41 protein-coding genes and 2 pseudogenes (1 of these 43 cut by a window edge) are annotated in these 44,601 nt (G+C 36.1%); 18 read left to right on the top strand and 25 right to left on the bottom strand.

The features are described 5' to 3' along the window. The 4 genes and pseudogenes from EAL49_RS04930 to EAL49_RS04915 all read left to right on the top strand — a co-directional run. A pseudogene (locus tag EAL49_RS04930) lies at positions 1-355 on the top strand (DNA methyltransferase); the annotation flags it as partial. A gap of 319 nt (positions 356-674) precedes the next feature. After that, positions 675-2,735: a type IA DNA topoisomerase gene (locus EAL49_RS04925; RefSeq protein WP_120829353.1), complete on the top strand. Its 2,061-nt coding sequence runs from the start codon at positions 675-677 to the stop codon at positions 2,733-2,735. A gap of 54 nt (positions 2,736-2,789) precedes the next feature. Then, positions 2,790-3,260, top strand: a complete 471-nt coding sequence (locus EAL49_RS04920; protein WP_205583462.1) for a hypothetical protein — start codon at positions 2,790-2,792, stop codon at positions 3,258-3,260. Further along, positions 3,230-4,033, top strand: a complete 804-nt coding sequence (locus tag EAL49_RS04915) for a nucleotidyl transferase AbiEii/AbiGii toxin family protein (RefSeq protein ID WP_000377503.1) — start codon at positions 3,230-3,232, stop codon at positions 4,031-4,033. The genes EAL49_RS04920 and EAL49_RS04915 overlap by 31 nt, the downstream gene beginning before the upstream one ends. A 121-nt stretch (positions 4,034-4,154) precedes the next feature. On the opposite strand, the gene EAL49_RS04910 is transcribed toward EAL49_RS04915, so the two are convergent. The 3 genes from EAL49_RS04910 to EAL49_RS04900 are packed head-to-tail and all read right to left on the bottom strand — an operon-like array spanning position 4,155 to position 5,791. Then, positions 4,155-4,727: a hypothetical protein gene (locus EAL49_RS04910; protein WP_120829351.1), complete on the bottom strand. Its 573-nt coding sequence runs from the start codon at positions 4,725-4,727 to the stop codon at positions 4,155-4,157. Further along, a complete protein-coding gene (locus EAL49_RS04905) occupies positions 4,705-5,076 on the bottom strand; it encodes a hypothetical protein (RefSeq protein ID WP_048945690.1) in 372 nt (123 codons plus the stop codon). The genes EAL49_RS04910 and EAL49_RS04905 overlap by 23 nt, the downstream gene beginning before the upstream one ends. A gap of 46 nt (positions 5,077-5,122) precedes the next feature. Then, entirely contained in the window at positions 5,123-5,791 is a 669-nt protein-coding gene (locus EAL49_RS04900; protein ID WP_120829350.1) for a ParA family protein, read from the bottom strand. A gap of 634 nt (positions 5,792-6,425) precedes the next feature. On the opposite strand from EAL49_RS04900, the gene EAL49_RS08260 reads away from it, so the two are divergent. Genes EAL49_RS08260 through EAL49_RS04875 form a run of 6 tightly spaced genes read left to right on the top strand, consistent with a single transcriptional unit; the run spans position 6,426 to position 13,349 of the window. Further along, positions 6,426-6,590, top strand: a complete 165-nt coding sequence (locus tag EAL49_RS08260; RefSeq protein WP_000189763.1) for a hypothetical protein — start codon at positions 6,426-6,428, stop codon at positions 6,588-6,590. Continuing rightward, positions 6,591-7,658 (top strand): ArdC family protein, encoded by a 1,068-nt coding sequence (locus EAL49_RS04895; RefSeq protein WP_120829349.1) that lies wholly within the window; start codon positions 6,591-6,593, stop codon positions 7,656-7,658. Continuing rightward, positions 7,658-9,418, top strand: a complete 1,761-nt coding sequence (locus tag EAL49_RS04890; protein ID WP_120829348.1) for a hypothetical protein — start codon at positions 7,658-7,660, stop codon at positions 9,416-9,418. The genes EAL49_RS04895 and EAL49_RS04890 overlap by 1 nt, the downstream gene beginning before the upstream one ends. A gap of 9 nt (positions 9,419-9,427) precedes the next feature. Further along, positions 9,428-10,861 (top strand): toprim domain-containing protein, encoded by a 1,434-nt coding sequence (locus EAL49_RS04885; protein WP_120829347.1) that lies wholly within the window; start codon positions 9,428-9,430, stop codon positions 10,859-10,861. Further along, positions 10,861-12,096 (top strand): type IV secretion system protein, encoded by a 1,236-nt coding sequence (locus EAL49_RS04880; RefSeq protein WP_120829346.1) that lies wholly within the window; start codon positions 10,861-10,863, stop codon positions 12,094-12,096. The genes EAL49_RS04885 and EAL49_RS04880 overlap by 1 nt, the downstream gene beginning before the upstream one ends. Positions 12,097-12,107: 11 nt before the next feature. After that, positions 12,108-13,349, top strand: a complete 1,242-nt coding sequence (locus EAL49_RS04875) for a hypothetical protein (protein WP_120829345.1) — start codon at positions 12,108-12,110, stop codon at positions 13,347-13,349. Between the two features lie 220 nt (positions 13,350-13,569). On the opposite strand, the gene EAL49_RS04870 is transcribed toward EAL49_RS04875, so the two are convergent. After that, positions 13,570-14,001, bottom strand: coding sequence for a hypothetical protein (locus EAL49_RS04870; RefSeq protein ID WP_240461649.1), 432 nt, complete (start codon positions 13,999-14,001; stop codon positions 13,570-13,572). Positions 14,002-14,250: 249 nt separating this feature from the next. Here EAL49_RS04870 and EAL49_RS04865 point away from each other — a divergent pair, with 249 nt between their 5' ends. The 3 genes from EAL49_RS04865 to EAL49_RS04855 all read left to right on the top strand — a co-directional run bounded on the left by EAL49_RS04865 (position 14,251) and on the right by EAL49_RS04855 (position 16,167). Next, positions 14,251-14,910 (top strand): CAAX protease, encoded by a 660-nt coding sequence (locus EAL49_RS04865; RefSeq protein ID WP_120829344.1) that lies wholly within the window; start codon positions 14,251-14,253, stop codon positions 14,908-14,910. A 227-nt stretch (positions 14,911-15,137) separates the two neighbouring features. Beyond that, positions 15,138-15,389 carry a hypothetical protein gene (locus tag EAL49_RS04860; protein WP_000393575.1) on the top strand — a complete coding sequence of 84 codons (252 nt, stop codon included), beginning with the start codon at positions 15,138-15,140 and terminating at the stop codon, positions 15,387-15,389. Beyond that, a complete protein-coding gene (locus EAL49_RS04855; protein ID WP_120829343.1) occupies positions 15,361-16,167 on the top strand; it encodes a nucleotidyl transferase AbiEii/AbiGii toxin family protein in 807 nt (268 codons plus the stop codon). Before EAL49_RS04860 ends, EAL49_RS04855 begins: the two co-directional genes overlap by 29 nt. 317 nt (positions 16,168-16,484) lie before the next feature. Here the strand turns inward: EAL49_RS04855 and EAL49_RS04850 are convergent. From EAL49_RS04850 to EAL49_RS04750, 21 genes and pseudogenes are all read right to left on the bottom strand, one after another. Next, positions 16,485-17,553, bottom strand: a pseudogene (locus EAL49_RS04850) (tyrosine-type recombinase/integrase). Between the two features lie 1,107 nt (positions 17,554-18,660). After that, entirely contained in the window at positions 18,661-20,691 is a 2,031-nt protein-coding gene (locus tag EAL49_RS04845; RefSeq protein WP_120829342.1) for a relaxase/mobilization nuclease domain-containing protein, read from the bottom strand. 1,009 nt (positions 20,692-21,700) lie between these two features. Further along, positions 21,701-22,276, bottom strand: a complete 576-nt coding sequence (locus tag EAL49_RS04840; protein ID WP_120829341.1) for a ComF family protein — start codon at positions 22,274-22,276, stop codon at positions 21,701-21,703. After that, a complete protein-coding gene (gene tmk, locus EAL49_RS04835) occupies positions 22,264-22,839 on the bottom strand; it encodes a dTMP kinase (RefSeq protein WP_120829340.1) in 576 nt (191 codons plus the stop codon). The genes EAL49_RS04840 and tmk overlap by 13 nt, the downstream gene beginning before the upstream one ends. 1 nt (position 22,840) lies before the next feature. Next, positions 22,841-23,314 carry a pantetheine-phosphate adenylyltransferase gene (coaD, locus tag EAL49_RS04830; RefSeq protein ID WP_033587874.1) on the bottom strand — a complete coding sequence of 158 codons (474 nt, stop codon included), beginning with the start codon at positions 23,312-23,314 and terminating at the stop codon, positions 22,841-22,843. After that, positions 23,314-23,877 carry a UbiX family flavin prenyltransferase gene (locus EAL49_RS04825; RefSeq protein WP_120829339.1) on the bottom strand — a complete coding sequence of 188 codons (564 nt, stop codon included), beginning with the start codon at positions 23,875-23,877 and terminating at the stop codon, positions 23,314-23,316. The genes coaD and EAL49_RS04825 overlap by 1 nt, the downstream gene beginning before the upstream one ends. Positions 23,878-23,886: 9 nt before the next feature. Next, positions 23,887-24,543, bottom strand: coding sequence for a flagellar basal body P-ring formation chaperone FlgA (gene flgA, locus EAL49_RS04820; RefSeq protein WP_120829310.1), 657 nt, complete (start codon positions 24,541-24,543; stop codon positions 23,887-23,889). Further along, positions 24,540-26,585, bottom strand: a complete 2,046-nt coding sequence (uvrD, locus tag EAL49_RS04815; RefSeq protein WP_205586096.1) for a DNA helicase UvrD — start codon at positions 26,583-26,585, stop codon at positions 24,540-24,542. Before uvrD ends, flgA begins: the two co-directional genes overlap by 4 nt. Beyond that, a complete protein-coding gene (locus tag EAL49_RS04810) occupies positions 26,585-29,119 on the bottom strand; it encodes a tetratricopeptide repeat protein (protein WP_120829306.1) in 2,535 nt (844 codons plus the stop codon). Before EAL49_RS04810 ends, uvrD begins: the two co-directional genes overlap by 1 nt. Before the next feature lie 9 nt (positions 29,120-29,128). Next, positions 29,129-30,376 (bottom strand): serine--tRNA ligase, encoded by a 1,248-nt coding sequence (serS, locus tag EAL49_RS04805; RefSeq protein WP_120829304.1) that lies wholly within the window; start codon positions 30,374-30,376, stop codon positions 29,129-29,131. After that, positions 30,377-31,174 (bottom strand): carbon-nitrogen hydrolase family protein, encoded by a 798-nt coding sequence (locus EAL49_RS04800; protein ID WP_120829302.1) that lies wholly within the window; start codon positions 31,172-31,174, stop codon positions 30,377-30,379. A gap of 3 nt (positions 31,175-31,177) precedes the next feature. Next, a complete protein-coding gene (locus EAL49_RS04795; RefSeq protein ID WP_120829300.1) occupies positions 31,178-31,447 on the bottom strand; it encodes an exodeoxyribonuclease VII small subunit in 270 nt (89 codons plus the stop codon). Between the two features lie 9 nt (positions 31,448-31,456). Continuing rightward, entirely contained in the window at positions 31,457-32,197 is a 741-nt protein-coding gene (gene ubiE, locus EAL49_RS04790) for a bifunctional demethylmenaquinone methyltransferase/2-methoxy-6-polyprenyl-1,4-benzoquinol methylase UbiE (protein WP_120829298.1), read from the bottom strand. Between the two features lie 26 nt (positions 32,198-32,223). Next, positions 32,224-32,670, bottom strand: a complete 447-nt coding sequence (gene hemJ, locus EAL49_RS04785) for a protoporphyrinogen oxidase HemJ (RefSeq protein ID WP_000395127.1) — start codon at positions 32,668-32,670, stop codon at positions 32,224-32,226. A 10-nt stretch (positions 32,671-32,680) separates the two neighbouring features. Then, positions 32,681-33,253: a YigZ family protein gene (locus tag EAL49_RS04780; RefSeq protein WP_120829296.1), complete on the bottom strand. Its 573-nt coding sequence runs from the start codon at positions 33,251-33,253 to the stop codon at positions 32,681-32,683. After that, positions 33,240-34,370: an ABC transporter permease gene (locus EAL49_RS04775; RefSeq protein ID WP_120829294.1), complete on the bottom strand. Its 1,131-nt coding sequence runs from the start codon at positions 34,368-34,370 to the stop codon at positions 33,240-33,242. The genes EAL49_RS04780 and EAL49_RS04775 overlap by 14 nt, the downstream gene beginning before the upstream one ends. Beyond that, the gene (locus EAL49_RS04770) at positions 34,367-35,464 is read right to left on the bottom strand and encodes an ABC transporter permease (RefSeq protein WP_120829292.1); all 1,098 of its coding nucleotides are present in this window, start codon (positions 35,462-35,464) and stop codon (positions 34,367-34,369) included. Before EAL49_RS04770 ends, EAL49_RS04775 begins: the two co-directional genes overlap by 4 nt. Positions 35,465-35,475: 11 nt before the next feature. Next, positions 35,476-36,465: an HlyD family secretion protein gene (locus tag EAL49_RS04765; protein WP_120829290.1), complete on the bottom strand. Its 990-nt coding sequence runs from the start codon at positions 36,463-36,465 to the stop codon at positions 35,476-35,478. 11 nt (positions 36,466-36,476) lie between these two features. Further along, positions 36,477-38,009, bottom strand: coding sequence for a TolC family protein (locus EAL49_RS04760; protein ID WP_120829288.1), 1,533 nt, complete (start codon positions 38,007-38,009; stop codon positions 36,477-36,479). Between the two features lie 15 nt (positions 38,010-38,024). After that, on the bottom strand, positions 38,025-39,362 hold the full coding sequence (locus EAL49_RS04755) for a hemolysin family protein (RefSeq protein ID WP_120829286.1): 1,338 nt from the start codon (positions 39,360-39,362) through the stop codon (positions 38,025-38,027). Between the two features lie 106 nt (positions 39,363-39,468). Continuing rightward, complete coding sequence (locus tag EAL49_RS04750; protein ID WP_120829284.1) at positions 39,469-41,070, bottom strand: inorganic phosphate transporter; 1,602 nt, start codon at positions 41,068-41,070, stop codon at positions 39,469-39,471. Between the two features lie 138 nt (positions 41,071-41,208). Between EAL49_RS04750 and EAL49_RS04745 the strand changes: the two genes are divergently transcribed. The 5 genes in view from EAL49_RS04745 to EAL49_RS04725 are tightly spaced (at most 54 nt apart) and all read left to right on the top strand, a layout consistent with a single transcriptional unit that may run on beyond the window. After that, positions 41,209-41,478, top strand: coding sequence for a NifU family protein (locus EAL49_RS04745; RefSeq protein WP_050823502.1), 270 nt, complete (start codon positions 41,209-41,211; stop codon positions 41,476-41,478). A gap of 11 nt (positions 41,479-41,489) precedes the next feature. Further along, complete coding sequence (locus EAL49_RS04740; protein ID WP_120829282.1) at positions 41,490-42,101, top strand: histidine kinase; 612 nt, start codon at positions 41,490-41,492, stop codon at positions 42,099-42,101. A 3-nt stretch (positions 42,102-42,104) separates the two neighbouring features. After that, on the top strand, positions 42,105-43,448 hold the full coding sequence (locus tag EAL49_RS04735; RefSeq protein WP_120829280.1) for a UDP-N-acetylmuramoyl-L-alanyl-D-glutamate--2,6-diaminopimelate ligase: 1,344 nt from the start codon (positions 42,105-42,107) through the stop codon (positions 43,446-43,448). Positions 43,449-43,451: 3 nt separating this feature from the next. Next, positions 43,452-44,402 carry a transaldolase gene (tal, locus tag EAL49_RS04730; protein ID WP_120829278.1) on the top strand — a complete coding sequence of 317 codons (951 nt, stop codon included), beginning with the start codon at positions 43,452-43,454 and terminating at the stop codon, positions 44,400-44,402. Between the two features lie 54 nt (positions 44,403-44,456). Beyond that, positions 44,457-44,601, top strand: partial view of a 50S ribosomal protein L25/general stress protein Ctc gene (locus EAL49_RS04725; RefSeq protein WP_120829276.1) — the beginning only. It continues 392 nt past the right edge of the window; 145 of the gene's 537 nt are visible here — the first part of the coding sequence; its start codon is at positions 44,457-44,459; the stop codon falls past the right edge of the window.

Raw genomic sequence — 44,601 nt, 5'->3', positions numbered from 1 at the left:
TAAAACTCTAATAGACGATTTAGCCAAAATGAGCAAAGACAGAGATTATAAGCCTGTGTTCAACCCTAAATCTAAAGAAGTCTTAAAGAATTTGAACGCTGAAAAAAGAGCGAGCTTAGAGAATGAGAGCCTGACAATAACCGAAATTGAAAACAGCAATAAAGAACAAGAGATTAAGGGGAACACAAAGAACGATGATGAAGTAAAACAACATATAGAACAAGTGATTGAGAAAGAGATAGGAAAAGGAGCTGAAATTATCTATTCTAAGGAAGTTGCAATTACTAATAATGTTGATTACTACGAAAACGAAGAAGAAGAATTAGAAACCACTCAATCAAGGAGCAGAAGATGAAACAGCCTAGCAAAAAATCTAACAAGCTCTAAACTAGATTTGAGAGAAAAACGCTTGAGTAAAATCAACAAAGACCTACAAAAGCTAAACAAAAAACTTGAACAAGCTAAAAAAGAATTAGAGGATTTGCGTTTATTTAGAAGAAGAACGGCGAATGGAAAAATACACTCAATCAAGTAATGATTTTAGTAAGCGTTTATTAAGATTTGAAAATCAGTCTAAAAATTTTAGTTTAGCCTCTAAACATAAACAAGAATACAAATTATCTCTACAAGAGATAGAAATAACAGATGAAATTCCATTTTAAAGGAGCAACCAAATGAAAGATAGCGTTATTATTATTGAAAGCCCTAATAAAGTGGCTAAGATTAAAGAAATCACAGGAGCAAAGGTCTTTGCTACCATAGGGCATTTTATGCAACTTAAAAGCTATGATGAAAACAATAACTTTAAGCCGACTTTTGATTATGACCAAGAAAAGAAAAAACGTATTTTTGAGATGATAGAGGCATGTAAAAATAAAAAGGTTTATATTGCTACTGACCCTGATAGAGAGGGTTATGCTATAGGCTATCATTTTTATGAAAAGATTAAAAAAATAGCTAGTTCTATTTATAGAGCGGAGTTTTTTGAAATCACACCAAGTGGGATTAACAAAGGCTTACAAAATGCTCTTTTATTTGAAAACACTAATAAGCAAATGTATCAAAGTGCCTTAGCTAGAAGAGTGGCTGATATGCTTTTAGGTTTTACGCTCTCCCCTTATTTAGGCAAAGCTTTAGGGCAAATGAAAGGCTCTAGTGCTGGAAGAGTGCAAACCCCTTGTTTAAAACTCATTGTAGATAGAGACAGAGAGATTGAAAAATTTAAGGCTTTACCTGAAAATGAGAAAGTAAGCTATCAAATTCAAGCTAAGATTAACGATAGTGCTAACAGAGAAGTAACTATCAAGCATTGTGATGAAAAGGGCGAAGAGATTAAATTCAATGATAAAGAAGAGACTTTAAAACTCTTTGAGAGCTTAAAGGATAATAAAGCTTGTCTTTTAAAGGATTTAAAAAACTCTGTTGTAGAGACTAAACCTAAAAAGCCCTTTATCACTTCTACGCTTTTAGAAAAAGCAAGTTCTATGCTTGGTTTAAGTATTAGCGAAGTGCAATCTTTAGCTCAAAATCTCTTTGAGGCTGGACTGATTACTTACATTAGGACAGATGCGGAAAGTTTGAGCGTGGAGTTTTTAGATGAGGCAGAGAGCTTTTATGCACCTATTTATAAAGAAGTGTATCAAAAAAGAGAATACAAGGCTGGTAAGCAAAGCCAAGCAGAAGCTCATGAAGCCATTCGTATCACGCACCCCCACAAATACGAAGATTTAGAAAGCATAGTCTATAATGCTAGTATCACTAATCAAGACGCTTTAAAACTCTATAGATTGATTTTTGAAAGAACCATTGAAAGTCAAGGCAAGAATGCCATTTATGACAAGCAAGATTTGCTCTTTAAAATCAAAAACGAGTATTTTAAATGTTCTGTAAAGGGTTTAAAAAGCGCTGGATTTTTAGCAATGTTTTCTAAAAAAGAGCTAAAAAATGATGAAAGTAACGATGATAAAGACAATAAAGAAAAAGAACAAAACGCACAATTTAATCTAAAAATTGATGATGTGTTAAGTCTAAATGACTTAGTTTTAGCCACCATTAAAAGAAATGCCCCAAGTGCTTATAAAGAGGCAGATTTTGTCAAGCTTTTAGAAAATAAAGGCATAGGCAGACCTAGCACTTATGCGAGCTATTTGCCTACGCTTGTAAAAAGAGAATATATCAGCATTAGCCAAGATAAAAAACACATTATTACGCCTACACATAAGGGTAAAAGAGTGGTAGAAGTGTTTGAAAATGCTTATCAATTCATTATTGATTTGACCTATACTAAACAAATGGAAGAAGTGCTAGATGAGATTGTAGAAAATAAAAGCTCTTATGTGGATTTTATCAGCAATTTAAATTCTAAATGCCCTAAGATTGAAAAGCTAGAAAGAAATGATGATGAGATAAAACCTAGCAGTGAAGGACAAATCACTTATATAGAAAATATTTTAAGAGATTTGCAATTAAATTTAAGCGAAGAGTTTAAAAACTACAAAGAAGACAACAGAGTGGCTAAGGCGTTTTTAGACCGATACATTAAAGAGCATGAGTTTTTTAAGAAAAACAACAAAAAGGCTAGTAGCTCTAATAATGATGAAAATAGACCCGCTACGCCTAAACAAATTAACTTTGCTGAGATGTTAGCTAAAAAGCATAATGTCAAGCTCCCCAAAGGATTTAAATATAGTATGAAAGTGTGTGGGGATTTTATCAATGAGTATCATAAGAAGTAGTAAGTGAAATTTTGCTAAACTAGAACCTAATTAAAACTAATGAGGGAGTTTAGCATGCTTTATATTCCACCCACTTCAAAAGAAGTCTATGTTAGCTCTATTGTGGCTTTAAATATCCATAGCCCACAAGGCACAGGAGATTGGCATAGTAGCTATGCTTTAATGGAGAATGCGTTTGATGATATAGGGGTTTATATCTATGGTGAAAAACAAGCTCATAATACTAATAAACTACTAGGCAATCTAGGCATTATAGATGGCACAGCAAGGCTCAATAAAATGGGCTATTACCCTAAACATACTCCCACTTATATTGCAGAGCATCCAAGAGCTTGTGTAGATTGTCTCTATGTTTCTGTATTGCAAACTGGAAAGCTAGGGGTTGTTATGCTAGATGAATGGTTTCCTAGTATTGAAGATAAAGAGAGTGTCTATGCTCTTATAGAAGTGATGAAACCCAAATTAAACAAGCAAGAAAGAGAGAATTTGAATAAATGGATAGCAAGAAACCCCATTATAGAGTGAGTTTAAGCGAACAAGCTCTTAATCATGAAAAACTGATGAGAGCCATTGTTAAAAATCTAGCCGACACCCCTATGGTATTAAAAGGCGGAACAGCTTTGTATCTAGGCTATGGCTTAAATCGTTTTTCAGAAGATTTAGACTTTGATTGTCATAAAAAAATCAATCTCTTAGGCAGAGTAAAGAGCGCTATTCCTAATGGCATTATCTTAAATGATATTCATATTAAAAAAGACACTGATAGTGTGGGGCGTTATATGGTGCGTTATGCTACCAAAGACAATAAAGAAGAACAAACTTTAAAATTAGAAATATCTTATAGAGACGCACCAAAAGAGAGCGAAGTCAATGTGATTGAGGGAATGCGAATTGCTAAAATAGAGCGTATTATTGATAACAAACTCTGTGCTTGCTTTGATGGGGAGCATACAAGAACTAAAGCTAGAGATTTATTTGATTTGCATTTTTTAGCCAAGCATTATGAAGAACATTTTAACTTAGATTTAGCAAGTCGCTTAAAAGATTTTAGCAAAGACCCTGATAAATTAGTGAGCGATTATTTAGTAGATGTAAAACTAGATGCTTTATTAAATCAAATTATGGACTTAGAAGAAACAGCCCTAGAATTAGGGGTAATGGCTCAACTAATACATAAAAAACTTGAAAAACAATCTCATTCCCTTAATGCCTTGCAAGAGCAACAAGGCTATAGCAATAATGATAATAGCCTAGACAATTCTAATGAAAACACCTACACACCTAAGCGTAGGCGATAAGTAACCTTATTGAGTGGGTATTTGATAGTGTTTAGTTGTTTTTATAGTGCTATATTAATTACATAGTGCTTAATAGTTTTAGAAAAACTATTAAAAACCTATTTTTTAAGCCTAACAAGGTTTAGTTAATACGCTTACTTACTAAAAGCTCTTTAAAACTTTCTTTTGTAAGCTCGTTATTTAAAAACTCCATAATCTCTTTAGCATACCCTTCTATTAAAACTTGTAACAAGTCAATGTCATAAGAGAACTTATTTTTAAGGATATTTTGAGCGATTTCTATCATGCACTCATCATAGATTTCTATGCTTTCTGAAACTACTTCTATTAAATCGCTTTCTTTTACGCCATTTAAAAATAGATAGTAATTAAAGAGCCTATCTTCTTTTTCTTCATTGAGCCATTCTAAGTCGTCTTCATATTCTTCTTCATCTATGGGGCGAAAATCACTAGGAATAGTGCTTTTATAATCAATAGGATTAAATTTACACATAAAGCGTGAAATAAGAATTTTAGGGGCATTTTCATTATCTATTTTAGCAAACACCATATTAGCTAAGGCATTAGCTAGGACTAACTTCTTTTTTAAACTAGCTTGGCTAATTTCTTGCTCTAGTTTCTCTTTGAGTTTTAAGGGTGTGTCTTTGTAGATTACCTTGTTAGTAAAAAATTCATTCAAGTTCATTGTTTTCATTATTGCCATTTTTTTGTAATTTTTCTAATTGTTTTAAGAGTTTTTGCTCTTGGGTGTTTTTTCTGTATTTTAAATGCCTAATAAGCGCTTCTTCAATAAAAGTGCTTCGTGTCTCTTTAAATGAGCCAAATTCTAGCAAAAATTCATCAAGTTCTTTTATCACACAAGGACTAAAGGCAATGTTAAAGCTCTTTTTCTTATCTTCATCTAACAAGCTTTTTTTACGCCCCCTTTTTTTAGGGATTTTTACTTCCTTTGTGCTAGGCTCTTGTTTTAGGGGGGTATCTTGGGCTTGTTCTTCTTGTTCTTCAAACTTCTTTTCTAGCTCATCAATTTGTTGTAAATCCATACTTGTATGCTCCTTATTGTGTTTATTTTTGTGCTTTTTAACTCTTCTAAAACGCATGTCTTTTCTCTTTTTCTAAATGGCTTTTTAATTCGTTATAAAAATTAACCCACTCATTGATAGCCTTTTTATCGCTGTATTCTATGACCCCTAAACCTTCACTCACGCTACGCTTATAAACAATACGCTCACTCAAAGAGCTTTCTAAAAGCGTGATTTTATCGCTAGGGTTATTTTCTTTAATAAAATCAATTAAAGCTTTGCGTTCTTTAAGTGTAGGAATAGTAGGCATTCTATTGATGATGATTAAGGCTCTTAGGTTTTCATTAAGCTCTTGGAGTTGTTCTATCCTTTCTAACATGTTAACTAACACTTCAGTATCTAATTGACTAGGAGTTGTAGGCACTAGCACAATATCACTTAAAAGCATAGCCTTTTGGGTTTCTTTACTATATTCCCCCTTAGTATCAATAAGGATATTTTCATACTTAGATACCATTTGTTTTAAGGTATCACTAAACCCACTACTACGATTAAATAAGCTAAAAGTTTTATATTCGTTATTTGAACGGATTTCTGTAAAAGTTTCCATAGACTTTTGGCTATCTGTATCTAAAACAACCACTTCTTTATTGTCTTTGAGTAATTGTACCGCTAGGTTTAAACAAAGCGTGCTTTTACTACTCCCCCCTTTTTCATTAGCAATACAAATGGTCATGCTACTTCCTTAATTAGATTATTTTAGTAGTATAGCATAGTTTTATACAATTTGAATTAACTTTAAATAATTTACTTATTTAAGATTATTTATATAAATATAATAAATAATTAAATTTAGTAAGAGATAATTAAGTTATTACTATTTAATAAGTATTTAGTCTTTAATTGAATATTTTAATATTAAAAAAATAGATTATTATTTATCTTACTTATTGAATTATTTAAAAAATTAAGTTACTAATTGTATTCAAAGAATTTTGAGTGGGCTTTTAGTTTGATATTATTGCATGATAACTAGCATTTTTCTTAAAAAAAGATAATATTAAACATGATAAATCAGTAAAAAACTATCATTTTAGCTTAAAATCAGCTTAAATTTTAACTTTTTTCATTAAATTTTTATGGTTATTTACTTTTCATTTACTTTAAGTTTAGGTTACGTATTTTAGGGGGTTATAGGGTTTTAACCTTAAAAATGTGTCATCACACATTTGCGTTTTTTGCTTAAATTTAGCTTAAAAAGTGGTATATGTGTGATGACACACTTGAAAATTTTAAAAAAGTCAAGACCTTGATTTTTTTGTAATTTTTATGACATTCTAAAAAGATTTTTTAAAAGACAAGGACAGAAAATGACACAAGATTTTTTAGAACTTAAAGAGGGAAAATACCCTATGAATGAATGGCAAATGATAGAGTTTATGCAAATGGGAGTAGAGCCTAAAAGCGAACAAGAAACAAAAATAGAGTTAGAACATTCCTTAGAAAATGAAGTCAATAAAAACAAGGAGCATTAAATGAAAGCGTGGAATGAAATGGATATTAAAGAGCAAAAAGAGGTTTTTGCTAGGTTTTTAGCGAGCGAAATTGCTAAAAGTTTAGAATCTGGATTAGAGTTTAAGCCAAATAATAGAGCTTATAATGGTAATGCTGGCAATGCTTATAATGGTTTAAATTCTCTTATTTTAGATGCCAAGCAACATGAGAATGGCTATGAGAGTAATGTTTGGGTAGGTTTAGATGATGCCTTAAAACTTGGGGCAAACCCTAAAGAAGTGGAGCATATTAAAAACAACACTAAGAGTAAAAATAATCCTAATGGCTTTTATGATAAGGCAAGTATTGCTTATATTAGAGATTATGAAATGCGCTATGTTAAAGCAAGAGATGAACAGGGTAATTTAATCCCCCTTAAAGACAAAGAGGGCAATCTTAAGCATTATTCTAATGGCGAAGTGATTTATGAGAATGAAAAAGTTCCTCAAAGAGACAAAGAGGGCAATATCAAGTATATGCAAGATGGCAAAACGCCCTTTTACGAATTTAAAAAAGAAAAGATAGATATAGAGCCGACTTTAGAGATTAAAAATCTCTACAATGTCAATGTTTTTCAAACGCTAGACAAAACTAAGCTTAAAGAATTAGACCCTAAAACTTTAAGAACACAATACATTAGCAATACTTTCTCTATGAATAATCAAAATTTGGTGATTTATGATTTATCCAAGCATTTAAATGAAAGCCAATATAAGAAAGTGCTAGATTATGTGGAGCAATATGGAGCAACCCATTCTGAAAAAAGAAAGCAATACCACATTTCTCAAAGCTATCAGCAAGAGAATAAGATTGAAAATACTCCTAACACAGAAAATAATGTCAAAGAAAACAACACTAAAGAGAATAACAATAATAGTGAAATGAATATGGAGCAATTTAACAAAATGCTTGAAATGGCTCAAAACAATCCCCAAATGTTAGCGATGTTGCAACAAACTCTTAATAAAGGAGCAGAGCAACAAAAGTATGACCACTACTTTGCTAATGATGAAGTAGTGCTTACTCAATCTAAAGGCAGGGGCAGATAATGCAAGATTTTATCAATGGATTTTTAAAGGCGTGGAAAGCTTGGAGTGATGATGGAAAGGACGCTTTTTTAGAGAGTTTTTTAGATGAAGTTAAAAATTCTAAAAATGACCCCACTAATTTTTTAGGCATTTTAGAACAAGAAATCAAGTCTTTAAGCCAAGAGGGCTTAAAAGATGACATTTCTTCTATGCCAGAAGTCATTGAGAGCATAAAAAATGAAATCTCTAATACAAAAGACAATATCAAAAGAGCCGAAGAAATTAGTATCACAGAGAATGAAAATGAGTTAGCCAAACAAGAACTAGAAAAATACGCCCTAGAGGGTGAAAATAAAGCCCTAGAGCAATACAATGAAAGCCAAAACCCTGATACTCTCTATGAGCAACAAGTCGCACAAGAGCAAAGCAAAGAAGAAGAACTATCAAATAAGCAAGACTTAGAGTTAGAAACATTAAGGGATAACAATATCAAGAAAGGTTTAGATGATGAGAGTTTAGGGCTTTTAGAAAGTTTGCAAATCCTAAAAAATGAAACAAACGAAGTTGCTAACTATTTAAGAGCTAATGAGATTGACTATTCAAGACCCACAGGTGAGAACACTACAAGTAAAATCGCCTCTCTTGCTTTAGAAGAAAACAACCAGCTTAATGAAAAAGAAACTAACACACAAGAACAAGCCAAACACACAGAAAAAGAGCAAGAAAAGCCCAAGATTGCCCCTAACAATGACATAGACCTTAAAGACAAATACGCTAACTTGCATAGTTTCTTCAAACAAACTGAGCTTGACATTAAACAAAAAAGGATTAAAACCAAGCTTGATTTTAAAGAGAGCTTTTTAAATTACGCTAAAAACCACATGAATGAAGATGAGTTAAAAGTCTTATTAGTGGTGAGCCAAAAAGAACCTACAAAGCTTACTAAAGAGCATATCAATTTGATTAAGGATTGCTTAGAACAAGCGCATGGCAATAAGCACATGCAAGATAAGGGCTTACAATTAAGCGTTAAATCTATTTTAGGGCATGAATTAGAAAAAGAACACCACGAAGTCTTAAAAGACTATTTAGCTAAATCTAAAGACAGCTTAGAGCCTATGGATAACAGAGTGTATGAAGTGATGCGAAAGCATTTAGACAAGCAACAAGCAAAAACACTCAAAAATTTAGATAGCACCACTCAAAGTGTGGGAGTGAATGCTATTAAAGAACAAAATAAGGCTAATGAAAACGCTCAACAAGAAACAAAAAACTCACAAGCACAAGAGACTACTAGCTCACAAGCTTATGAAAGCGTGTCTCAAGCAAACACACAAGCCACTACTCAAGCTAATGAGAGCATTAAGCCACAAACTAATAACACAGCTACACAACAAGAGAACGCAAAAGAAAGCCAAGCTATAGAACAAAATAGAGCTACTCAAGAGCCACACGCTAAAGAAGAACCTAAGAAAGTCTCACACCCTGATGAACCATGGCTAGATTATAACCCTAAAAATCATGCTGGATTGAAAGAACGACAAGAAAACCAAGAAAAAACACCAAGTAAGGGAAATGATGAGCCTTGGATTGAATTTGCCAAACTAGAACAAGCTAGAGCCAAAGCCCATTATCAAGCTTGTTTAGAAAAAGAAAGAGCTAAACAACAAGCACAACAAAACGCAAAAAACACCAACTCCATAAATACCCCAAACAAAGAAGTGGCAATAATGGATTATGGCTATACACAAAGTGCACCAGCTAAAAGCAGAAAGCGTTAGGAAAGCATTATGGCTTACATTCCTAATCTCACTTCCTTACCCTTACATGAGATTTTATTAGATAATGGCTATGTTATCAACAAAAATAAGCATAGCAAGAATAACCCTTGCTTAAAGCATGAAAACGAAGAGGGAAGTTTAGTCATCTTTAAAAATCAAAATAAAGATGGCTCAATTAGTTACACCTACAAAGAAACTCATACCGATAAGGTCGGTAATATCATTACTTTTTGTAAGGATAGAAATATCAGCGTTGAAGACTTACTCGCTGGGAAGTTAGAAGGCTATCGCAATAAAAAAGATACTCTACAAGCAAGGGATAACTCTAGCGAAAATAACGAAGAAATTCAAAAAATCATCAATGAGTTTAAAAACCTTAAACCCTATGATTTACAAAACGCTACACTCATTAAAAAGCGTGGCATTGATACAAAGCTATTAGAGCCTTATAAAGAGCATTTAAAGACTGATAGCTTTAACAATCTAATCTTAGCGACTTACTTAGCTTTTGAAGATAAAAGACTTAATGTCATACCCATTCATCAATATGGCATTAACAAACGCTTAAATACCCCATTAACTACAGATAAAGAGGGCAACATAAGAGACAAACCCTTAAAATCTATCACACAAGGGAATAAGGGCATAGAAGTCTTATACCCTAATGACTTAAGCTTAGTTAAAAATGTCATTGTTGCTGAAAATATCTTTGACAATTTAGCCTATTTAGAACTACAAGATTTAGACCCCAAAGAAAGCGTTTTAATTAGCACCGCTGGGCAATTTAACAAACAAAAATTAGAACTCTTTTTTAAAAGCTTTTTTAATCAATTACACAATAGACAACAAGGGGCATATAACAATTATCTAAGAGAAGAATCACAATGGCAAGAGTTAGTGAGACAAGGCAGAGCTAATGATGATTTTAAGAGCGTAGTAGTAGAAACCTATACAGACATTATTAAAAACTATCAAAGAGAAAAGCATACCCCCATTTATAATAAAAGAGTGGAAAAAACAAGAGAATACAGAAAACCTAAGCCTATTAACAAGCCACAAGAGAGTTTTAACATTATCTTAGCCTTTGATAATGATATTAAGGGTAAAGAATATAGAGAAAAATGCGAGGGCATTTTATACGCTCTTACACAGCAATTCCCTACTATTTACAAGCCTTTTTCTAAGGATTGTAACGATGATTTGAAATTAGCACACATTATAGAAAATAAGGCGATTAACATTGACACTATGGCGGAGTTTTTAGAAAGCTCTTTAGAAAAATTAAAAGACAACTACACTTCAACACAAGAAAAGGAAAATATCATGGATAAATTAGAACAAATTGATAGCATTAAGCCCTTTAATGAAAGGCTTAAAGGCATTTTAGAAAACGCTAAAGAAAACTTACAAGCACAGAGTTATACTAAGGGGAGGGGGAGATAATGCAAGGCAATAATCTAAGTATTTATGAAACGATTTTATCGCTATTTAGCGACCCAACAAAAAAAATATTTTACAGCATAGCAACTCAAACAGCAGAAGCTTTAAAAGCTCAAATGATAATTAATGCTGTTTTGGTAATTTTATTTATGGTATGGGCTTATAGGCGAGTGAAAGAGGGCGATATATTTCAGTTTAAAACCGCTATGGGCGTGGTTGTATTTATCGTGTTTGTGGGGTTTATCAATTGGGCAATGGATAATCCAACAACTTACATGAATATGCTTAAAGACACCATTTTTTACCCTTCTAATAAACTCACTGAGATTATCACAAACAGCATGTCTTCATTGCAAATAGGCAATAATAATTTAACTTTAGGCTCATTGATAGATAAGTCCTACTATTCCATAATACAATTATACAGAGAAGTATTTAGCGATTTAGGCTGGAAGACATTTTTTACTATGTTTCCTATGCTAATCATTTTTCTTTTGTTAGTCCTAGCTCAAATTCTTTTAATTGGACTAATTTTAATCATTGTTTTAATCACTCTTGTTGAAACTCTTACATGGCTATCATTGGGCTTTGCAGTTTTACCACTAGCACTATTCCCCCAAACTAAAGGCATGTTATTTAGCTACCTTAAAAAACTCATTTCCCTTACTTTTTACCAACCTTGTATTATGGTAGTAGCCTTTTTAAATTTTTCAATAATAGAAAGCATTACTTTAAAAATTCCTACCAAAGCAGAAATAATCAATGGGTTTTACAACAAAGGACATATAATTGACCAAATGATAGAAAATGGCTCAAGTCAAGCAATCAATAATTTTCAAAATGCTATGGGAGCTTATACTAGCGTGTTAGGATTTTTTATTATCTTAATTTTAGGCTCTGTGATTTGTTTCTTTCTCATCAAACGAGTGCCTGATTTTATCAATAATATCTTTGGCACAAGTGGAGGCGTGGGGGCAGTAACAGAAATGATGCAAAAAATTGGCATGACAATAAGCGGAGCTGTATTTGGGGGTAGTGCAGTTATGGTTGCTAATCAAGTTAAGCAAGCCTATCAGAGTGCTGGGGGCGGACTAGCAGGACTTCAAGCTGGAGCTAAAGCTCTTGGACTTGCTGGACTAAGTGGAGGGGCAAATGCTATGGCAAATCACAGGAGTGTTAAAGCGGGGGTGAAACACTTTGTAGCAAGTGTTAAAAATGGATTTGATAATAATAGATGAAGGGTTTAACAATGAAGAAATTAGTTTTTAGCATGCTTTTATGTTGTAAAAGCGTGTTTGCAGAGGGGGAAACCCCCTTGATTGTCAATGACCCAGAACTCCATGCTGGTCAAGCCACTGTGATAGGTAAAATGGTAGATAGCATTAAAAAGTATGAAGAGATTATCTCTAAAGCTCAAGCCCAAATCAATCAGTTGCAAAAAGTCAATAACATGATAAATACAACTAATTCTTTGATTAGTGGTAGTGCCATTACTTTAGCCAATCCCATGCAAGTGATACAAAACGCTCAGTATCAAATAGAGAGCATTAGATACAACTATGAGAATTTAAAGCAAAACATAGAAAATTGGAACGCACAAAATTTGTTAAGAAACAAATACTTACAGCAACAATGCCCTTTTTTCAATTTTAACAAATTGACTAATAAAAAAATTGTCAATTTAAGCAATCTTAACAATGCTATTACAAAAACAGGAGAACAAACCACTCGCATGAGAGATATGCAAAATTTAATCCAAGCCCTAAGTAGCAGTGGCTATGAAAACATGCAATCTCTTGTGGGGCAATTAAGTGGCAGGGATATGGGATTGATTTTGTGTGAAGAGCTAATCAAAGATGAAAATCAAGCAAGGTATAACCAACTATCAGCAGAAGCTAGTTTGGATATTCTAAATGGTAATTATCAAGTATATAAAATGAAAATGTTTCAACAAGATGCAATGAAATTAACAGAAAGGATAAAAAAACAACAAGAAATTCAAGCAAGAGCAGATTATCTAAAACACAGACTAGCCGATATTCAGCAAGATTTAGGCGTAACTAATCCAAGTGCAAATCACAATAAACAAGGAATAAAATATTGTAAGGAAAACAAAGAAAATGGCACTTGCACACCATTAGCCCTAGAAAAAACTCGCCTAGATAACGACTTAGAGCAAGAAATCCAAACACTCACGCAAGATTTAAGTAAAGCCCCTAATAAAGACGCTCAAAGCCAAGCCTACGCAAATTTTAATCAAAGGATTAAATTACTCACTGTGAAATATCTTAAAGAGATTACTAATCAAATGCTCTTTTTAAATCAAACTATGGCAATGCAAAGCGAGATTATAGCGGACATGTATCAAACAGACTATGGGTTTGGCACAAACTTAAAAGGAACAAAATCAACGCAATACCAAACAAGAGAGCAAATTTTAGGTAAAGTCAAGACAAACAAATTTGGTTTTCTAGAGATTACTTCTGATTGAAAATTAAGGCTGTCTAACAGCCTTTTTTATTTCTAATTTAGGGTGCATTATAGCAAGACTTGCAGCTTTTGAAAGGCATTCATTGTCAGCTTGATTTTGTTCGTTTTCAAATTTTTCTTCAAAGTGTGAGCCACTATAAGTCCACCATTTAGGTTTTGTGTCTCCATAGGCACTATAAAAAGCATTGCTATAACACGATATTTTACCATCTTCGCTTTTGCTACAACGATTTTTTTTTAAGAAAATTACTTTCCGCTTTTTTACGGCTTTCTCTAACATAGTTTCTACAAGCAACTAGCCACTCTTCATCTTTTTTAATTTGCTCATTTCTTTCATCTACTATTTTCTGTAATTCTTGTTCTTTTTTAGATAGCTGTTTTTTATTAACACAAGAAAGAAAGGCAGTTTTCCATTCTTGTGGAAGATTTTTTGATAAATTCCAACCATTATTCAAATATTTAGAACCATCAATTTGAGAGTTACAATCAATGGCGTATTCTTTTTTAATATTGCTTTTAGATTTGCTGAGATAGTCAATTAAGTCGGTATCCGTGAATAAAGGTTTCGCCATTAAGGGAGTGGTAACACCTAGCAACGCTCCAGCTAATAACCCTATCCTTAAAATCTTATTCAAACCTTTTAATCTAATCATTTTTATTCCTTTTGATTGAAACTTAATAATCTCACTCATCATTATAACATAAAGTTTTAAAAATATATCAATAATAATCAAGTATTTAGTTATTTTATCAGTATTAAGTTAGTTTTGATTATTTGAATTATTGATTAAATATATTCTTAACAAATAATAATCTCTTATAGCTCATGTTTGTTTGTGTTATAATCTATCTAATAATCCATTTAAGAGACACTATGAGATTTACAAAATTTCAAAAACAATATTACGCTCATTCTATCCAAAGACAGATTAGATACTTATGATAGCTTGGAGCAATACAAAGAAAATTTAAAACTCATTCCTTTGATTACGCCTAAAATCTCTAATTTAGAGATTTATTTACGCAATGCACTAGATTATTGCCTCACTCAAAATAAGGGGAGTGAATGGGTGCTTGATGAAAATTCTTTAATCCCCTTAATTAACGAGCTAAAAGAAAAGAAAAAAGAAATCTCGCATTCTTTAGTCTTGTCTAAAATGTCTTTAGGAGCTGTAATTAAGCTTATCTTTTTTTATAAGCTAGAAAGCTCAGTGCTAGACCTACAACAATGGAGTTTTAAAAAATACTATAAAGACAATAGAGATGTTTTGCTTATTAGGGGTAAAAAACAAGGTCTCTATAACTATGTTAAGGTTCATATCGCTTTGAATTTGCTATGGACAATTAGAAATCGTGCATATCATTGGGAAAACCTACTAAAAATCAAGCCAAATAACCGCCCATGCATTACGACTTGCTTTAGTGGGTTAAGGGGTGATGATAAGATAAATACAAGTATAGAGCCTAATAAAATCGCCTTATTCTTGGATGATTTAATCAAAAGCATTGGAAATAAAGATTTGGAAAAATTAAGCAGTCTTAAAAGATTGGGCTTCCGTTAGCCCTTGAATGTAGGCGTATTATAGCCAAATCATTATCAATAGTCAAATATGGCATCACTAAGTTATGGCAAGAAAGTCTCTAAATATACTCACTAAAGACTTTTATAGCTAAAATGTTTTTTAGCTAACTTGCTATTTCTAGTATAACATAAAAACAAAACTTTAATAAACTAACAATAACACAAAATTTGCTAAACTAGAACAAATCAATTTAAGGGGGATGAATTATGGAATTTGCTCCTATGTTACTAGCTACAGCAAATAATTCTATAGGGGATAAAAATAAGCATGTGAGTTTAGAATACCTTATAAAGCTTTTTATGGACAAAAAAACGACTAATTTAAGCGATATAGATAAATATGTGATAGATACCATTCAAACAGAGGCAACCAAGCAAGAGATAGAATGGTTTTCACAAGATTATCATGTCCCTATGGAGAATATTAAGCATGTCCTTTCTATCAATCCCTATCAATGAAAAAAGCCTTAGTTTTATCAAAAACAATTTTGTAGCTCAAATTCAAGCCTTAGAGCAATTTTACCCCATTATTAAGAGTGCTTTAAATTTAGGGCTTAAGCCTAGTATGATTAAGTTTGGCGGTGGCACAGCTTTGAGTATGTATTACTTCCAACATAGATTAAGCTTTGATATTGATTTGTTTGTTAATGACGCTCAATACTTAGGATTTTTTAGCCCTAAGCTATGGATAGATGATTGCAGTCATTTTGACAGCACTAGATATATAGATCAACACAATCACATAGGTGTAACCAATAAGGACAACATTAAAATAGACATTCTAATAGATTACGCTAGTAATGAGGGGTATATAGATAATTCTAAAAAGATTTTTGCTTTTGATATTTATATAGAAAGTTTGGAAAACATTATTGCTAAAAAGATTACCTTTAGAAAGACCGACAATAAAACAAGGGATATTTTTGATATATCAGTGGCTTTACATCATAATGATGGCTTGTTTGATCAGCTCTTAAACGATCAAAAGATAACCAAACAAGACTTACTGATTTTTCAAAATTCTCTAAAAGATCTAAATAAGGAAAAATACAACGCCCAAATAAAGATTGTAAAGCCCACACAAGAATATAGCCATATTGCCCTAAACGCTTATGAAATATTGACAGAAAAAATAGACCAAATTAAAACAACTACGCATTCAAACTCCTATGATGACAATACCGATAATTTAGACAATTCCAATGAATACACCACCACACCTAAGCGTAGGCGATAAATAATATCATTAAGGAAGTATTTGATAGTGCTTAGTTATTTTATCAGTATTGAGTAGAATTTAGTTATTTGTATTGTTTGTTAAGTATTTTTTTAATGAATGAAAACAAGTAATAATTACATTATTTTTAGAATATTTTGTAATTTAAGCTAACTCTATAAAATCTCAATGATTTTAACAACCCTTATAAAACTAATCATTTTTAATTAGCAATAAAACATTAAATAGTTAATTAAAATTATCTAATGCTAGATTATTTATCTTAATAAGATTATTTAAACTAATTACAATAAACTACCTAATCAATTTTAACCACCTTACTTCTTGTTCTCTATCAAACTATCAAACACAAGAGCCACTTTCTTGTTATGCTCTTGTGTGGTATGAATATAAATCTTAGTAGAGAGTAAGGAGCTATGCCCTAACGCCCTTGAAGTTAAAACTAAGTCTTGGGTTTCTTGATAAATGAGTGTTGCAAAACTATGCCTAAATAGATGTAAGCCTGTGCCATATTGCTTATAGTGTTTGATTTGAGCTAGTTTAAAGATTAAGGGGATAAAGTTATAAAGCGTTAAAGAATTTTGTGCTTTTTGTTTGTCTTTTTTAAAAAGATATGCCCCATTAAAATATTTTAGTCTATATTCATCACTAAGCCAAGCATTCAAGCTTGGTTCTAACAAACTCTTTTTAATATAAGCTTTTCTCTCTTTTCTACCTTTACCTTGAATTAAAATAGAGTAGTTTTGCTCTTCTACTTGAATGTGTTTTAATTCTATGTTTAACACTTCGCATTTTCTAAGTCCACCAAGTATTACAATAAGTAGAATACACTTATTACGCTTTTCAAAACTTGTGGCTAGACTATAACTCTAAGAGTGTTTTTAAGAATGCCTTTAAATCCTTGTAGTTTAAATGTCTAGGCAGACTTTCTTTGGTTTTAGCAAAGGCTAGGTTTTTAAGCGTAAAATCAAAGCTATAACGCCTTTTTCTATCCAAATAATCAAAGAATTGTCTTAAATACATCACATACTTAGCCATAGAGCTGGGTTTTCTATTTTGAGCGAGTTCAAAGAGAAAGTTAATCACTTGCTCTTCGCTAAGCATTCTAAAACTTCTTAATTTGAGATTATCTTTAAAATAGTTAAAGAATAAAAACAAGCCTTGCATCATTATAGTGTGTTTAATGCCTTGATTATAAAGAATATGACAGAGTTGTTTTAATTGCTCTATATTGTGGCATTTTAAGATTTTATCTTGTGTGTTTAATATCAAAGCCATATCATTCACATCTTGAATAGGCGTGAAGTTTTTAACCTTAGTGTATAAAAAGGCTTTAAGATTATCAAAGAGTTCTCTTTGAGATTTGGTGAGTTTGTTATTTAGCATATTGCTCCCTTATTAAAATGTAAAAATAAATCTTAAAGAATGAGAGTTTTATGTTTTTTTAGTTTGTTAGGTTCTAAAAGCGGTATTTTTAACAATTCCGCATTATCCATTAGAGTTATTAAGTTCCGCCTTTAAATCTTAGTTTTTAAAAAGTTCCGCTTTTAACTAAAACATAAAAACAAAATTCCGCCCCCTTAAAAAGCAAATAATCAAATACATGGTTATTTGCATTACCTACTAAATATAAAAATTGAATTTATCAACTATTAAATAGCTCTTGAAAGTTAGCTTTAAGCACTTTTTAAGATTAAGAAGTTCGTGTTTATGGGTATTAGATATAAAAGCGGAACTTAAGTTCCGCATAAGTATAATTTGTATTAAGGGAAAGAAAGGTTTACCTTTCTTTCCTAACCTATTGAGTAAACATGTTATTAGTAAATATCATGTCATGAGGGGGATTTCTTTTTTTAAAAAACTTGATTAAATTAGACAACTAGGAACTTGCTAAAGGAAAAAAAGAAAAATCAAAAAAAAGAACTTTTGATTAAAAGAGACAAACTGACTGAAAGAGCCATAAGGTTAGTTGTGACTAGGTTTAGTTTAAGGAAAGTTTTTAATTTCTTTTATTAGTAAAAATAAGAACAAAATCAAAATAAAAGAAAAATAAGAATTACCTATCAATGACATGTTAGTTGTGGGGGGAATGGTTAGTCAAGGCTTGTGTTATTTAAGTTAGGTTGTAAGCGGTTTGTCTCATTAGCATTTAGGATTAGAAAGGTTTTTTGTTTGGAATGCGTGGGGCTAGGATTTGTTAGTTTAAAGGCATGTTATTTTTTGTATTTTTTAAGATAACTTTAAGGTTATGGATTTTTCAGCACGCCGCTTAAGAAAAATTTAAGCTCTACAAGGCGTTTTAAAGCGTTTTTGTTTTTAGGTTAATAGTTTGTCTTATCTTATGGCTTTATTTTGATTGTGGGGCATTTTAGAGTGCTTTATTTGTATATCTGTTTAAATAAGCTAATTTGTGAAAAGAACAAGAATAAACCCCTTTAATCAAAGGGTATATTCTTTATTAAGAACATTAAAGGCAATCATCGCTTGAGAGCATTATCTATTACGCCCTTTAAAGTTTGTGTTGTCATTTTGTTTTAATCCAGCATGAGCTTTAGGGTCATCATCAAGCTCATTAGAGTGCAAGGTGTTAGCTTGTTGTTTAGCTAATTCTTTAGCTTTTTCTTTTTCTAGCATAGCTTGATAGTGTGCTTTAGCTCTAGCTTGCTCTTTTTTACCAAACTCAATCCAAGGCTCATCGTTATTAGGTTCTTTTGTGATGGCTTGAATTTCCTTTTGCTCTAGATTAGTCTCTTTAGCGTGTTCTAGGACTTTTTGAAGTTGCGAAATGTCATAGTGGGTTAAGAACCTATTAGCCCCTATGATTTCATTACAGATATAGACAATATCCTTAGAGAGTTTAGAAAATTGTTTGTTTTGTTTGAGAAAGTCTTGCTTTTCTTTTAATGAAAAAGTCTCTTTATGGCTCTCTAGGGCTTTGAAATAGCTCTCTTTAGCTCTTTTAAACTCTTCTTCTTTTGTTTTTAAGTCTTGTTCTAAAAAGAGCAATCTTTCTTTGGCTAATAAAAGCATAGTGTTTTGATAATCTTGTAATTGCTTACTCACTAGCTCATAAGTATTATCATTAAGCTTATAAGTGGGGTCATCTTGTTTAGCTTTAAAGCTTCCTAGCATGAATTGATATTTTCTAGCATTAAAATAAGCGTTTTTAAAAGTTTTAAGTGTGGGGCGTTTATCCTTAGGAAGTTCTAAGGCTTTGGCTAAAAGAATAGGATTAGTTAGAGTGTCGTATTGGGTGTTTTGCTTGGTTTTAACTTCATTTCTTAGCTGGGCTAATAGTAAGTGTGAGTTTTTATCTAAAAGGCGTTTGTCTAGGCGTTCTAACTTGCTTAAAAGCATTTCTTTTTTCTTTAACACAGAAAAACCCTTAGTCTCTCTTTCAAAGTTTTTGTCTAAATCATTGAGAATAGCAAAATTCTTAAAAGCAGAATGGTTTTGTTTTTTATCTAATTCTTTTTGATAAAAGCCTAAGAGTTCGTATAGCTCGTGTTTGTTAGTGTTTTTTAAGTGTTCGCTTACTGGTTTTCTCTTATCTATCCTGTCAATATCTAGCTGTTCTTTTTCATCATCGCTTGTGTCTTTGTGATTAAACAGAGCGATTTTAAATTCAGAAATCTTTTGTTTTAAAGGGGTGCTGTGGTTATTTTGAATGTCTAGGGCTTTTGCTTTGTTTTTATCTTTGAGTTCTTGTAAATACTCGCTTTGTAAAGCCTTGTTTAAGTCCCACTCATCTTGTGGGGATTTGATTTGTTCTAAGGCTTTTTCTTCTTTTTCCAAGTCTTGTAATTGTTGTTTGATATTGTCTAGCTCTTTAAGTTTTGGCTCATTGACATACAAGCATTCTTCGCTCAATAAGTAGTCATTCAACCTATAAGCAAACTCACTTCTTAATTCATTAAAAAATTCTTTACAATCTTCATGCCCCTTAAAACGCAGTCTTCTTCGTGTGAGCTGATTAGTCTTATTGATAAAACAATGGATATGGGCATGGTCTTGATGAGCGTGTGGCACAAGGGCAAACTTGTATTCAGGCAATCTTATTTTTAAGCTCTCCCAAGTAGAATGTAAAAGCCCTTGCATTGTCTCTTCATCTGGCTTATCTTTGATAGAAAAAACTAAGTGCATAGTCTCGTTATAATCTTTAGTCAAATCAAAGTCATTGAGCCAACTCTCTAAGATGAATTGCTTATCGCATTCTAAAAACATTTCATTGTAAGCTGTTTCGCTATTTTCTAAAGCATAATTTAGGGCATTTTCTAAGTGGGAGCGTTTCATTTGCCCTATGTTTTTAATAAGCACAGGACTAGCTGTTTTTGTGCCAACTAGATTAGATTTAATAAACTTTGAGTTAGGGTTAAATTGATTGAACTTAATGAGTAATCTTTTATCTACTTTATCGCTATCACTAAATCTAGGCTTTTGCATATGCTTTAAAATATCATCTAAGAAAGATAAGTCCATAGGGCGACTATCTAGCTTAGTATCTAATATAGCCCTATCTAGCATACAAACCCTTTAAGACTTAACAACATTGCTAAATTTTTATCTAATTCGCACACTTTCAAGCTAAACTTCTTTCCCTTACTAACAAGGCATTTAAAACGCCCAAATTTTATTCAAGCTAACGCTAATTTAAGAGCTAGACTTTTGATTTTAAATCTAGCGATTTTTCAATTCTTTGTAGCATAGCACAAAGAATTGAAAAAAGACCTAAATCAAAATACGGTGCAAAATACGGTGCAGGATAACACCATGTGTGCGTACACATTAGGTTAAAACTTCGTATTCAAGGGACTTGGAGCTAGATTTTTAAAAAATAAGGGTTTTTGCTAACTTTTTTCAAAAAGTTTTTAAAGAGAGTGCTTTGATAGATGAGATAATTTTTTAATCTAGTAAGAGAGAAAAATTTTATTCAAAAGCTTTAACCCCCTTACTAAAAATTTAAGAGCCAAGAGCTTGTAAGCAACGCTATAAAAACTTAGAGGCTTTTATTGAAAGAACTAGATAGTTAAATAATAAGAGCTTAGTAGCTAACAAAAAAAAACTTATAGCCCATTGATACGAACTTGTAAGCAAAAGTTAGAGAACTAGATAGCTACATGATAAAAACTAAAAGCCACAAGTTAGAACCTATGGCTACACTTATAAAGAACTAAGGAAAAATAGATTAAGAACTTGTTTGCTCTAATGGTAGGAACTAAATTGTCTATACGATTAAAAACTAAAATGACACACCATTAAAACTTACTAGAAACTCGCATGATAACTTACAGCTAGAGCCAAAGAACTTCCAGCTCATTTCATAAGAACTTGTAGCTTGCTAAAGGAATGAAATTATTTTTTAAGCTTTTGTTTAGAAAGTTTGTGTTATAATTTCCAAATGATTTTTAATTGAGTTTAACTTAAAACTTAGAGAACGCTTAAAACTTACATTCTTTTTTAACATAGTCATCAACATCATCTTCTAACCGAAAAGCTTGCATGGTTTTATCCTTTTAAAAAATAAAATTATAACTCATTCATCCGCGCTGCAAAGCGCGATCGCAAAGTGCACTTTTGTGTTTAGGGTTTTAAGGTATTTTAGGGCTTCTTTTAAAGTGGTGCCGGTGGTGATAATATCATCTAGCAAGAAATAATCCAAACTTTCATCGCCCTTGAAGGTGAAATCCCGTGGGTTGTTAGCACGAAATTCTAAGCTTTTCCCGGCATACGAAACAGCATTATTAGCCCTTAAAGTCCCATAAGTGGGCTTTAAATTGCCTTGACAAAAGCCTTTTAAAAGCGCGGCTGAATGCGAGTAAAAGGATTTGATTTTATCATCAATGGCGATGCCATAAAGGGGGGTATTCAAGCCTTGTTCTTGCAGGATTCTCACAAACTCCGCGCCGGCTTTTTGAGAAAGCAAGGGCAAAATGCGAGAGCCAATCAGCGCGTATTTGCTTTTAATGAGTTCTTCTATTTCGCTATAAGCGTAAAAACTATACACGCTCACGCCCTCTAAAACCCTTACTTTTAAATTTAAGGGCAAATCGTTCAAGCAATTTGGGCAAAGAGGCTTAAAAGAAAGCTTCAAACAAGTTAAACAACGCATTTTATAAAAGCGGTGATTTTTTCGTGCAAGTTTTTAGCGCTTTTTTGAGCGTCTAATTCCAAAACTTCGCACCCGAATTTTTCTCTTAACGCGTAAGCGTGGGTTTTGATCTTTTGCTGGATATGAAGTAATTTTTCTATGCCTTGGTTTTCTATTTTGTCTAAACTTTTAAGGCTTAAGCGCTGTTTTAAGCCCTCTTCATCTATCACTAAAAGAATGATTTTTGTAGGCAAAATGCTTTGAGTGGCAAGCAGGTTTAATTCCAAGCTTGAAAATTGGCTATAAGCCATGCCAGAAATCAAACTCCTGTCGCTAATGATGAGCTTTTTTTCTTTCAATGCCGGTTTGATCACGCTTTCTATATGCTCAGCCCTATCGCTTAAGAATAAAAACGCTCTAGCCAATTCGCTGATGTTTTCATTTAAAGCGATATGCCTTAAACTTTCGCCTATTTTTGTCCCCCCTGGCTCTTTGGTAAAAAGGGCGTTTTTAAACCTGTTTTTTAATAATTCTACTTGAGTGCTTTTGCCCGCGCCATCAACGCCTTCTAACACCACATACATTTTAAGCCTTTGAAATCAAAGGATAAATTTCTTTAGGCACTAAATGGCTCGCATCGCCCTTATGCGCGATAATGGATCTCACGATAGAAGAGCTAATAAACGCGTTTTGTAAAGTGGGCATGAAATACAAGGTTTCTAGTTCGTGGTTTAAAGATTTGTTCGCATAGCCCATTTGCAATTCGTATTCAAAATCGCTCACCACCCTTAAGCCCCTAACCAACACCTTACAATGGTATTCTTTAGCCAGATTGGCTAACAGCCCTTCAAACGCCACGCATTCTACATTTTTAAAACTTTTAGTGGCCAGTTGCATCATTTTTAAGCGCTCATTTAAACTGAACATGGGGTTTTTAGCGCTTGAATGCGCCACAGCGACAATGAGCTTTTCAAACAATTCGCTGGATCGGTGGATAATGTCTATATGCCCGTTAGTGACCGGATCAAAAGTGCCCGGGTAAATGCCGATTTTTTGCATCAGTTCATTCCCCATCGCGGGTATAAGTCATTTTCTATCCCTAAGCTGTCAAACCACTTCCCCACTAAAAAATCTTGCATCGCTTCTAAGGTCTTGCTCTGGGTGTAATAAGTCATCATCGGCGGCGCAATGATTGCATTAGAGCTAGCGAGTTTGAGCAAATTTTCTAACATGATAGCGCTTAAAGGCATTTCTCTAGGGGCAATGAGTAAGGGGCGCTTTTCTTTAAGCATCACAGACGCGCTCCTAGAGATCAAATCCCCTCCAAAGCCATGCGCGATTTTAGCCACCATGTCCATGCTCGCTGGAATGATCGCCATTTTATGGATACCATAACTCCCTGAAGCGATGCTCGCATGGATGTCTTGCTCGTTGAAAAAAGTCGCGCCAGGGTGCAAGTCTTTCATGGCGTTTTTAAGGTTGATGTTAGACTCTTCTAACGCCACGACATGCGCGTTTTTAGACGCCACGACAAAAACTTCAATTTCTTTAGGTAATTTCTCTAAAAACCGCAAGGCTAGGGGTATCCCGCTCGCCCCACTGATGCCTAAAACTAATTTCATGAATGTCCTTTATAAGATTTGCGCTTTAGAGCTGCTCAACACTTTTGCTTTGAGTATTTTATTGCTTTCTAAATTTTTCGCTTGAATGATTTGATTAAGCGCGCCATTTTCTAGGGCTTTTAGGCTTATTTCTATGCTGATTTGCCCCTCTTCATACACCCCGGTGATGATGTCGTTTTTACGCACGATGATTAAGGCTTGGGTTTTATCTGCGCTTAAAAGCGTGTCAGGGGGGATAAAATGTTTCGCGCTCACTTTATCAATCGCGCCCTCTAATAAGGGGTTAGAAAGCGCACCAAACAAAACGCGCTCTTTTTGGGTGTTGTTAGCGGTGATGTTCTCGTCTTTCTTAATCGCCTCTATGCTTTTAAAAGCCTGCATGCTGCCTACCACGCTATAACGCACCGGTAGGCGTAAATTAGGCTCATTTTCTAACCTTAAAAACACGACCCCATCTTTTTTAAGCTTATTGGAAGCGCTCAATTCATAGCTTAAAATGGGAGCGTGAGAAAAGCGCTCTGGGATTTCTAAATTAATTGTTTCAATTTCTAATTTTAAGTCTTTGTATTCTTTAAGGTAGGCTTCTTTAATTTCTGTTTTAAGCGCGTTTGAATCCAGAGCAAATAGCGCGTTTAAACAGATCAAAAAAAGGATTAAAATTTTCAAAACCCGTTATCCACTTTTTCTACAAATTTTTCTGAGATTTTATCATAGACATTCCCTCCGCAATTGATTTTCAAGCACAAACCGCTCAAGCCTTTTTCTACGCCTAAAACCCTCCCAGTGCCAAAAATCTTATGCCTAATCAAATCCCCCACTTTAATGGGCGTATTTTTTTGGTGATTTTGTTTAGGGGCTTGATCGCTTTTAAGCAGCTTAGCCTCTTCTAAAAACACCGAGGGCGAGCAAGAAATTTTCCTCCCAAAATACGAACGCTCTTTGACACAAGAGAGCTGCAATCCTTCTTTAGCCCTAGTGATTGCCACGTAAGCCAAGCGCCTTTCTTCTTCTAAATCGCTTTCTTGATTGAACCCCCTATGCGGGAAAAACCCCTCTTCTAACCCGATCACAAACACATGCTTAAACTCTAACCCCTTACTCATATGCACGCTCATGCAACTCACTTTTTGCACATTTTCTGTATTATGGACATCCAACACGCTTTCATTCAAAAAATCCAGCAAAGAATGCGTGGGGTTAGTTTTAAAATGCTCTTTCAATAAGGTTAAAAGCTCTTTGACAAAGCCCTCTCTTTCTTCGTAATTGTCTTCTTTTTCATAGCTTTTTAAAAGGTTAGTCTCTTCTAAAAACCGCTCGCAAAACTCCTCCACTGAAATTTCAAAAGCCTCCCTCAAACGCCCTATCATAACGGTGAATTTCTTTAAAGCGTATTCGTTTTTAGGGTTTAGTTTGTCTTTAAACGCCCCAAGTTTTAGCGCTTCTTCTAAATTCAAATTCTCATCATCTAAAAGAGAAAAAATCCATTCTTGAGTGATCTTGCCAAGACCTCTTGGGGGTTTGTTTAAAACGCGCTTGATAAAAAAGCGATCGTCTTTTTTCGCCACTACATGCATGAACGCCAAAGCGTCTTTAACCTCGGCTCTTTCATAGAAACTCAGCGCCCCAATAAGCCTATAGGGGATATTCAAAGCGTTCAAGCTCTCTTCAATGCTGCGGCTAAGCCCGTTTAAGCGGTACAAAATAGCGATATTTTCTAAATTTTCGCCTCTCTTTAAAAGGGCTTTGATTTGATAAGCCACATCCAAACTCTCTTCTTTTTGCGTCAAATATTCCTTACAAACCACGCTTTTATGCGAGCCTTTGAAACTTTGAAGCGTTTTAATGTGGCGGTGTTGGTTATGACTGATGAGGGAATTAGCGCACGCTAAGATTTCAGCGCTAGAGCGGTAGTTGGTCTCTAATTTCACTATTTTAGCCCCTTTAAAATGCTTGGAAAAATTTAAAATGTTAGAAATATCCGCCCCCCTAAAACCATAAATGCTCTGATCGTCATCGCCCACCACGCACAAATTATGATGCGCGCAACTCAATTGTTTTAAAAATTCTAGTTGCAGGGCATTCGTGTCTTGATACTCATCTACCATGATGTAATGGTAGCGTTCGCTAGTCTCTTTGGCGAGCTTTTCATTATCTTGTAAAATCTTAAGGCTTAAACAAAGCAAATCGTCAAAATCCACTAAATTGTCTTTTTTGAGCGCGTTTTGATAAAGCTCATACGCTTTATAACATTCGCTATCTTGCATGCTCAAATCCATCATGCCGTTTTTGATTTGAGAAATGCTCGCCCTGAAGTTTGAAATTTTGAGCTGTTTGCAGAGCGTTTTCACTTCATCGCTATCTAGCACCGAAAAATCGCACGCCCTTTTTAAAAGATTCATGTGTTGCCTTAAAAACAGCAAACCAAAACGATGGAAAGTGCAAAGCAAGGGGGGGATAAGGGCTTGATTTTTCAACAATTTCAAAGCCCTTTCTTGCATTTCTTTACTCGCTTTATTGGTGAAAGTGAGCGTTAAAGTGTTTTCGCTAGGCACGCCACAAGCGCCAATCAAATACGCTAAACGGCTCGTTAAAGTCTTAGTCTTACCGCTCCCAGCTCCCGCTAAAATCAATAAAGGCCCTTGAATGTGGCTTGCGGCGATTTTTTGCGCTCCGTTTAAATGGTCTAAAATGCTTTTTTCAAAACCCATCATTCTAAAAACTCGCCCTTTTCTTCTTGATTCAAACGCTCTTTTAAAAGGTTAGCATCAATTTCAAAATCAAAATAAGGCGACGAAAAATCAGATGTTTTAATGGCTAAAAAATGGTTTAGCGCTGATTTCAAGTCCCCTTTTCTTTGATACAACAACCCTAAAGCGTAACGGATATTTTCATTATTTGGATCGTCTAATTTCCCAAGCTCTAGCCATAAAGCGGCGTTATTGTAATTACTTTGCACGATATAAGTTAAACCCGCTAGGATTTTTAAGCGCACTTCATTATCCTTAAGCCCGCTAATTAAATTTTGATACAACGCGCTCGCTTTTTCATACTGGCCTTGAAACAAACTCACTAGCGCTAAATTTTCTAACCAATCGTTAGGGGCTTCTTTCTCTTCTAAACTGGCGATTTTTTGCTCCAATAATCTTTCTTGATGGTCTAAATCATTGACCATAAATCCCATGTAAGTGTAGAAATGACGCCCTAAAATTGGCCCTTGCATGGTTTGATCCCAACTGATTTTACGCGAATCTAAAAGGGTGTAAATGCTTAAAGTGTGCCGGATGCTCGCATCATAATACGAAACGATTTCATAAAAGATGTTAGAGATGAGATCTTTAGGGAGCATTTTTTTCAAATTCCCAAAAGATTGCACCATCAATTTTTTATCCTTGCTCTCTTTAGCGAACACCGCTTCTAGCGCATAATAAAAAGGGAGCTTTTTAGGGGCGTTTTTAAGCCAGTCCATATCCCAATTGGTGCGGTAATTCAAATAAGCGATGAGCGAAGAGAGTAAAGCTTTTTGCGTGGGGCTAGAAAAATCCTGGCTATAAAAATTCTCTGTGATTTCTCTTAAAAACTCCGTGGTGTCTTCGTGGGTGAAATGCGAGGCCAAAATTGCAAAAATCGCGCTCAAATAATCCGCAGAATTCAAATGGAAAGCCCTTAAAAAATGGAAATAGGCTTTGTGGTAATTTTCTAATTGCGCATAAATCAAGCCTGTATTATAATGGAGGAGCGCGTTATTGGGGCTGTTTTTTAAAGACAAATCAAAAAAAGAAAGGGCTTTTTTTAAGCGCTTGTTTTCTAACGCTTTCAACCCTTTGAGCGCGTTTTTATCCGCTATCGCCATCAAACGCCCCCTTTTAAAAGCAAGGCTTGCCCCCTCTAAATCCTTTTTGGCATCTGAGTCTAAAAGAAACAGCCCCTCTTCAATCACGCCTAAGGTTTCTTTAGAGTCTAAAACTTTAAAAGGGGCGTAATAAAAGAGCAAGCGGTAGATAAAATCCCTTTTACCCTCAAAATATTGCGTGTTCCAAAAACGCTCTTTGGCTCTTTCTTTGTCTAAAAAAACAGGGTTTATCGTGGGCTTGATGGGGTAAAAAGAGTTGGCTAGCACGCTATCTTCTTTGGTGTGGCTGGCTAATTTTAAGGCTTCGCTCGCTTTAAGGGTGTCGCCTTTTTTCAAACTCACCAATTCCAAAGCCATTAAAGCGTTTAAATCTTTAGGGTAGTTGTGTAAATAATGCTGCAAATGCTCCAAAGCCTGCTTGTAATGGCCCAAACGCGCCTGCAAAAGCCCTAAAGCAAGCTCATCTTGGGCGTTCGCGCTTTTTTGTAATTGCTTGTAAGCGTTCGTTTCATCTTTAAACATCAAAAACAATTTAGACGCTAGGCGCGCGTTAGGCTTTAAAAAGGCGTTGGAATTAGGGTGCATTAAAGGCGAAAGGGCTTCAAAATACTCTCCAGCGTAATAGGATTTGAGCGCGTAAGCGTAGGAATAAAAAGACTTTTTATAGTCTTTATACAAAGTATCTCTCACAATTTTTAGATAATGATAATACAAATCCTCATCTTGCAAATGATAAGCGCTCACTAACGCATCAATCGCGCTCACGCTCGCGTTTTCTTTAGAAGCGATGCTAGAATCAAACAAATCCAACGCCCCGTTAAAATCCTTTTCTTTAAACTTAATCACCCCTAAATTATGGCTCGCAATCCCTTGCGAAAAAGAAGCGGCTTTGTCAAACAAGTGTAAAGCTTCATCTTTTTGCCCTTGCTCATACAAAAGGCTCGCTTTTTTCATGATCGCATCCACTTGATTTTCATCGTTTCGTTTGAGGGAATCCTTGCCGATTAAATCGGGTAAGTCTAAATTCTCTATTTGCCCCTCGGCTTGTGTGTTGTTAGCGTTGTTGGTGTTATTAGGCGTTTCGTTATTGGTGGTGGCGGTATTAGTTTGTAAAGAAGTTTGTTTATTTTCTTTTTTATGCCCTAATAACAAGCTCAAAATTACAATGAGCGCGATGAGTGAAAGCAATATTCCAAGCGCGATATAAAGCTTTTTTTTATTGTGTAAAATCTGTTTAAAAAACTCTTTAGAGCTTTTGATTTTATTAATCGTCTGCTCCAAAGCCTGCTTCAAAGAGGGGATTTTAGAATGAATGCCCTTTAAAGGGGTTTCTTTTTCGTTTCTGTTTTCGCCCCCTTTTTCTTCTAATGAATTTTGCTCTTCATTCAGCACGAACTAGCCTTAAAGGTATTTTTCTAACGCCTTAGGAATGTGGATGCTCCCATCCGCTTGCTGGTGGTTTTCCATTAAAGCGACCATCGTCCTGCCTACCGCTAAAGAAGAGCCGTTTAAGGTGTGCGCTAACTGGTTTTTTTGATTTTCTTTGAAGCGGATTTTGGCACGCCTGGCTTGAAAATCCCTCGTGTTAGACACCGAGCTGATTTCTCTGTAGCAATTTTGCCCAGGCAGCCACACTTCAATATCTATCGTGTTGCTCGCGCTAAAGCCTAAATCCCCACTGCACAATTGCACGAACCGGTGCGGTAATTCCAAAGCCTTTAAAATTTCGCTCGCGCTCTCTAGCATATATTCTTGCATGGCATCGCTTTCTTTAGGGTGCGTGATAGCCACAAGTTCTACTTTATCAAACTGGTGCTGTCTTATCATCCCCCTTGTGTCCTTGCCAGCGCTCCCTGCTTCGCTCCTAAAACAAGGCGTGTGCGCGGTCATTTTAATGGGGAGGTTTTCAACGCTAATAATGGTGTCGTTGTATAGATTAGTGAGCGTTACTTCAGCGGTGGGGATCAAATACAAATTTTCATTTTCTATTTTAAAAACATCTTCTTTGAATTTGGGTAATTGCCCGGTCCCAAAAAGCATTTTTTCATTCACTAACGCCGGCGTGTAGATGATTTCAAAGCCATTTTTTTCATTAAAATCCAGCATTAAATGAATGAGCGCGCGATAAATTTTCGCCCCAAAACCCCTGATGACCGAAAAACGGCTTTTAGCGAGTTTCACGCCGCTTTCAAAATCAATCCAGCCGTTTTGTTGAGCGAGTTCAAAATGCTCTTTGGGTTTGAAAGTGAAAACCCTTGGGGTTAAGATTTTTTTAATTTCTATGTTGTCTTCTTCATTTGCGCCTAAAGGGGTTTTTTCATCCACTAGATTGGGGATTATGGAAAGCTTCAAATCTATTTGTTGCTCCAATTCGCCCACGCTTTTGGAAAGCTCATTCAATTTGATTTTATTGTTTTCTAGCTCTTTTTTGAGATCGCTTGCATCCGCTTTTTGAGCCATTTTGATGCCAAATTCTTTAGAAACCTTGTTTTGAAAGGCTTGCAAGCTTTCTAATTCAATGAGTTGCTTTTTATAATGCGTGATGACTTCGCGCAAACGCTCTAACTCATCATCCATCGCATGGTTACGCTTTTTTAAAGAAAGAGCCACCTTGTCAAAATCTTGCAATAAAAGTTTTCTATCAATCATTCAACCCTCTTTAATCGTTCTAAAATGCCACAATTTAGCCCATTCGTCTATATCGTTTTTATCTATTTGAGCGCTCAAAGCCCCCATTTTACCCTCTAAAGAATCTTCAATAGCACCATTAGGCAAGGCCACAAAACTATCCCCATAAAATTTCCACAAAAATTCGTTTTTTTGATCTTCTTCTACAATAATTTGGCGATACGCTCCGATCCTATTAGCCCTAACCACCACGCAAGAAGCGCAAAAAGCACGCATCTGGCACAAAAGCCGCCACCTTTCATTGGATTCAAAAGTGGCCACGCTGCTTAAAAGCACCACATCCACGCCCTGATTTTTAGCCTGAACCCATATTTCATCAAAATGCGCTTCAAAACCAAACAAAGGGGCGAATTTCAAGCCGTCTCTTTCAAAAACAAGCAATTCTTTAAAAGCGCTTTTTTCATTGTCAAAAAAGCTCTCTTCATCCCAGTGAGGATAGGGAATCAGGCGTTGTTGCGTGTAATACTTCACGCTTTCTTTAGAAATGAGGGCGATTTTTTTATAGATTTTAGAATCTTCTTCTAAAAGCACCGGGGCTGAAACGATCAAGTCCAATTCTTCGCATTTTTGAGACAAAAACTCAACCGCTCGCGCAGACTGCGCGTTGATTTCACTCACATCCAATCCCATGTTATGGTGGAAAAAGGGGTTGATCACGTATTCAGGCAACACCACCACGCTTCGCTCGGGTATGGAGTTGAATAAGGATTGCATGAGATTTTCTTCAAAAGACTCTAATTGCAAAGCAAACACTCGCATGCTTTAAGCCTTTTTGTCTAGCGTTTGGAGTTTTTCATGCTCTAAATAAGCGTTTTCTAAAAGCTTTTGAGCCAAAAACAACTCTTGCATGGCCGTTTTATACAAATCCATCCCGTCTTTTAAGGACAAGTTAGGATCATTCAAGCGATCTATGGCTTGCTCTAGGGAATGAACATGCTCTTCAAAGCTTTTTTTAGGGGTATTTTTAGTGTTTTTAGTGTTTTTAGTGTTTTTTGGGGGGGCTTTTTCGGTTTCAAATAATTCATCTTGCATAACATTCCTTTAGCTTTTTCTAACAAGCATGGTCGTTGAAATTTGAGCGATAGAATCTTCAGTCCTTAAAATCTCAAACCCTGCATTTTTCAATTCATGCTTCAAACCCTCCAAACTCAAAAACTCCTCAATGGATTGCGGTAAATAAGAATAAGCACCATAATTCTTACTGATAGCCCCTCCCACTAAAGGCAAAACCTTATTCGTGTAAAACCCTGAGATTTTATCTAACCATGTGGGGTTGTCTTTTTTTAAAAATTCTAAAATCACCAAAACGCCCCTGGGTTTTAACACCCTAAAAAACTCTTTTAAGGCCTCTTGTCTTTCCACGATATTACGCAAGCCATACGCAATGGAGAGAATATCCACGCTGTTATTTCCAACGCCTTTTAAATCTTTGGCTTGAGCCTGAATGAAAGAAGCCTTGTTTTCAAGCTTCTCCAATTTTTTAATGGCCAATTCAAGCATGTTATTAGAGGGGTCAATCCCCAAACATTCCTTAAACTCTATGCCGCAATTTATGGCGCTTTTTTGCCAAGCGACAAGCATATCCCCCGTCCCGCATGCCACATCCACAAGCCTTAACGCTTTCTTGTTTTCTAAAAACAAAAACGCATGCTCGCAAGCCCTTTCTCGCCATTTAATGTCTAAGCCAAAACTCATCAAGCGGTTGGCTTGATCGTAAGAGCCGGCTATATCATCAAACATGTTGATGATTTTTTCTTGCTTAAAGTGCTTTTCTTTCTTCATGATTTTTCTTTTTTCATGGCTTGTCTTTAAAAAGGCTTGACAACCACTAAAACCACAATGAGAATCATTAAAATCGTTGGCGCCTCATTAAACACACGATAAAACCTTGCGTTTCTTCTTGTAGGGTCTTTTTCCAGCTCGCGCATGCATTTTTTGCAATAAAAATGATAGGCTAAAAGTAAAACCACTAAAGCCAATTTAGCATGCAACCAGCCCCCACTTTTAAAGAGCGTAGGCTCTATCAACAACATTAAAATCCCTGTAATAAGCGTGAAACCCATAGCCGGTGAAGCGATAAAGGAATAAAGCTTTTTTTCTTGGATCTGAACCACGCCTACAAACTCCTTTTTATGCGCATTTTCGGCATGATAGACAAAAAGGCGCGGCAAATAAAATAACGCCGCCATCCACGAAATGACCGCTATCACATGGAAAGCCTTAACCCATAAAAAATACCCGCTCAAAAATTCCATACTACTTTCCCTAATTCATCTTATTTTGTTGTAAAAACGCTTGCAAATTTTCTCTTGCGCCGCTGATTTCCACTTCCACGCTTTGGTTTGAAAAATTCTTTTTGCTTAATTGTAAGCTAAATTTCTTAATTTCACGCTGAAGAGCGTCTAATTCTTTGTAAGAATAATGAACGATTAAAGTTTCCAACTCCACAAAATCCTTAAAAGCGTTTTCTCTTTTAGCGTTTTCTACGCACAATAACGCGCTAGTGGCATAAGCTTTCATCAAGCCCCCCACCCCTAAAAGCGTGCCTCCAAAATAACGCACGCTCACTAATCCTATATTGATTAAATCCTCTCGCCTCAAAACGCTAAGCATAGGCATCCCTGAACTCCCTTTAGGCTCGCCATCATCGCTAAAACCCTCCGTGATTTTGCCCCCTAAACAATAGCGAAACGCCGTTACAAAATGCGCGGCTTTAAAATGCTCTTTTTTCAATTGTAAAAGGGTTTTTTCAAAATCGCTAAAAGGCATAAGATACCCTAAAAAGCGAGACGCTTTAGTCTGATGCTTGGAAGCGATGAGATTTTTAAGCGTTTTCACAAGCTTTCTTTAAAGAGCTGAGTTTGAACACACTTGCAATAAAACTCGCGATAAAAATCGTAATAAGCGCATAAAAATGGATGGAAACATCTATAAATTCCGCATGCATTTGATTCAAGCGCCCTAACAAACTAATCGCATGATAAGCTGGCACTATTTGGACGAAAGCCTGTAAATAAGAGGGCAAGGATTCAAAAGGCCACACAAAACCCATCATAAAAATCAAGGGCAAAGAAGAAATTAAAACGATTTGAGTGGTGTGGGCTTCATTTTTGATCCATGCGCCTAAAAACGACCCCAAACTCAAGGTTGCAAGCATGAAGATGGAGCTATTCAAAAACACCATTAAAGTGCTCGCATGCCGTTCAATCCCATAAAAAGAAAACAGCACCCCAAAATACAACAAAACAAAAACACTAAACGCTCCCATAAACACCAAGAGTCTTGCACACAGCCTTAAAGCGATTTGCTTTTTGTCTAAAAGGGCTAATTCCAAACGCCTGGAGCTAGTAAACATGCTGCTTGCAATGAGCATCACCTGGTGTAAAATGAAAATAAACACGCTAGAGAGCGCGTAATTCAAATACCCCTCACTAGGGTTATACAAAGCGATAGGCCTGATTTTAATCCCGTCTGTCCCTAATTCAGCTTCTTCTATTTGGGCGTTGCGTTTGAACCTTATCTCATCATTTAAAGCGTTGATGCTCTCCACCACCGCATTCGCTAACGCGCCATAAATCAAAAAGTAATTGGAATTCGCATAAAAATCTATCGTTACAGGCACTTGCTTATGGATATTGGCTTCAAAATGCGAAGGGATATGCAAGATCCCATAAACTTTTTCTTCTTTTAAAAGCTTTTTGGCTTCTAACATAGAGGGGCTAAAAAAAGCGATTTCTAACTCGTTGGAGCTTTGCGCCATGAAGGCTAATTGCCTAGAAAGAAAGGAATTGTCTTCATCTACAAGGGCGATTTTTTGCTGCGTTACAATATCTCTTAAATAGGGCAAAGGGTATAATAAGCCATAGATTAAAGGAGCGCCTATAAGGATTAACAAAACGCCCTTATGAGAAACAATAGCCCTTAATTCCATTAAAAGGATTTTAAAAAAATTCATGCGCTAGCCTTGCCTTTTTTAAAAGAAAAATAAAAAATCAAAAGCCCTAAGGCTAAAAAGATTAAAAAGAACGCAAGCGGCATTAGAGAATTTAAAGATTCTGTAAAATCCGTCTTATAATAGGCCTCTTGTAAAAAGAACTTCATAAAATGGCTAATAGGCAAGCAATGGCTCCAAAAATCCCCAAAAATTTCCATGTTGTTTTGCGGGTAAGTAACCCCAGCAAACGCAAAACTTGGAGCGGTATAGACCCCAATCGCGCCAGCGGTTTCAACAACGCTTTTTGAAACGCCATAAACTAGCACTACAAACCCGCTCATAATAAGCGTCATTAAAACTACCGCCAAAAAGACCAACAACAAATGCGCATAATGCCCCTCCATGCCAATGAAATTAAAATAAAACGCCATGCCCATCCCCCAAAAGCTAAACACGCACACATTCGCTACGATACTGATTAAAAGCTCGCGCATGTTAGAGGTTTTTTGAATGAAATTGAGCATGCCAATCGCAATGAAAATAAGCCACATGCAAGGCAGTATCACGCTTAAAAGGTATTGCGTGTAATTGTTTTCTTCATTGTATAGGGCATGCAATTGCAAAACAATAGGCATTGCTTGAGCTTTAGCAGAAATCAAATTGGAATCTCGCACTAAAGCTTTGGTGGCTAAGGTTTTAGCGTCTAAAGTCAAAGCGGTTTGTAAGAAGGCGTTTTTGAGCGTTTTCCCCACTAAAACATACTCAGCGTTATAATAAAAGGGCAAATCCACCTTTCGCCCCATTTTGATTTTTTTCTCTAAATCTCTAGGCAAAACTAACGCCCCATACGCTTCAGCGGAGTTTAAAAAGCGTTTGGCTTCTAAAAGGCTAGCCACTTGGTATTTGATTTGAAGCGCGCTCGTTGCGCCTAATTCAAACGCTACTTGATGGCTTGTCGTGGTCTTATCCAAATCCACCACCACGATAGGGAGCTGTCTTGGGATTTCTTGTTTAAAGATTTGCGTGCCTAAAACCCCTAAACAAAAAGGCAATATAAAACACACGACAAACAAGAACTTGTCTTGTAAAACCCATGCGCTTATCAATCTGAACAAAACAATCCTTTCTAAGGTTTAATGGTAACTAACACGCTCATCCCTACCCTAAAATTTTCCAACTCTTCTAAGGGTATGGCCTCCACTTCATAGCTTTTCATATCATAAGTGTTGGAATTATTCGTCGCTTTCCAGGTCGCAAAATCCCCCATCACGCTCAAATATTTGACCCTGAATTTCGCGCTTCTTTTCAACGCTGGGATATAGCCTTCAAATTCCTTGCCCACCTTAAACTCGTTCAAATACTTTTCAGGCACGCTGATTTTTAACCAACTATCCTTTAAATCTATCATTAAAACCACAGGAAAGCCCTTAGGGCTAAGCTCGCCACCGCTTAAAAGCACATTACTCACTTCCCCATCAATTGGGGCTGTCGCTTTGACATCTTTTAAATAAGACTCCACTTCATTCACTTGCCCTAAAGCCGCGCTCTCTTTAGCCTTAGCGGCAATCTTGCTTTCAGAGCTCGCCCCCCCTAAAGCCATTTTATACTTTTGGTAAGCCGCGCTCTCGTTGTATTTGGTGCTTTCATAAGCCGCATAGGCTTCATCGCGCTTTTGCAAGCTCGCCACGCCGTTATCATACAAATCTTGAACGCGCTTATAAGTCTCTTTGGCTAAAGTGGCTTGAGATTTGGCTGCTTGCCAAACGTCTCTCGCAGAATTAATCGTTTCGTCTCTTGAGCCTCTTTTGACTTCATCGCTAAGCGCTTTAGCGGCTTTATGCCCGGCTTCAGCTTGAGCGAGCTTGGCTTCTAATTCAGGGCTAGAAATGCTAAAAACCAAATCGCCCTTTTTAATGTGATCGCCTTTTTTAACAAACACCTTTTCAATGCGGCCAGGGACTTTGGAGCTCACGCTGTATTCTCTGGCTTCCAAAAACCCTTGCAACACTTCAGCCTTAGGGCGATAAGCTAAATAAAAAAGCACGATTAGCCCTAATAATAAAGCCCCACCCCCTGTAAGAATCGCTTTATTTTTATCCCACATGCTATTTGACATGATTTTTTCCTTTAATAAACAAATTCATAAAATAAATCAATATGATCGCTTAACGCCATTAAATTCGCCAATGAAACAATGTATTTATAAGCCACGCTTTTTTGCTCCACGATGATAGAAGAAAGCGTGTTCCTCGCGTCAATGACTTGAGCGTTCGTGCTTAAGCCTTGTAAAAAAGCCTGCTCTTGGAGTTTTAAATTTTCCTTGGCTAATTCCACGCTAGAAAGCAAGCTTTTGTATTCTTTCAAATAAGAAAGCGTCTCTTTATAAGTCTTATTCACCAACAATTCCATGTTTTTTTTAGCCTGGATTTGCTCGCTACTAGCTTGCAACTCCGCTAATTTGCTCGCTTGGTATTTTTGGAAACGCCCTGTGGGGGAGAGTATGGGCATGCGCCCAGCCACGCCCACAAACCAGCTAGGGATCATGTCTTCAAACACCGAATTGTTTTGCTTCATGATATAGGAGCCAAAAAAACTCACTTGGGGCAAGAATTTAGCGATCTGTAGTTTCGTGTTTTCTTTAGAAATTTGAACCTGATTTTCTAAAGTCTTTAAAGCCGGGTAGGAATTGAGCGTGGAAGCAACAAAAAAGCTCAAATCGGGCAGATTTTTCTCGGTGTGGATCTCTAATTTGCTTGAAGGCGCTAAATCGTCCTTGCTAGATAAAATGGAATTGAACGAGAGCTGCGAAACTTCTAACACGTCTTTAGCCTTAACGCTAGCGATATGGGCCTTATCATAAGCCACTTGAGCACCTAAGGTTTCTACCCTAGCGATTTGCCCTACTTTTTGCATTTTTAAAGCGTTTTGGAAATGCTTATAATGGCCTTTTTCCACCTCTTCTAAAGTTTCAGCCACTTCTGCGTTTAACACCATGCCATAATACACGCTCACAAGCTCTTGAAAAGTGGAAAGCTTTTTCAAACGATACACTTCATTAGCGTCTTTTTGCATCAAATCCGCAATGCGCACCATCGTGAATCTTGCCCCACCCATATAAAGGGGATAAATAATGCTCAAAGCCCCAATCACCACATTTTGCTTAGAAAACAATAAGGGGGATTCTAAAGTGCTGCTCAAAGCCCCAAAACCTTGCATCACCCCTTGCATGCCCGCTTGGATTTGAGGGGTTAGGACTTGAGGGGGGATATTTTGCTGGATGTTTTGCAAGCCTTGATGGATCTGGTTGGTGGCTTTTTGCACGCCCGGTTGTTTTTGGCTGGCAAAATCCATTTTAATCGGGTTAGAGAGATACACGTAAAAAGCGCTCAAATCAATTTGAGGCAAAAAAGAGAGTTTAGCCGCTAATTTCATTTTACTCGCTCGCTTAATGGCGTATTCTTGCGCATGCAAGCCTTCATGGTTGGACAATACCCTAGCCCATGCGTTTTTTAAAGAGAGCTTTTGAGCGTCAGGATGGTTCAAAGGCGCACTGTCTTCAGCCAAATTCAAAGAAGAAGGCTCGGTTTTAGGAACTCCATCAACAGCGCTTAAAGAGCTATTGAATAATAAGCCCAATACAAAGAGAGTTGTTTTTTTCATGCTCATTCCTTTATCCTAATCCTTATTTTCTTTACTCGCTCTTAAGCGTTTTATCCTAGCCCCATCCACGCTTAAGACTTCAAAGGCATACCCATGTGAAATGATTATATCCCCCTCCATAGGCATGCGCTCTAACAAGCTAAAAACATAGCCCCCAAGCGTTACCTGCTCGCATTCTTTGTCAAATTCAATGTGAAGCACTTCTTCTACGCTCTCTAAATCCAGCATGCCCTCTAATTCAAACACGCCCTCTTCAAGCTTGTTCACGCCCTCTTGTTTTAAGTCGTATTCGTCGCTAATCTCGCCCATGATCTCTTCAATAATGTCTTCCATAGTGAGCAACCCGGCTGTGCCGCCGTATTCATCAATCACCAAAGCGGTATGGATTTGCTCTTTTTTCATTTTAATAAGGATTTGAGAAATGGAAGCGCTCTCAGGGACGATGATCATTTTCCTAACGATTTGATTGAAATCATGCATTTTGGGGGTAAAAATAGAGCGAGAGAGCAAATCCCTAATATGCACCATGCCGATAATGTTATCCTTAGAACCCTTACAATAAGGGTAGCGCGTGAAATGGCCTTTTAAAACAATGTCTATATTTTCTTCATAGCTGTTTTCTTCGTCCAAACACACCATGTCTTTTCGTGGGGTCATGATTTCTTTAGCGCTCGTGTCAGAAAAATCCACCGCATTTTTAATGATTTCGCCCTCCACCGAATCAATAATGCCCTCTCTCAAACTCTCGCCCACAATGATTTTTAACTCTTCTTCAGAATGCGTGCCGTCATATTCTTTAGGATTGATGCCCACTTTTTTTAAAAAGAAATGAGCGATCACATCAAACAAGCGCACCACCGGGTAAAACACGACCCAAAACACATGCAAAGGGCGCGCGGCAAAAAGAGCGGCTTTTTCAGATTTAGCGATCGCTAAAGATTTAGGCACAATCTCGCCCAACACGACATGCAAAAAAGTGATGCTTAAAAACGCTATGACCACGCTCATTGAATGGATAAAAATAGGATTTTCTCTCAAATCCATAGACTCAAACAGCGCGGCTAACAATTTTGCGATAGCGGGCTCACCCACCCAGCCTAAAGCTAATGAAGAAAGGGTGATGCCTAACTGCGTGGCACTCAAATAAGTGTCTAGTCTTTGACTCATCTTTAAAGCGAGTTTAGCGTTGGAATTACCGATTTTAACCAGCTCTTCTAAGCGGGTTTTACGCACTTTCACAAGGGCAAACTCTGAAAGCACAAAAAAAGCGTTCAACAGCACCAATAAAAAAGCAACCATCAACATCAAAATCGATTCAGACGGATCCAAATAAGCTCCTTGATTCCTCCCCATGATTTAAACCTAAAACCTAACGATAAAGATAAAATATAAATATAAAATCTCAGAATTTTAACATAAAAGATTAAGCCTAACTTTAAAAATCAAGCCTTCAAAAACCCTAGAAATACTTTTCTATAAAACCAAGAGCCACAAAAAGAAGCGCGCCTAAAAGCGCAGAAACCGGCACGGTTACAAGCCAAGCGGTAACAATCTTTTTTAAAATGGAGCGTTTGATCACTTCTTCTTTATACACTTTTTTAAGCGACTTTTTTTCTTTCTTTTTCAATTCCAAAGCGATGGCGGTGTTCTTGCTTTTTTTCAAGCTCTCTAGCATGAGCGATTTTTCTTTCAAATTGGCTTTATCAAAGCGCTCTAAAAAGCCCTCAATCTCTTCTAAATCTTCCCCAAAGTGCGCCGCTACAATATTGTCTCTGATCCTAGCAAAACGCCTTCTGGATTGCTCCCTTAAGCGCTCCCTTAAAAAGCCCACCCCAAACACCGCGCCCACCACAATATGCGTAGAGCTTACGGGCAAGCCTAATTGAGAGGCTAAAAGCACGGTGATGACTGCAGAAAGCGCGATGCAAAAAGCTTGCATTTTGTCTAATTCTGTGATTTCAGACCCCACCGTTTTAATGAGCTTTGGCCCATACAAACTCAAGCCTAAAGCGATCCCAGCTGCCCCTACTACCATAATCCACAAAGGCACAGAGCTTAAAGTATTCCCCATAGGGCTATTTGCATCTTCTAAAGTTTGGCTGATCGCTGCTAAGGGGCCAATCGCATTCGCCACATCATTAGCCCCATGCGCAAAGCTTAAAAGCGCAGCGGCAAAAATCAAAGGGACATTAAAAAGTTCGTTAATGCTTTCATGGCTATTTTCTAATTCTGGGGCTTTTTTCAATACAAATCTTTTAAAAAGAATAAAGATTAAAAGTGCAAGGATACAGCCGCAAGCTAGCTGGATTTCAAAACCCACTGTGTAGAGGCGCTTTAGAACTTTAACGATCAAATACCAGCTAAACGATAAGCTCATCAACGCCACCAAGTAAGGCACGACCTTTAAAGCCGCGCTCTTTTTATCTTCTTTATAAGCGATAGTCTTTTTAATGAGCATTAAAAAAAACATGGCTATTAAAGCCCCCATTAAAGGCGAAACCACCCAACTCGCTACAATACCTGATAAAAAATGCCAATTGATTGCAGACATTCCAGCGGCTGCCATTCCAGCCCCCATAATCCCCCCCACCACAGAGTGTGAAGTAGAAACAGGCGCGCCGATTAAAGTGGCCACATGCAACCACAACGCCCCACTCAAAAGGCTTGCTAGCATGACATTAATGAAAATGTGTGCATCATTAATAGATTCAGGCGAAACGATGCGGCCCTTAATCGTAGAAACCACTTCCCCCCCAGCAATAATCGCCCCAAGCATTTCACAAATCCCGGCAATCAAAATCGCCCCGCCCATGCTAATGGCTTTAGAGCCTACGGCAGGGCCGACATTATTAGACACATCATTCGCGCCAATATTCATCGCCATATACCCCCCAATCACCGCCGCAAAGATGAGTAACAATCCCTTAGAATTAGCCTGACCAAAAATAAGAGCGAGCAAAGCAGCACCAATGAGAAACAAAAGAGCGAGAGCGATCTTTAAAGTGTCTTTTTGGAGTTTTTTAGAAGCTTTTTCAAACTCCTTGATGTTTTTAATTTCCATATCGTCATAAAAACCTTATTCTAATAGTGGTTTTATTCTATCCAATTAGCCCTTGAGCCACTCTTAAAAAGCGTTGTTTGATAAAAATGGCTCATTATATGGTATCTTAAAGTAAAATTTTAAAGAGAGTTTTAAAAAATGATAGAATTTAGCGATGAAGATTTACAAAAACCGGTGCGTATTGTGATAGAAAAAATCCGCCCTTACTTGCTCAAAGATGGCGGTAATATTGAAGTGCTAGGGGTAAAAAGCATGAAAATTTATGTGGTTTTAGAGGGAGCGTGCAAGACTTGCTCTAGCAGTAAAATCACTTTAAAAAATGTCATTGAAAGGCAGCTTAAAATGGATATTCACCCCAATTTAGAAGTGGTGTGCTTAGAAAACGCTAAGGAGTTTCACGAGCTTTAAGGATTATAGGCATGCAAAAGTTTGATTATGAATTTAAAAAGTGCGTATTGATTAAAGATGGCTTTTTAGCGTTCAAACAAGCCCGTTACGCTGAAGCGTTACGCCTTTTTTCTGAAGTGTTGTTTTTGGATAAAGACAACCAAAAAGCCAAAATAGGGGCGTTATTAAGCGATATAGCTAAAGATTTCCCTAAAGAAGCCCATAGCTTTTATGAATTGTATCAAAGCTTGATCGCTATGCAAAAACGAAGTTTAAAAAACCAGGCTGAAGAGCAAATCATCAATTTAATCGCTTCTTTTGATGAGGGGCTAAACCAAATGGCTGAAAAGATCGATGCGCAAATTTCTCAAAAAAGCGAAGAATTGAACGGCATTTTGTATGCGGATTTCAAACGCTTGAGCTTGGAGCGCGGCTTTAAGGAAGCGTTTGAAGATTTGATGTTCAGCTCTAGGGTGATTTTTGACAATAAAGAGGATTTTTATGAATTTTTGAAAGAATTGAACCATTATGGCTATTATGAATTAGCGATCAATTACATTGAAAACATGCATGAAGATTCTTTTATTTACGATAAATTTTTGCGTTCTCTTTTAGAAGACGCTCTCAAATCCAACAAGGCTTAAAGAATGAAGCTTAAAAAAACCCTGACTTATCAAAACCACACCTATTCTTTTTTAAGCGATAACACTTATGAAGTTTTAGAAAACCCTAAAGAAATCCTTTTTGTCAAAACGCCTTTAAATGAAAAATACTCTCCTTTAATCGCAGAAAAAAACCTGGCTGTTTTAGATTTTAACGAGCTTAAAAACTATTTTGATTTTAAAATGAAAATTGTAGGGATTACTGGCACTAATGGTAAAACGACCACAGCGAGTCTGATGTATTCCTTACTCTTAGATTTGAATAAAAAGACCGCTCTTTTAGGCACAAGAGGGTTTTTTATCAACGACAAACGAATCAAAGAAAAGGGCTTGACCACGCCCACTCTTTTAGAGCTTTATAGCGATTTAGAAGAAGCAATGCGTTTAGAATGCGAATACTTTATTATGGAAGTGAGCTCCCATGCGATTGTCCAAAAGCGCATCGCTGGGCTTGATTTTGCCCTTAAAATCCTAACTAATATCACAAGCGATCATTTAGATTTCCACAAAAGCATAGAAAATTACAGAGACGCTAAAAACAGCTTTTTTAAAGATGAAGGCTTGAAAGCGATTAACAGAGATGAAACAAACGCCCTTTTTAACCCCATTAACGCGCACACTTACGCGCTGGATAAAAAAGCGCATTTAAACGTTCAAGCCTTTTCGCTCAACCCCTTTATTAGCGCGTCTTTATGCTACCAACAAGATTTAAGAGATTCTAACAATAAAGAGACAGCTCTAATCCATTCCCCCCTTTTAGGGCGTTACAACCTTTATAATATTTTAGCGGGCGTTTTGGGGGTCAAATTACTCACTCAATTACCTTTAGAAGCGATTGCGCCGTTATTAGAAAACTTTTATGGGGTGAAAGGGCGTTTGGAAGTGGTGCATTCCAAACCTTTAGTGATCGTGGATTTTGCCCACACCACAGACGGCATGCAACAAGTCTTTGAAAGCTTTAAAAACCAAAAAATCACCGCTCTTTTTGGAGCAGGGGGCGATAGGGATAAAACCAAGCGCCCTAAAATGGGAGAGGTAGCGAGTTGTTACGCGCATAAAATCATCTTAACTTCAGACAATCCTAGAAGCGAGAACGAAGAAGACATTATTAAGGATATTTTAAAAGGCATCAGCGATTCTTCTAAAGTCATTATAGAAAAAGACCGAAAAAAAGCCATTTTAAACGCTTTAGAAAATTTAAAAGACGATGAGGTGTTGTTGATTTTAGGCAAGGGTGATGAAAACACTCAGGTTTTCAAAGACAAAACGATTTTTTTTAGCGACCAAGAAGTCGTTAAAAGCTATTACCAACATTTAAGACAAGGATAAAACATGCAAGAATTCAGTTTGTGGTGCGATTTTATAGAAAGGGATTTTTTAGAAAACGACTTTTTAAAGCTCATCAATAAGGGGGCTATTTGCGGGGCGACGAGTAACCCTAGTTTGTTTTGCGAAGCGATCACCAAAAGTGCATTTTATCAAGATGAAATCGCTAAACTCAAAGGCAAAAAAGCTAAAGAAATTTATGAAACTCTGGCGCTAAAGGATATTTTACAAGCCTCTAGCGCGTTAATGCCTTTATATGAAAAAGACCCTAGCAACGGCTACATTAGCCTAGAAATTGACCCTTTTTTAGAAGATGATGCCACTAAAAGCATTGATGAAGCCAAGCGGCTATTTAAAACATTAAACCGCCCCAATGTGATGATTAAAGTCCCGGCGAGTGAGAGCGCTCTTGAAGTCATTAGCACTTTGACTAAAGCTTCTATTCCTGTTAATGTAACTTTAGTCTTTTCGCCTAAAATTGCCGGTGAAATCGCTCAAATCTTAGCCAAAGAAGCGCAAAAAAGAGCGGTCATTAGCGTGTTTGTCTCACGATTTGACAAAGAAATAGACCCTTTAGCGCCAAAAAATTTGCAAGCTCAAAGCGGGATTATCAACGCTACCGAGTGCTATTATCAAATCCATCAGCATGCGAATAAGCTAACAAGCACCCTTTTTGCCTCCACGGGCGTTAAATCCAATTCTTTAGCTAAAGATTACTACATTAAAGCGCTGTGTTTTAAAAACTCTATCAATACAGCCCCATTAGAGGCTTTAAACGCTTATTTGCTTGACCCAAACACCGAGTATCAAACCCCTTTAAAGGTTACAGAAATTGAAGCGTTCAAAAAAGAATTAAAAACGCACAACATTGATTTAGAAAACACCGCTCAAAAACTCCTTAAAGAAGGCTTGATAGCGTTCAAACAATCCTTTGAAAAGCTTTTAAGCAGTTTTTGATTTTTAAGGGTTTTTTGGATAAAATAAGCCCTTATTTTATTTTAAAGGATTGACATGTTAGAAGGCGTTATTAGAGAGAGTATTACTAAAGCTAACGCTAAAGCTTTAAAAAAAGATGGCTATCTAATCGCAAATATTTATGGAAAGGGTGTTGAAAACGTGAATGGCGCGTTCAAATTAAACCCTTTCATTAAATACC

Source organism: Helicobacter pylori, from assembly GCF_003637665.1.
Taxonomy (GTDB): domain Bacteria; phylum Campylobacterota; class Campylobacteria; order Campylobacterales; family Helicobacteraceae; genus Helicobacter; species Helicobacter pylori_CK.
Note: the sequence above shows the minus strand (reverse complement) of the source record. Positions and strands in the feature narration are given on the sequence as shown.

Bases quoted from the DNA above. Each gene is read 5' to 3' on its own strand.
- EAL49_RS04925 (WP_120829353.1), top strand. From the start codon at position 675: ATGAAAGATAGCGTTATTATTATTGAAAGCCCTAATAAAGTGGCTAAG.
- EAL49_RS04920 (WP_205583462.1), top strand. From the start codon at position 2,790: ATGCTTTATATTCCACCCACTTCAAAAGAAGTCTATGTTAGCTCTATT.
- EAL49_RS04915 (WP_000377503.1), top strand. From the start codon at position 3,230: ATGGATAGCAAGAAACCCCATTATAGAGTGAGTTTAAGCGAACAAGCT.
- EAL49_RS04910 (WP_120829351.1), bottom strand. From the start codon at position 4,727: ATGAAAACAATGAACTTGAATGAATTTTTTACTAACAAGGTAATCTAC.
- EAL49_RS04905 (WP_048945690.1), bottom strand. From the start codon at position 5,076: ATGGATTTACAACAAATTGATGAGCTAGAAAAGAAGTTTGAAGAACAA.
- EAL49_RS04900 (WP_120829350.1), bottom strand. From the start codon at position 5,791: ATGACCATTTGTATTGCTAATGAAAAAGGGGGGAGTAGTAAAAGCACG.
- EAL49_RS08260 (WP_000189763.1), top strand. From the start codon at position 6,426: ATGACACAAGATTTTTTAGAACTTAAAGAGGGAAAATACCCTATGAAT.
- EAL49_RS04895 (WP_120829349.1), top strand. From the start codon at position 6,591: ATGAAAGCGTGGAATGAAATGGATATTAAAGAGCAAAAAGAGGTTTTT.
- EAL49_RS04890 (WP_120829348.1), top strand. From the start codon at position 7,658: ATGCAAGATTTTATCAATGGATTTTTAAAGGCGTGGAAAGCTTGGAGT.
- EAL49_RS04885 (WP_120829347.1), top strand. From the start codon at position 9,428: ATGGCTTACATTCCTAATCTCACTTCCTTACCCTTACATGAGATTTTA.
- EAL49_RS04880 (WP_120829346.1), top strand. From the start codon at position 10,861: ATGCAAGGCAATAATCTAAGTATTTATGAAACGATTTTATCGCTATTT.
- EAL49_RS04875 (WP_120829345.1), top strand. From the start codon at position 12,108: ATGAAGAAATTAGTTTTTAGCATGCTTTTATGTTGTAAAAGCGTGTTT.
- EAL49_RS04870 (WP_240461649.1), bottom strand. From the start codon at position 14,001: ATGATTAGATTAAAAGGTTTGAATAAGATTTTAAGGATAGGGTTATTA.
- EAL49_RS04860 (WP_000393575.1), top strand. From the start codon at position 15,138: ATGGAATTTGCTCCTATGTTACTAGCTACAGCAAATAATTCTATAGGG.
- EAL49_RS04855 (WP_120829343.1), top strand. From the start codon at position 15,361: ATGTCCTTTCTATCAATCCCTATCAATGAAAAAAGCCTTAGTTTTATC.
- EAL49_RS04845 (WP_120829342.1), bottom strand. From the start codon at position 20,691: ATGCTAGATAGGGCTATATTAGATACTAAGCTAGATAGTCGCCCTATG.
- EAL49_RS04840 (WP_120829341.1), bottom strand. From the start codon at position 22,276: ATGCGTTGTTTAACTTGTTTGAAGCTTTCTTTTAAGCCTCTTTGCCCA.
- tmk (WP_120829340.1), bottom strand. From the start codon at position 22,839: ATGTATGTGGTGTTAGAAGGCGTTGATGGCGCGGGCAAAAGCACTCAA.
- coaD (WP_033587874.1), bottom strand. From the start codon at position 23,314: ATGCAAAAAATCGGCATTTACCCGGGCACTTTTGATCCGGTCACTAAC.
- EAL49_RS04825 (WP_120829339.1), bottom strand. From the start codon at position 23,877: ATGAAATTAGTTTTAGGCATCAGTGGGGCGAGCGGGATACCCCTAGCC.
- uvrD (WP_205586096.1), bottom strand. From the start codon at position 26,585: ATGGGTTTTGAAAAAAGCATTTTAGACCATTTAAACGGAGCGCAAAAA.
- serS (WP_120829304.1), bottom strand. From the start codon at position 30,376: ATGATTGATAGAAAACTTTTATTGCAAGATTTTGACAAGGTGGCTCTT.
- EAL49_RS04800 (WP_120829302.1), bottom strand. From the start codon at position 31,174: ATGCGAGTGTTTGCTTTGCAATTAGAGTCTTTTGAAGAAAATCTCATG.
- EAL49_RS04795 (WP_120829300.1), bottom strand. From the start codon at position 31,447: ATGCAAGATGAATTATTTGAAACCGAAAAAGCCCCCCCAAAAAACACT.
- ubiE (WP_120829298.1), bottom strand. From the start codon at position 32,197: ATGAAGAAAGAAAAGCACTTTAAGCAAGAAAAAATCATCAACATGTTT.
- hemJ (WP_000395127.1), bottom strand. From the start codon at position 32,670: ATGGAATTTTTGAGCGGGTATTTTTTATGGGTTAAGGCTTTCCATGTG.
- EAL49_RS04775 (WP_120829294.1), bottom strand. From the start codon at position 34,370: ATGAATTTTTTTAAAATCCTTTTAATGGAATTAAGGGCTATTGTTTCT.
- EAL49_RS04765 (WP_120829290.1), bottom strand. From the start codon at position 36,465: ATGTCAAATAGCATGTGGGATAAAAATAAAGCGATTCTTACAGGGGGT.
- EAL49_RS04760 (WP_120829288.1), bottom strand. From the start codon at position 38,009: ATGAAAAAAACAACTCTCTTTGTATTGGGCTTATTATTCAATAGCTCT.
- EAL49_RS04755 (WP_120829286.1), bottom strand. From the start codon at position 39,362: ATGGGGAGGAATCAAGGAGCTTATTTGGATCCGTCTGAATCGATTTTG.
- EAL49_RS04750 (WP_120829284.1), bottom strand. From the start codon at position 41,070: ATGGAAATTAAAAACATCAAGGAGTTTGAAAAAGCTTCTAAAAAACTC.
- EAL49_RS04745 (WP_050823502.1), top strand. From the start codon at position 41,209: ATGATAGAATTTAGCGATGAAGATTTACAAAAACCGGTGCGTATTGTG.
- EAL49_RS04740 (WP_120829282.1), top strand. From the start codon at position 41,490: ATGCAAAAGTTTGATTATGAATTTAAAAAGTGCGTATTGATTAAAGAT.
- EAL49_RS04735 (WP_120829280.1), top strand. From the start codon at position 42,105: ATGAAGCTTAAAAAAACCCTGACTTATCAAAACCACACCTATTCTTTT.
- tal (WP_120829278.1), top strand. From the start codon at position 43,452: ATGCAAGAATTCAGTTTGTGGTGCGATTTTATAGAAAGGGATTTTTTA.